The sequence below is a fragment of the Nostoc sp. CmiVER01 genome (assembly GCF_034531135.2).
Lineage (GTDB): Bacteria > Cyanobacteriota > Cyanobacteriia > Cyanobacteriales > Nostocaceae > Nostoc.
Genome location: NZ_JAVRBU020000009.1, coordinates 173,014 through 230,684 on the forward strand (window position 1 = coordinate 173,014; position 57,671 = coordinate 230,684).

A 57,671-nucleotide genomic window follows, 5' to 3' on the forward strand; every position below is an offset into this window, starting at 1 on the left:
GGTAGCGAAACATCATGTTCAAGGCTACGCCTGCTGCTTTGCGTTCACAGTGCGAGTGGTCGAGTAAGATGATGTCTAAATTAGCGATCGCTTGTTCAACCCAAGCAGAGCTAGTGGGTTGTTTCAGAGCGTTGATAGTTGGTAACTGAGTAAGCACAGAGTCAATCAATTTTGGATTTTGGACTTCGACTTCGCTCAGTCGAGCGATTTTGGATTTTGGATTTTTCCATAGTTTAAACTTGCAAACAACGAATCGCCTCTAATAGACCTCTAGCTTTATTTAGCGTCTCTTCGTATTCTTTTTCTGGCTCAGAATCAGCCACCAAACCTGCACCGGCTTGCACGCTTACCGTATTATCATGTACTACCATTGTGCGAATTGCGATCGCAGTATTTAATTGTCCTTCAAAATCGTAATATCCATACACACCGGAATAAACACCCCGACGGCTAGACTCTAACTCGTGGATAATTTCCATTGCCCGAATCTTGGGTGCGCCGCTTACCGTACCTGCTGGGAAGCAAGCTTTCAATAAATCCCATGCTGTTTTACCAAGTGCTAATTTTCCCACAACATTGCTGACTATGTGCATTACATGGGAGTAGCGCTCAACTACCATTAATTCATCAACTTTGACGCTACCATTTTCACAAACGCGTCCCAAATCATTTCGCCCTAAATCTACAAGCATCACATGTTCGGCAACTTCTTTGGGATCTTCGAGTAAATCCTTTGCAAAAGCCGCATCTTCTTGGGTAGTTTTACCCCGTGGACGCGTCCCGGCAATTGGGCGTACTGTTGCTATGACTCCACCATCTGAATCGGTTTCGGCTTTCACCATCACTTCGGGACTCGAACCAATGATTTGCCAATTTTGGAAGTTAAAGTACGCCATGTAAGGCGAAGGATTTATCTGACGTAGGGAGCGATAAAGGGCAAAGGGGTCGCCTGTGTATGCTGTTGATAGTCGCTGGGAAATTACTACTTGGAAGATATCGCCTGCTTTGATGTAGTCTTTGGCCTTTTGGACGCTGGCACAAAAATCAGGGCGGGTGAAATTACTATTGTACTCCTCTGCTGCTTTGCTCCCTTGCTCTTCTGCTCCCCTGCTTCCTGGCGGTTTCCATTCCAATCGAGTTTTTTCTGGCGATAGAGGTAGAGATAGCTTTTCCAGCATTTGGGTAACACGATCGCACGCTTGTTGATATGCTGCTTTGAAATCTACTTTCTCATCACGTAAATCAGCATAAGCGATCGCCCAAATTTTCCGTTTTACTTGGTCAAAAATCAATAGGTGGTCTACCTGCATCCACAATCCATCAGGGATATTTCGCTCATCTGGTGGGTGAATTGGCACACGCGGCTCAATCCAGCGAATTAATTCATAGCCCCAAAACCCAAACAAACCGCCAATTCCTGGCGGTAGCTGTGGTAACTTGACTGGGTGAAAAGGTGCTAGACATTCGGCTAAAGCTGTAAAAGGGTCGCCTGGAAAAACGACCTGTGAACCATCACGGTTTTTCTGAATTGTGCGATCGCCTCTTGCTTCCAAAACCCACAAAGGATCGCAACCCACTAAACTATAGCGTCCCAGTTTTTCCCCACCTTCGATGGATTCTAACAAAAAGCTATAGGGTTGACCTGCACATACTTTATACCAAGCAGATACAGGCGTATCTAGGTCTGCCACCCATTCTTGATATACCGGGACAAAGTTGCCTTGTTGCGCTAGGGTGGAAAACTGGGAGAAATCCGGAAACATCATTATTTTTCAAAAGTAATTGGTAATTGGTAATGGGTAATGGGTTTTTAGTTACCAATTACCCATTACTAATTACCCATTAGCTACTAATAGCTAATTACGGAGCGTCGTAGGTAGTAACACCGCTAAACTTAACTTTAGAGGGGCTGGGGTTTTGTCCGATACGACGATCTACATAACGCACTTTGTCACGACCTGGGTTAACCTTTTCAGGGAAGACACCATCAGCTGGATGAAGTAAAGTGGTTTCTCCGTTGGGTAAAACCCGGTAAATTTTGTAATCTGTGATTTTGAGTTTCCGGAGTTGCTGACCGCCCAAAAAGATTCCATATTCTTTACGAGCTATATACAGCAGGTTTTCACCTTTCCGCATAACAGCAGCACCACCTGTAGGCAATTCAAAAACTTGCTCTTTCGGGCTAGTCCAAGTAATAGCGTACTTTTCTTCTAGGTCTGCTTTTGTGAGCAAGCCGCCGGTGCTGCCACCGTATAGCGGGGTTTGTCCAGAGAGTGTTTCTGCCATAAGTGATTCTCTCAACGTTTTTAGGGAATCCTAACACCGCAACCAGGATCATATTGCGATCGCGTTATAGACTGTAACAGTTTTTAGTCATTTGTCCTTTGTTCTTTGTCATTTGTTAAAAACCAATGCCCCATGCCCATGACTATTTACTCTTGACTTTTGTCCGCTTTTCTTCTTTGCTACTCTGAACAATTGGTATGGTGAAGTGAAACTGACTACCCTGGTCTTTGCCTGTTGACTCTGCCCAAATTTCTCCACCCCAGCCATTAACAATTTGACGACAAATTGCTAAACCAAGTCCAGTACCGCCAGTGGTGCGGCGCAACGCTCCCTCTTCTTGATAGAAGCGGTCAAAAACTACTTCTAAACGATTTGGTTCAATGCCGCGTCCAGTGTCTGCTACAGTCACCTCAACCTTTTGATGGCTGTTGTAAATCGCTTTAATAGTGATTTCTCCTTGGGATGGTGTAAATTTACAAGCGTTATCTATGAGTTTTGCCAATACTTCTACCAGCCAATCACCGTCTGCTCTAACCAAAGGTAGATTTTCGGCAATTTCAGTCTTGATTTTCGGCGGCTTTTCCGTTGAGGAACGCGTGCGATTGCGGCTAAGTGATAAATCTATACACTCTTGTAAAGTCAAGGATTCTGGATGCCATTCCACCCGGCCGCTTTCCAAGTTGGAAAGTGTAAGGAAATCTTGTACCAGTTTTCGCATCCGTTCTGAGTCGGAAAGAGCTGTGTTGAGCATGATTTGCTGCAATTCCAAAGGCATATCAGGCTCACTAGCAAGGCTTTCCAGGCAGACTTGAATGGTGGATAGTGGGGTACGCAGTTCATGCCCGGTGATGGCTATGAGGTTACTGCGGGTGCGGTCTAGGGCTTCTAGCTGCTGGTTAAGTTCTTCTAGGTTGGCATAAGCTTCCGCTTGGATGAGAGCTGCTCCCACTTGGGTGGCGATCGCTTTTACCAAATCCAATTCCCCAGGTTGGCACTCGTGCGGTGGCATTCGGCAATAATGTAACTCCACAATGCCCAATAATCGCCCCTGATAGAATACTGGTTCCATCAGCCAAGAACGAATGGCAAACTTTTTGGCGATCGTGGAAAGTGCTGGTGAATTAGTAACGCGAGGGTCACTCAGTGTATCACTTACACAAATCCCTTCGCCAAGTTCTACTATGCCCCGAAATAAAGAATTTTTCTCTAATTCCCAGGTTTGCCCACGAACAGATAAAATACCAGGAGTTAAAAACTCGTGTTCAATTATGGCTTGGCTATCTGTGGCTTGAGCGCGGTAAATTAGACAGCGACAAGCTTCTAGGTGTTGTCCTAATTCTTGTGCCGCCACCTGGAGAACTTCGTGAGGGTCGAGCGATCGCCGAATGGCTGTACTAATTGAGTTGACTAATCGTTCTTTTCGTGCTTGGGCAGCAATGGAACGGTAGGCTTTGTGCAATTTGTACTGACTAGCTTGCAAGTAAGTTACTAAACGCTGCACAAAGGGATCTGTATCGATGTCACAAGCATATTCATTGATCTGTTCTGCTCCAAAGTGGCTTCGCGGCTCTCCTATACCAAACCTCTGACGTGCCTCCTCAATTTTACTTGCCAGTTCTGGTCTGTAAACCAAAATCCTGTCTAACAGCAATTCAGCTGCTTTGAGACTGACTCCTCTTTCCGATGTCCAAACTCCCTCAAATCTTCGCGCTGCGTCTATATCCAGATTAGGGCTTAGTTCTGGTAGTTGCTTATTTTTAGCAATAGAACCAAGGCTTTCTCGGCAAACCAGACAAGTAGCATAATTGTCAGCAATCACTACCAAATGCCACTCATGGCTTAAGCCATCCGTTGGCTCAAAAGCTATTTTTTCATAGTATTCTGAACTGTTAACGAAATCCGTTTCCGGAGCAGATAATACGTATATTTGGTTACTCCGCAAGGCAAGTCGCTGATAGCGATGAGCTTCTTGGCGGTAGAATCGCTCTCGCTGGAAACTAGCAATTACAAGGGGTTGTGCTAAAGTCGCAGCCAAAACTTGATCTTCCATCGCATGGGAGAGCGCCGTTAGTGAAGCCTTAAAATATAGCTGGGGCCGCAAGTATGCTAGGGACTTTAGCAAATCACTCAGCACAGAAGTAGAAATGCTCATGAATTATTGTTAAACGCTCAACCTCGACAAGATCAAAAGTCACAGCTGCATTGTACAAATTCCAAGGGACTCTCAAGTTAAATAGAGAGTTGCAATATGTAAAGAACGCGCTTAAGCACTTTCTGCCAAAGCAGGCGTAACACTTTGTTACCAATTAAGAGTGCATACATACAACTTGATTTGTTGATTGGCAACCTACTACGCCCAATATACATTCTCGACCAAGTTTAAAATATGCTTGTACAACCAAAATTTTTAAATATTAAGTAACAAATTTATTGCCTAATGTGTTTTTTTATACCTTATATTTATTGGACATTGATTCTTTATTGATAGTCCACATATAGGCAAGTAGCCCATTGTAGACATCGCCTTTTGCCTACGTTGATTTATGCCTACTAAATAAATTTTCTTATCCAAAAATCATTACTGCTACATTCACATAATTTAATCAATAATTATTGATTAAAATTAATCAATTAATGAATTATCATAAATTAGTCTAATCAAATATTATGGATCTTTAAAACAAAATCGTATAATTAGGATAAAACAAATAATTTCCGCCCTATAAGTGCGGAGAGTGTCAATTGAAAGTTATAAATAAGTTTATAAATATCTGCTTATACGGGTTTGAGCGCTACTATGTTGTCAGCAGTAGTTAAGTGTTATTTTGGCTTCAATGGCTCAAGCAAGTTTTAGAAAGCGTCTTTTTTTTGAAAGTTGTGAGGGTCAGCAATCTTTACTCAGAAGACCACAAAAATATAGACCTGTACACGGAACTTTGGCTAATGACACCGGATACGCTAATCACCCCGGAAAAAATTTTCCTGGATGGAAAAACTTTTATTCCTGCTGAACAATTACCTATCCCGGAGTGGCCTTGTGTTGTGAGTGAAAGACCACAACCGACACTGACGGTTAAAGACGATGATTTATTTTTTGTGACGGATACTGTTGGGAACATTTCTGGCTGTTCCCTTAATGATGGCAATCCCAGCCTGGGATTGTTTTGCTGTGATACAAGATTTCTCAATCGTTTGGAGTTGCAAATTGAAGGGCGATCGCCTGTACTTCTCAGTAGTACTGCCGAAAAAGGGTTTTCGCTCTCAGCTTTGTGTACCAATCCCAGAATCGACGAACGGCTTAGAGCCGAAACTGTAGGAATTCGCCGGGAAATGGTTCTCAATGGCGCACTATTTGAAGAAATAGAAGTATCTAACTACAGCACAACTACTGTCAATTTTGAACTAACCATCAGCTTTGATGCGGATTTTGTTGATTTATTTGAAGTCCGGGGCTATGACAGAGAAAAACGAGGTAGGCTTTTACGTCTAGTAGAACCGACGGCTGAAGAAGGAATCTCTCTAGCCGATGGTGTTTCCCCTATACCCAAAGAGCCACCAACTTTTAGGGAAGAATCCTTAACACTCGCCTATCAAGGTTTGGATGGCTCAGTAATGGAATCCCGTATTTTATTTCAGCATCGCCAACCAAACTATTTCAAGGGTTACACTGCGGTTTGGCAGCTAGAGTTGGCTTCTCACGAAACTCAAAAATTGGGCTACCGGGTGAGCATGTTGAAAAACAACCAGTCTAGTTCAACCGTCAGCGCCGCCTTCACCTTAGGACAGGCGAAAGCTGCTGAGTTGATGGAGGAGCAACACTGGCTACAGCAAATTACACGCATTAGCTCAGATAAAAGCATTTTCAATCGAGTGATTGAACGGGCCGAGCAAGATATGTATTTGTTGCGTCAGTCTTTTGGCAAGCATAAGACAGTTTCGGCTGGAGTGCCGTGGTTTTCAACACTATTTGGGCGGGATTCGTTAATTACAGCTTCTCAAGCCTTAATGTTAAACTCAGAAATTGCCAAAGAAACCTTGATATTGCTTGCGGCATACCAAGGTAAAGTCGAGGACGAATGGCGCGAAGAAGAACCGGGTAAGATTTTGCACGAGTTACGTTTGGGAGAAATGGCTCGTTGTCAAGAAATTCCCCATACACCTTACTACGGTACAGTTGATGCCACTCCCCTGTGGCTGATGCTGTATGCCGAACATTATTCTTGGACTTACGATCACGAACTTTTAGAGCAACTTTGGCCGAATGCTCTAGCAGCAATGGAGTGGATTGATCGCAATACAAAAGAAACCAGCTACCTCAGTTACTTCCGTAAATCCAAACGTGGTCTTCCTAACCAAGGTTGGAAAGATTCTGATGACTGTATCGTAAATCATAAGGGAGAATTAGCTAACGGCCCAATTGCCTTGTGTGAAGTACAAGCTTATGTCTATGCTGCAAAAATGCGTCTAGCAGAAATCGCTAGGATGAAAAAGCGGCTTGATTTGGCAGATCGTTGGCAAGAAGAGGCCAGAAATCTTAAGATTCGTTTTAATCGAGATTTTTGGGTAGAAGATTTAGATTTCTGTGCTTTAGCTTTGGATGGAAATGGCAAGCCAGTAGACAGTATTACCTCAAATCCTGGTCATTGTCTGCAATTGGGCCTTTTCAACCACGAAAGAGCCTATAGTGTCGCAGAACGGTTGCGAGCGCCAGATATGTTTAATGGTTGGGGCATTCGGACTCTAAGTAGTTTGTCACCCGCTTACAATCCAATGGGTTATCACACTGGTTCTGTTTGGCCCCATGATAACGCTTTGATTGCAATGGGATTGCGATCGCTCGGTCTTATCGATCAAGCTTTAGAAATTTTCCAAGGTTTATTTGACATGACGAGTCAGCAGCCTTATCAACGTCCTCCAGAACTCTTCTGCGGCTATGAACGGAACGGTGATAATGCCCCTGTACAGTATCCAGTTGCCTGTACTCCCCAAGCTTGGGCTACTGGCAGTGTTTTCCAACTACTGCAAATGATGGTTAACTTGGTGCCTGATGCTCAAAATAACTGCTTGCGAATAATCGACCCTGCTTTGCCAGAATCGATTAATCGCCTGTCATTTCATAATTTGCGAGTCGGCCCTACCATCCTCGATTTAGAATTCGAGCGTTCTGGGACTACGACGGCTTGTCGGGTTGCGAAAAAACGCGGTAATTTGCGGGTAGTTATTGAAGCTTAGGAAGGGAGTAGGCAAAGACGCGATTAATCGTGTCTGTACTAGGGAGTAGGGAATTCCCTATTCCCTATTTTATGCTTGGTAATATGACTTGAAATTCAGCACCTACGCTGCTTATACCATTTCACGAAAAATTTTATACAGATGTAAACTCTGAAAGCCTTGCTGCATCTAAATTTTTTAATTGCAAATTGCGTTAGCGCAGCGTTCGCGTAGCGTCTCGTAGAGAGGAACGAGCGTCATTACGTTAGCGTGCGGGGCAAAGCCCATTGCGAATTGGTATTAGTTTTACTATCTACTCCAACCAACGCAGTATTAGTCTGCTTCATCGCCAGTGTGCAGAGTTTTTAAAAGCTGCTCTATAAGCTCGATCAATTCATATACATAATTTTGCGTAATTTGTGTAGTTTTGAAACCATGAGCAATAGAATTACGTAATGGGAGTGCATTCATTAGTAACTGATACTCGGATTTTGAAATTACACCTTCAGTTACTAATTGATTTACTAAGTAGGGCGGATCAAATTTTTTTAAACTTAGCTCTTCCTTTTGGGCAAGAAGTCTCAAAGTTGCTTCTACTAATGACCAGGAATATAGGAGAGCTAATTCTGGATGTTGCGTTGTAAGTTGCTTTACTAGTTGCAACTGTGATTCTATTTCACGCTCTTGAAGAGAAGTCTCTGCTTTGGGAGAATACGTTATATCCTCCGAGTTGATCATTACTAATTCAAATCTCCAACCAGGATGCTTTTCTACCGCTTGAGCTAAATTACCTAAATATTGATTAGAATAAGAGTTAAGTGAAGAGCGTGACTTGACTTCAATAACTACATTTTCTTCTCCCCGACGTACTATCATGTCGGGGCGATAGTGATTAAGAAAATTAGGCAAGTCTTCTGGATTTGGATGAAAAAAAACTTCGTAACCCTTTTCCCGATACTCCTCTGCTAGTTTCAGCAATCGCTCTCTTTCTAAGTTTGCGGTTGGAGTTTCCATTAAATAATTACCTCCTGGTTAGGAGCATCAATTACGACAATATATAAGAATTCATTGCCACGAGAAAAACCCCCTGCCAATGTCGAGGTCATGTTTTCTATTCTAAAGTTACTTGACAAATTCCTCTTTCTAACTAGGAGATCGCTTACTTGATTATCATCGACATAGGCTAATCCTTTAATTGCATCTTGAATAGGCTTCACTATATTGTCTACATCCATTTATATCGGAATCATAGAAATAGGTTATCTGGAGCATAACCCACCCAGTAGCTATTTTTTGTTCCGAAGACCAGTATTTTTTAGCCTCTTGTAGTACTGTCTTTTTCCAATCTTCAAGCCGATTGCCCTTACCACGCTTACGAGCCTGTTGTGATACTGGTGGGCCATCTACTATGAACTAAAATCTGGTCAATAAATTTTTAAATAATAGATTACAGGTTATTATATGCTAGTAACCTCGAAGATAAACAGATAATTCCCGTTATTTATAACAGAGGAATGCTGCGGTTACTAACTGTTGCTGCGTCGCTTCGTCGCTGAGTGCTTCACAAATTATCTCATCACTCACACCATGCCTTTTCAGGCTCAACCTGTACCAGGTGAACAACATAATGTTAAATTACCAGCCTAGCAATGCGATCGCCTCAAGTTCAAGGATGGTAAAAAATTTCTGGTATAAGAACGGTTAAGGATGTAAAACAACAATAATTTACACCCAAACTGCTAACAGACGCGATTAATCGCGTCTCTACGTTACGCTTCCTCAGAATTATCTCTTTTATGTCCTGGGGATGCTTCGTAAAGTGCATCGAGATGTTGACGCGCATCTTCAACGTTAATCGAACGCATTACCAAAAGTGGCTCTTTAATTAACTTACCAGCGCTATCTAATAATTCTGGATGGGGTACAAATTGTTTTCTTGATGAATAATAACCATAGTTGCCTTGATTATTTATTGGCGAGGAATTTGTCGGGTAAGTTCGCTCCCGATCAAAACTGAACATGATCAAGTTACGAATTAAGTTGCCAACAGCTATAAATGCAAGGATTGTAAAAGCAAGAATGTAAAGCAGGTGTAACATTAGATTTTCCTCCAGAACAACAATTTTTAAAAGTTTATTTTGATTTTGTAACGCTTTGTTTCGCCGACACTGTAACTCATAGTTAAGATGAGTATTTGACACACTTTTTGTGCGATTACATTTATATGAAGCTATTTGTCAACCGTTATTCCACTTACGGTAGCATAGGATACATTGCTTTGTTAATCCAAAAAATGTTAAGAAAGTGTTAAGAGCTATTTACTATTTCTTTAACGGCTGATTTACCGTTTTGTGTAGACGCAAAGAGGGTTGTTGTTATATATCGTTAAGTAGGCTGCCAAAATTTAACAGATGCTCCCATTTGTTGCTTAGGCTTCACGCGTTTGGCGAAAGCGCATTGCAACATTCCAGCATTCTGTTACTAATTGATGCCAAGGCATTAACGTTGCCATATCAATTCCAACTTGTTTATCAGTAGCTGAAAACAGCATCTTCGCCGTATTTAGTTCATCTTGCGCTTGCTTAACCCGCAAAAGCAAGTCAGATTGCTCTTGATGACTCATAAATGATAGTTGTTCGGTTTCGAGTAAATGACGCGATCGCGTAAACCAATGCTGAAAATCTTCCAGCAGGGGTTCTAAAACCGTTCCTAGCAAATTAGTCCCTGGTAAATTTGAGTCTGACATAAATGAGAAGAATATTTCAAACTTTCTTACTAATATTAACGTTATTTACGTTTCTTAATATCTTTTTTAATTTTCTCATAATTTGCGGATGTGGAATTTTGTAACAAACAATACATAAATTATTATATAGTCTTGCTATTGGGTTTGTACAGTGCCTTTGGAGAGGCGTCTATAGGTATAGCTGACAGCAAGTTGCTTTTCTAAAGATAATTTAGCGATGTCTACGACGGGCTACGCCTACGCATGGAATCCTGAATTTGATACTCAGCGAACCGATGAAAAATTTATCTTTCTCCCCTATCACAAATTAAGCCAGTAGTTAGAAGATAAAGGTGAAAAAAGCAAAAATCAAAGTCGTTATAGTTGAATAAGCCTACAGATTCAGATAAATCACCTTTTGTAATCACTTCGTCAATGGTTCAGCAGCCAATGTCGCCAAATTCATCAAATCAGTCAGAACAAGTTGAAAAAATTTATTTACCGCGTACCAGCGAATCAGAAAACTTAAAGAAGATTCGCCACACTGCTTCCCATGTTATGGCAATGGCAGTACAAAAGCTGTTTCCCAAGGCGCAAGTTACAATCGGCCCTTGGATTGAAAACGGTTTTTACTACGACTTCGACAATCCAGAACCATTTAGCGAAAATGATCTCAAAGCCATCAAGAAAGAGATGGCGAAGATTATTAATCGCAAGTTGGCGGTTATTCGAGAAGAAGTCAGCCGCGAAGAAGCCCAACGCCGGATTCAGGGAATTAACGAACCTTACAAGCTAGAAATCCTGGCAGATATCAAAGAGGAACCTATCACGATTTACCACCTGGGGAATGAATGGTGGGATTTGTGTGCTGGGCCTCATCTGGAAAATACCAGTGAATTAAACCCCAAGGCAATTGAACTAGAAAGCGTTGCTGGTGCTTATTGGCGTGGGGATGAAACTAAAGCTCAATTACAACGCATCTACGCTACCGCTTGGGAAAGCCCAGAACAACTCGCTGAATATAAGCGACGTAAAGAAGAAGCACTGCGGCGAGATCACCGGAAACTGGGTAAGGAACTGGGATTATTTGTATTTTCTGATTTAGTGGGGCCGGGTTTACCTTTGTGGACACCCAAAGGCACTCTGTTACGGAGTACTTTAGAAGATTTCCTCAAGCAAGAACAGTTAAAACGGGGTTATTTATCTGTAGTAACGCCTCACATTGCCAGAGTAGACTTATTTAAAACCTCTGGACACTGGCAGAAATATAAAGAAGATATGTTCCCTTTAATGGCAGATGATTCCGAAGCTGCTGCACAGGAACAGGGCTTCGTCATGAAGCCGATGAACTGCCCCTTCCACATCCAAATATATAAGAGTGAGTTACGCTCTTATCGAGAACTACCGATGCGCTTGGCGGAATTTGGTACTGTTTACCGCTACGAACAATCAGGAGAATTGGGTGGTTTAACACGGGTGCGCGGTTTTACTGTAGATGATTCTCACCTGTTCGTCACCCCAGAACAGCTAGATAGTGAATTCCTCAGTGTGGTGGATTTGATTTTGTCGGTGTTCAATAAGCTGCAACTGAAGAACTTTAAAGCTAGACTCAGTTTCCGCGATCCAGCTAGTGATAAGTACATCGGTTCAGATGAAGTTTGGGACAAAGCCGAAGGTGCAATTCGCCGTGCAGTTGAAACCTTGGGAATGGATCACTTTGAAGGTATTGGAGAAGCGGCATTTTATGGCCCCAAACTCGACTTTATCTTTAGTGATGCCCTAGAACGGGAGTGGCAATTAGGAACTGTGCAGGTAGATTACAACTTGCCAGAACGCTTTGATTTGGAATACGTCGCCGAAGATGGTGTTCGCAAACGTCCAGTGATGATTCACCGTGCGCCTTTTGGTTCGCTAGAACGACTAATTGGGATCTTAATTGAAGAATATGCGGGCGATTTCCCTCTGTGGTTAGCGCCAGTGCAAGCTAGATTACTGCCAGTAGGTGATACACAGCTAGACTTTGCTAAAGATGTGGTGGCGAAGATGCGTGCATTAGGAATCCGTGCAGAAGTAGATACCAGTGGCGATCGCTTAGGTAAACAGATTCGCAATGCAGAGAAAGAAAAAATACCCGTGATGGCAGTGGTGGGAGCTAAAGAAGTAGAAACCAACACCTTGAGTATCCGTACCCGCGCTTCTGGAGAATTGGGAGTTATCCCTGTCGATGAGGTGGTGGATAAGATGAAGGATGCGATCGCTAAGTTCGAGAATTTCTAAAATCTAACCGCAGACGCACACTAATTATAATTGGTGTGCGTTTTGTCTAGTAGATTAGACTATCGCCTAGCTGGTAGGTTTTGGTGAAGATGCAATGTCTACGATGAGCTTTTCTACGTTCGCGCAGCGTGTCGCAGACAGACGCTACGCGTAGCTTGCTTCCCGAAGAGTACGCTTACGTAACGTATTTAATATCAAGGACTCATTGATGGATTTGAATGAAAGACTCATTAACGGAGATAAATCTGGAAGATCAAAAAGTATCACAGACAACAAAACTATTCTCAATCACCACATCCAAGAAAACTTTTCGAGTTACTCAACACTGATAGGATTGATTAAAAGACTTGTGGAATCTGCTCTTCCTAAACAGACTGGACTTGCATAAATTACTGTCAACAATTTTGACTTACATCATGAACCGCTTTACCTCTATTTTGCTCGCAGGCTTGATAGCATCTGCATCAGCTTTGGCTATTTCTCCAAAAGCTGATGCTAATACACCAGCGTCTTATCTTGCTGAGTTAGATAGCTACGGCTATCAACGCAACGATGATCGGAACTACGAACGTTATAGTCGTCACCACAGAAATGGTGATTATGAGCGTCAGAATGACCTTCGCAACATTCGTGACAATAACTATCGCTATGAGCGCGATCGCAATCACCGCTATGAGCGTGACAATAACTATCGCTATGAGCGCGATCGCAATCACCGCTATGAACGCGACAATAACTATCGCTATGAGCGCGATCGTAATCACCGCTATGAGCGCGACAATAACTATCGCTATGAGCGCGATCGTAATCACCGCTATGAGCGCGATAATAACCTTCGTAACATTCGTGATAATAACCGTCGCTATCAAGAACGCGATCGCGATTGGGGTCGTGGTTAATCCTTTTACCTATTTATACGAGTGGCTAACTGCAAACCTTTGAGTGACAGGTGCGACATCTCCGTATCTCGTACTTCAGAGCGTTTCGCCTTAAGTCATAGTCCTTTAAAACCTCACCCTGTCCTGACGGACATCCCTGTGCTTGATAAGGAGAAGGACAGGTTTTGCATAGCAAAAACAAGGTGAGGTTTGATTGGGCTTAGGACTTTTGCGTTGATAATAAATCCCGCAAATATGCGGAAGTTAAGAACTATATCTTTTGTAGGGGCACAGCATTGCCTATTTCTGTAGTTTACCGCCGTAGGCATCGCAAGATAATTAAGAAAAGCCTGAAAACTTCCTCAAGACCGTTAATTTACATCAAGATGCATTTATACAGTGCGTAAGTCTTAAATACTACAATAATTTCAAAATATCCGGTTAGAGTAAAACAATTGGCTTGATATTACGGCAAAAATGGGAAATTTTGCTTGAGATAAATTTTCCCATTTGAGCCAATGTCTGATAATGCCGGGTGAGAAAATTGGGCGATTTTGGAAAAAAGTAACTTTAGCAGAAGAATGAAAGAGAGTTGAGAAGCTCAACTCGCTAAAGTTCAATTAACTTGAAGCCCCAAGGTTTGAGAGCCGCTAGAGCTATTTCAGGATCTACACCTTCATAAGTCTCCCATTCCAACGGATGCTCTTTAGGATGTCCGTCACCGACATTACCTGCAACTTTGATTATCGGACAATTGGCGATGCGATCGCGCTCCAAACCTCTTGGAATTGCTAGTTGGATTTTGTGACCGATAAACTTTGCTGTACTTTCATTAGCTACAGATTCACGGATTAAACAAATATCACCAGCAGTTCCCCAAGTAGTTTGGTAAATATGGAGGAACGATATATAGGTGGCTGGTTTGATGGGTTTTTTGAGAACGTGCATTATCTGTAATCCTTACACTATGAGTCAAAAATCATAAATCATACAAGTATTTTCTATCACGTTCGTAGGGAAGAATGTTTTTAATTAACATTTTGCACCTAGCCCAGATGATTATAAATCGTCTGATAGAATATAGCAGTTTTCAGTTAGTCCAATAGGTTTACGCTTTCCAAATTTAGCGTTAGCCTTTGAAAATGATGTCGTATAGTGACAAAAGAATCTCTACTACAATTAGAATTACCACATACCACTCTACTCGCTGGCTACTGCTATGCTGCATGAATTCCAGCACCGTTTGTGCAGTTTGGGAAATTAAATCTAGTTTGCGTTCTAGAGCATGGTGACGTTCACGGATTTCGTATTCATCCTCCAAGCGCAGATATAAGTTTTCTAGCTGTGGAGATTCCCAGAGTAATTCAGGCTTATCAATAATTTCTACTTGACCAACAATCTTATGTTGAACTAATAAAGTAGTCCCAAGTTGACGCAGTAATTCCCGGCTCTGGCGTCTACTCCTGTTTTCACGCTGGAGACTAGCTGCAAAGGGTTCAATTTGATCAAATACACCCGCTAGGCTGGTTTCATAGTGAGACAGCACAACACTCTTGGCGAGAATATCAGCCACTATCTGCAAGCGTTCTACACTAAATTCATGCAGCGAAATTTTTCCTTCTTTAACTCGCTCACTCTCTGCTACGTTGAGATGAATTTCTACCTCTTCTGTTTCTGGGTTGGCAAAAGAGCCACTAACTTGAGAGGATAGTTTGGTCAAGAAGGCTGCCTTTTCCACTGGCTCAAGGTTAAACAGGACAACTGCACCATAGTTCAGCAGTACCGCACAGCCGTGTTCACCGACTGAAATTATTACTGGCATAGTCGCCAAGCAAACGTAATTCTCCAAGTTCTGTAAGTTAATCTTTTTACCAAGAAATAGAGCCTGCGCTCTAAATCTATCTCTATCATTAAAAAGGAGTTTTTGCATTGTCGCCCTATGAGATTCTGCCTGCTGAACTGCTCAAGTAGCGATGTCTACGACGGGCTACGCCTACGTAATTCATGCCTGTTATTGGAGTTCGCTACCATCTCAGCTTACCAATAAATCTATCCAGCACAACCTTAGTAAGGGTTACAGTACTCTTAAAAATCCGGTTTTTTAGCTATGCCTATTATTTAAATAACTTTAATTCCTCAATTATTAGCTGCCTTTTTATGATAAAAGGATGTAATGATCTAGCTTGTAATCATAATTTTTTTACCAGTTACTACAATCAATTATTTATCAGGCGATCGCCTGCTGGCCATAAGAGCTAAAATCACCGCTTGGTAAGCTGTATGACTAAATAATTGGTACAGCAAATCATAAGCTCATTTTTAATGAACGTAGTCTTAAAGAACGAGGATTCAGCATATCAGACGCTCTTTAAATTATGAATTATAAATAATGTTGACATAGGTAGATCTTGTTTACATTTCTACGTCAAGCTTATTTTAGATAAAATTGATTCTGTTAGCTAGAAGCCTTCAGGGTAGCTACCTAGCAAACCTAGACACCAGAAGAATCGACACACTTTAGCTGCGTTTCAATGTTATCTACCGCTTTTGCTCAATGCGAATCAAGCATGAAACTTATCGTCAAAAATCTCTAAGTAATTTTCTTTAATTGTTTAGTCTTAATTAATACTGAAGTTTGAAAACGATAAGACCGACAAGTACGACAAGACCTAGCGCTCTCCGAAAATAATTAACGCCTTGGAATAATTCCAGCCACGCCCAAGTAAACAAAGAACCATAAGCTACTAGGTCTAACAGTGTATTGATTTTGCCGCTTGTAAAAACTAGAGTTAGTAAACTAGTTACTATCCAAACAATAAGCGGTAGATTTGGCATCTGAGCTATAACAATGTTACCTTCGTCATCGCGGAAGGTTTTATCAACTAATGTATTTTGCATGATTTTTAATTACTAGTTAGACTTACAAAAACGACTAAGTACTCTCGTGAGAATAGATTTGCAATTAAATCCAAATCCTGTAATAATATTAAATCATTTAAAACGGTCTTTTAAACTATCTAATTGCTGATGTTAGAGCGGTAAAGCATATTCCTATATGACTATGTTAAGAGGTATAGGAATCGTATTTGATTTTTGAAATTATCTCCGTGGGCGGGGAGTGGGGAGTAGGGAGTAGGGAATAGGGAATTAGGCTTTTAATTTGTACCGAGCTTTTTCAGAAATCAAACATTAGTCCTATATACTCACACTATATCTGCCGAAATATCTGTCAGGAGTTTTTTGCCATTTGGAGCAATTGTAATAACTTTTACCTCCTACCTTCAGCAAGAACTGCCTCAAAATCCATAGTTTTATCCTTTATCTGAAAAAAAACTGCTGTATATGTGAAGTTGAAGAGCAATCTAAAATGATTCTTGCTCAAGAGGCATGAAAGTATCTTAATTTAAACAGCTAAATTAAAAAGGTTAAGAAATTAATAATTATAAAATTGATTACAGAAAATCTAATTTTATTTTTTACTTAAAATAGCAAGATTATATTCAGCAGTTTTTTCATAAACCTTTTGTTCACCTCATCAGTCTCGATTTCTGTCTGATGTACTTGATATTTCCAATTAGTTCATTATTTGATTATGATATGGCACGCTGAGGAATCAAGGATATACGTGTTTTTTGGGTAGTTGCTCTTTTCCCCTTGTTCGGGCCATTAGTGTATCTGTGTTTACGTCCGTCATTACCAGAAAGTTTGTTAAAAGAGCGTCACGCCACAGCAAATAGCCCGTTATGACAATGCTATTGTTCTTTACCCAAAGGCAGAAGGGTGAGTAAATGAGCCAAAATGTAGTTGTCTAGTTTAATTGCGTAGGCGTAGCCCGCCGTAGGCATCGCTGCCTTAATTGCCCTAATATCTCCAATGTACTACTATAGGTTGGGCTTCTGATATGGACTAGGGTATATTTCAGTAAATTGCTTAGTCTTTGTAAATTTATTCTATACTACCTTGGTACTGGCTTTATAGTTGCTACTTTTAAGGCAGTTAAACTTTATATTCTAAAATAGACTTTACATCTTGACTATTATTTGGAAAAACATATTCGTTTGCTTCATCATTTCTTGAATTAAAATTCCTTGATAATACCCATGTAGTAACAGATTAAGTGATTGATATTAGAGAAGTAGTTGAGAAATCGAACTTGTCTAATATTATGAATAAGAAATGGGCTGTTAAACGACTTACAATAAACCTTACATCAGGTGAGGCTGAGAAGTTAGAAAAATATTGCTCAAACACTGGCAGACCAGCAACCGATGTAATTCGGGAATTAATTCGCTCTCTTCCAACTGAAAACGAAGAGTAAAAAACCTTAAAGAAAACGAAACCTAACCAAGAAAGGAAATAAAAGTTTCAATGAGCTTGATGCTAGACAAGACTTGTCAGCAAGAGATAGTTTTTCCAGGGGGAAGGAAAAGAGGAATTGGGGCAGGTTGCGTTTTGCTAAGGAGAAAGTTTCCCCTTTTCACCCTGCGCTCCTGGCTCCATTGTCTATAAAGGTCACAAATTTCGGCAAATTGGCAACTGATGTTGTGCTGTTGGAGCTTCAATAGAGATATCAACAGCGTTAGACAGTGAAAAAGTTGTGGTTTGAAACACACCTTTAACCCTGCATCACTTCTCCCGCTCTATGCCAGTTGTTGTATAAGTGCTGTTGAACGCCTCTACATTAGTGATACAGTACTCAAAAGAGTTCAGTTCCCGCTCTACAACTGGCTAGAAATGACATAAAAACTACATAGGACTTGCAGATTTCTTCGAGGATGAAGCATTATTTGCGTTTTGGAGTTAGAGAGCGATCGCGCCCTCTTGCCCAACACCGTAGTTAATCGCCAAACCATCGCACCTCTCAAGAATATCGAAAGCCATGTGTTTATGGACTTATAGATCACAAGCACTGCGATCGCATTTATTTATAGCGTTTCTCGTTTACGTGAGATACACCCTACACCTCATGATATAATCTTGTACAACATCTGAATGGGAACTACTATATTCAAATCATCACTAATAGTTTGATCGACAACTATAAAACGAATTTTATCTCAATTTTTTCTTTGGCAATTAATCCATAGATAGAGACTGCTTTACAAGGAAAAGCTTTAATTTATATACTTAATAAATCTTTTACGTAACTCAATCATATTCAGTTTTTCCCTCTGCCCCTCGCCGCCTGCTCCCTTGCCTCTTTTTACCGTTGATTATATACTTCTGACTTTTCACCGCATCTGAAAAATGTCATTTTGAGGGTTTCTCAAGCGCTGATTTTATCATTAGCAGGTAAAAGTCACAGAAAGTTATAATAAAATAACATTTATGGAACCTTCTGGAACTCTTGCTGGTTTAGATATTCTGGTAGTTGAGGATGATGATGATACTCGCTTCTTCATCACTACTGTGTTGGAAATGGATGGAGCAAAAGTTATAGCAGTGATATCAGCAGATGCGGCACGCCAAGTTTTATCTGAATTGCAACCCGATGTTTTAATTTCTGATATCGGATTGCCTGGGGAGGATGGCTACACTCTCATCCGCCAAATTCGTGCGCTCAAACCAATGAATGGTGGACGAGTTCCGGCTATTGCTTTAACAGCCTTTGCTGATAGTGAGGATCGTATCCGTGCCTTGGAAGGTGGCTTTAACACTCATGTATCTAAACCCATTGATCCTGAAGAACTAGTTGAGATAGTGGCTAGCTTAGTTGGTTCTTGTAATTGGTAATAATGAAGCGCTACTGTTCAATTACTTCTTCTTACCCATTTTTCCACATTTATAGAACAACGCCATTTTAAGGCAGATATAACGGTTCCCATGATTATATCGCCGGGTGTAGAAACATGGCACTGACGTATCCTTACATAAACGAGAAGCGTTATGAAGCGTTATATTTAATTTGCTATTTTTTAAAATTTCTCTAGTTCAATATTTTTGCTGAATCCCTAATGTCTCGATGCCATCGTCCGTCTTCACCCAGTCCAGGAATTTCGTTAATGCCTAAGGTTTTTCTCAAAGCTAAATACGATTTACCTTCTTCCGTAATGTGAAAATAATTTTTTAAATCGCCTTCTCCATCTTGTTGAACTTTTTCAATTCCTTTACCCACAAAATTATTAATAAATCCCATTGCTCGAAGATGCTTGAGTTCCATTGCTAAATCATCGTCAAACTTAAAGTTAAATTCTTCTTGAGAATTAAGCTTAATTAGATGCTTAAGTTCATTGCCATCAATCAGATATCTAACTAAAAATTGCAATGTTGCTGATTGTTGCTCCTGAAGCAAGTCAATCCGTTTTTGTTGTGTATTCAGTTCGGCGATTTGCTCATCTTGCAACTTATTAATGTCATCCCTAACTTCTTGCTTGAGTCTCCTTAGCGCAATTCCCGTACCTGAAATTGAGATATCATCTATGTTGTCTAGCAAACCTGAGTTAAACAGCAAGATCAAACTAAATATAATAACTTCCGTATTTCCAATTCTACGGTTTTCTTGAGGAGGCGGGGTAGGAGTAACTACGATAAAGAGTAAATACAATAATCCTGTGATCGATGCTATTTTTAGAAACCACCAGTTCATATTTCGCTTAGGCTTTTCTTTGGGTAAGCTAGTGTTGGAGTCTAATGGTGACAAGGGCTGTTCTGAACTGCGCTCAGATTGTTTAAAAGCTAGTCTTTTGAGCGTTTCTAGCTCTTTATTAGCCATTTGGGTTTCGCTGGTGGAATAAGGGACAGAAGATACTGATTGTGGATGCTGGATAGGCAAGCGCTGCCTTGGTAAAAGATGTGCAGCGCTATCCACTCAACAACTAACAATTTTAAACGCCAACAGGCTGCTCATTGAGCAATTCTTGTATCACTTCATCCACCGTCTTTTTTAGATAAACGGCTCGTTCGTCTACTGCCCTTACCCAATCAATAGGAAACCAGTGGTGTTGTCCATCAGGAGCATTATTCTTTATCAATTTGATGTACTCCAGAGTCATTACATCCATTGGGCCGACAAAATCAGTACCAGCATTGTTGATTAAGATGTCGATCGCTCCAAAGCGATCGCGTACCTGTTGTATCATCTGCTCGACCTGAGTTTTGTCAGTCGCATCACAAGGTATAGCCAGAACCTCTCCACCTCGTTGTTCTAGTTCAAGACGCGATCGCTCCAATTCTTGTGGATCGCGGGCACAAATCGCCAAACGCGCTCCTGCTTGAATCAACTGGCGTGCCATAACTAGCACTAGCCTCCGTGAGCCACCTGTAATCAGTACAGTTTTACGTTCAAGTTATAGATGCGTTCGCGCCACCACCGATCCAATAACAGTGAAGTCAACAATACAGCAATGATGACTAGTGTAAAAATAGGTAGATTTTGATAATTTATATTCATAGATTTGATGGATAGAGTTGAAAAAGAAGCAAGAGAGAAGAGGAATTGGGACAGGATTTTTGTTTTCCTCAATTTACTTAATTCGATTCAATCTTAAGAGCCTAATTTCTGCCTACTAAAAAAGAAGTAGTCTTTACGCAATTATTTCTATCCAATGATTTAAAGCTCTGTGAACAAATACTGCATTTTTAGATACAAATGAAATTATTAAGAAAACCAACAGTAGTGAAAATGCTCAAAATACCACTAAAGAGCTAAGACAAATTCCTGTAATTTAGGTAACATATCCTTGTTTATTTTAATACTGATGTTCACATAAGACTTAATAGCTGGTAAATTTTCAATGAAAACTAGAAAGTTAGGCAAACAAGGACTGGAAGTTTCTCAACTGGGACTTGGTTGTATGGGAATGTCTGAGTTTTACAGTGGTCGTGATGAATCTGAAGCGATCGCGACTATCCATCATGCTCTGGATCTTGGAGTGAATTTTCTCGATACTGCTGATATGTATGGGCCCTTCACTAATGAGCAATTAGTCGGTAGAGCAATTAAAGATCGTCGAGAGCAAGTAGTATTAGCAACCAAATTTGGCAATGTTCGTACCGAAGAAGGTGGTTGGAAAGGAGTTAATGGCACTCCTGAATATGTCCAAACAGCTTGTGATGCTTCACTTAAACGTTTGGGAGTAGAAGTTATTGACCTATACTATCAACATCGAGTTGATCCAAACGTGCCAATTGAAGATACCGTAGGGGCAATGGCTCAATTGGTACAGGCTGGTAAAGTGCGCTATTTAGGGCTGTCGGAAGCTGCCCCGGCAACAATTAGACGAGCTGCGGCAGTTCATCCAATTACCGCGCTACAAACAGAGTATTCTTTATGGAGCCGCGATCCAGAAGATGAAATTTTACCTACTATACGAGAACTAGGAATTGGTTTTGTTCCTTACAGTCCTCTTGGTCGTGGGTTTTTATCAGGAGCCATCACCCGTCCTGAAGACCTTGCAGCAGATGATTACCGGAGAAATAATCCCCGGTTTCAGGGCGATAATTTCTATAAAAACCTGCAATTAGTTGAAAAAGTCAAGGAAATTGCTGATGAAAAGCAAGTCACACCTAGCCAACTTGCTTTGGCATGGCTACTGGCTCAAGGTGAAGATATTGTGCCCATTCCTGGTACAAAGCGGCGCACTTATTTAGAAGAAAACATTGCAGCAACTGAGATAGTTCTAACTACAGATGACCTCAGTCGAATTGAAGCAATAGCACCAAAGGGGATTACCGCAGGCGATCGCTATCCTGATATGAGTACTGTTAATCGCTAAGGAAGATCCAAAAAATAAGTAGGTAGGTTTAATTAAATTAGGACTTACGCAAGAGTTACGGAATAACGAACCTTATTAGGCGCAGAGTACACGGAGAAATCATAGTTTGAGAGATATTTTGCGTAAGTCCTATAAATATAACTCTTGTGGGGTGGGTCGAAAAGCCCGCCTAGCTTATGCAAGTTTATTTGGGGAACAGCTTAGTTGTTCCGTCAAACTTGATCTGTACAAGAATTGCGATCGCTCACTAAAATGATTTGCATTGAGTAGTCGAATGCGAGATACTAAAAATATTACCTCGCAAACCGTATCGCTTGCTGATAAAAGAGCGCTAATTCCGATTAAACAACCACAAAATTGTTTTCGGTTAATGACAATCCAGTAGATAATTGTGCAAATTTTACCTGAGTAAACCCACAAGCACTGCCATCTTGATCAAAGAACAGTCCACCTGTAGCGCTGTTATAGATAAATCGCTGAGTGTTAGTGGTTGCAGATGTTCCGATGGTAAACTGATTTGCTTTGAGTGAACCTGATGATAACCCCCCACCAAAACCAACAGCCGATACCTGAATCAGTTGATTAGTCGTGTTGAAGCCATCAATACTATCAATGCCTTCGTTGTAACTATTGAAACCAAAGATACTAGTAGTAGTACTAGATGCTGTCTCGAAGATGAACGTATAATTATTGAAGCTGAGGCTATCATTACCTTCGCCACCGTAAAGGATGCTATTACCTGAATAACTACTAGCAATCAAGGTATCGTTACCTGCACCGCCAATAATCGTATCATTACCACCCTCGCCCGACAAGGTATCGTTGCCATTGTTCCCCACAATCAAGTCATCGTAGTTTGTACCTGAGATATCTAATCGTTCGATATTCTTGTAACTAACTCGATTCGTGCTGCTCGTAATTGATCCAATGTTACTAGTGGCATTGAATGTCGTTGTGATTCCTTTGGTACTACTGTAATAGAGTAACAACAAATCGTCACCCTTACCTCCATCTATCGTATCATTGCCACTATTGACGCCGTTCAAGGTATCGTTGCCATTGCTCCCCACAATCAAGTCATCGTATTGTGTACCTGAGATATTTAATCGTTCGATATTCTTGTAACTAATTCGATTCGTACCGTCCGTAATTAAGCCAGTGTTAGTAATGGCATTGAAACTCGTTGTGATTCCTTGAGTTGCGGAGCCGTCATTGACAGACAACAAATCGTCACCCTTACCCCCATCTATCGTATCATTGCCACTACCTGTGGAGAGCGTATCGTTGCCATTGCTCCCCACAATGTTGTCATCGTATTCTGTATCTGAGATATCTAATTGTTCGATATTCTTGTAACTAACTCGATTAGTACTGTCCGTAATTAAGCCAGTGTTAGTAGTGGCATTAAATGTCGAAGTAATTCCTTGAGTTGGATTGTAGTAATGGACGGACACCAAATCGTCACCCTTACCCCCATCTATCGTATCATTGCCACCATAGCTGCCGCCGTTCAAGGTATCGTTGCCATTACTCCCCACAATCAAGTCATCGTATTCTGTACCTGAGATATCTAATCGTTCGATATTCTTGTAACTAAGTCGATTAGTACCGACCGTAATTAAGCCAGTGTTAGTAATAGCATTGAATGTCGAAGTGATTGCGGTAGCATAGGTGTAATCGAGGCCAAACAACAAATCGTCACCCTTACCCCCATCTATCGTATCATTGCCACCATTGCCTGTGGAGAGCGTATCGTTGCCATTGCTGCCCACAATCAAGTCATCGTATTGTGTACCTGTAATATTTAATTGTTCGATATTCTTGTAACTAACTAGATTCGTAGGCGTGGTAATTGATCCAATGTTAGTAGTAGTATTGAATGTTGAAGTGATTCCTGCGGTAGCATTATAGTAATTGCCAGACAACGAATCATCACCAATACCTCCATCTACTGTTTGAGTCACTAAAGAAGAGGGGTCAGTATATGGGTCTGTTATTGAGATGCCTATCTTTAAAGAGTCATTGCCAGCGCCACCAGAGAGGAGATTATTACCTATTGAATAGTCAGCACTTAAGCTATCATCACCAGCGCCACCGTTGAGGGTGTTATTGCCTGTTGAAGAGTCAGCACTTAAGTTATCATCACCAGCGCCACCGTTGAGGGTGTTATTGCCTATGATTGGACTGTCAAGGCCAGGTATAATTGAGCCTCGCATAACGAAGTAGTAACCAGAGGCAAGTAGATTATCATTTCCATCGCCACCAGAGAGTAGGTTATTGCCTTGTGAATTGTTAACATTCAAATTATCATCCCCAGTACCGCCAACGAGGGAGTTATCCCCAGCATCACCAATGAGCGTGTCATTGCCCACACCACCAATGAGAGTATCATTCCCTGTACCACCTCTGAGGATGTCATTGCCACTTAAGCCATCGATTTTGTCATTACCGCCCTGACCATTAATTACGTCATCTGAATCATCTAAACCCGTAATGTTGTTATCGAGGTCATTAAGGAAGGTAACAGTATTTTTGATGCTCAGGCTAGTATCTGTGGAGTTGGCATCAAAGATATGAAAACTGTCGGTGATGCTAGTTTCCCCATTAAACAGGATATTGCCAACAGCTGGTCTTGCACCAGTTGCTTTCAGGTTCTGCAAGTTTTCTAATTTGAAGTTTTGTAGGATGAGTTTACTATTAATTTTTTCAAAGCTGATTTCCAGATTGCTGCCGTTCTGGGTCAGCAAAAGATTTCGGGCAGTGAACGAGTCATTGTTTTGAAATTTTAAGGTATCCACTTCGGCAATGACTGCTGCTGTCGGGTTTGTTCCTTTACCGACGCCACCGAAATCGGTGATGATATTAGTGCCATTGAAGTAGCTCTTGTAAATAAATTTATCCTTACCGCCCCCACCAGTCAGGGTGTCGTTGCCCTCGTTACCTATAATGGTATCATTGCCCTCATTAGCTATAATGATATCGTTGCCTGCAAGACCCCTAATTGTGTCCGCGTTAGAACTACCTACTAGGGTATCGTTCTTATTGGTTCCAATTATATTCGCCATAACTTTTACCTACCTAAGTTGATTTTTTCAGTAACTTCAGTTCTCAACCTTGAGTTTAGTACTGTTTTTGGGCACAAAAATTCGTCTCACTTTGACGTTTTCGGCATATTTTATATCTCAAGAGTGAAGAACAGTAATATTCATCAAAGATTCACCTGGTCAAAAGGCTTTTTAATCGCACTTATCTAACTATCAAAGGACAAGAAGAGTTTTAATCGCTATACAAACTCATGAGCGCGTGCATTTAGTCAAACACATAGTTTCAAACTTTTTTCACTAATATTTAATCAATCATGAAAGCTGAAAAAAGCTCGAAGAATCAAGATGAATGTCTACAACTCACACTTTACAATTTGTTTTTTTTCAATGGGTAATTCCTACTACTGTGAAAATAGAAAAGAGTTCACTCTTGATAAACAAAAATAATTTTATACCCTCGTTGTGAGCTATTGCCCGTGACTATCTAGCCTGAAAATAGAGAACATCTAAATCACTTTGTACTAACTATATACTACCTACATACTACTGGATTTATTTAAATGTCTTTACTTAAAAGCACATCTTTGCATATTCTTCACATTACTCACCGTTCAATGTAGGTATAAGTACTTTTGGTTATGTATTGCTGAAGGGTTAGGCTTTTTTAGGCGATCGCTAACCCGAAATCAACAACAGCCAAAGTCTTTCAATGTGAAAACTAAACCTTTAATGATTATGCAGCTTAACCAGACACACATATTAGAGTAATATAGCAACGGTGGTATCATTGCATCAAAATGATACCGTAATTTTGTCTAGATATAGAATTCTATCGCCCAGCCAACGGTAGATGATTTCTAAAAGGAGTTTGCTGCAATGTCCACAACACCTACTACTCGACTGATTTTGGAGACTTTACTTCCCCATCTGAAAGTAGCAGCAGCCTATGCCCATTTTCTGCAACCAAAAATTGCTGCACTTCCTGCCAAAGAACAAGGAAACAACTTTTTTAGTGCTGCACTTACTGATGCAGATGTGGCTATTCAAAATCTGGTTGAAGTAGTACTACTAGGAACTTTCCCAGATATTCGCTTTTATGGTGAAGAATATGAAAGTTCTAACAATACTAAGTATTTTCGCGCTAACGATCTCGGTTCAGAAGGTGATTATTTAGTCACACTCGACCCAATCGATGGCACGAAGTTTTATATGGATGGACATTCTAATTACCAAATTATTCTTGGTATTCTAAATTCGGATGACTTTGAAGCAGTAATTGCTATTTCCCCTGCCCAAAATGTTTATTTTTACGCTCTCAAAGGTGAAGGTGCTTTTAAGGGGACGCTGGAGATGAGTTTAGAAGCCTGTGCGCCGTTACACATAACATCCGCCAAACCTGCTATTTTGTTGGGATGGGGAATGAATGCGATCGCAGATTTACTAAAAGATCGATATAAAGTCATCGATATAGCGACTGATTACTCTAGTGATATTGAAATTCCTAGTCTCAATGGTATTCTCAGTGGCGATTTAAGTGGAGCAGTCATCAAATCAGGTAAATTTCTTGATAGTGCTGGACTCGCTTTTATTGCGAAAGAGGCTGGCTGGATTGTAACTACTTTGGATGGTTCGACTTTACCACCACTGCATACTTGTGAAAACTATACTATGCCTGGATTGATAATAGCTGCCTCCAAATCTGTTCATCAAGACTTACAAAAAGCGATGCAAAGCTTCAAAAGTGCTGAGTAAGAAATAATGAGTGATTTGACAAAATGAAAATTTGTATTGTTGGCGCGGGTGCGATTGGTGGATATTTAGGGGCGAAATTGGCACTAGCAGGTGAAGAGGTAACGCTAATCGCTCGTGGTTCTCATTTGGAGGCAATTAAAAGAAATGGGCTGAAGTTGCTTATAGCAGACGGTTCTGACCAAATTGCTACTCCAGCTTTGGCAACTAGTGATATTCAAGAAGCGGGGCCACAAGATGTAGTAATTTTAACTATTAAGGCTCACAGTGTACCTGCGATCGCACCTTTTATCCCTGCACTCTACAATTCTCATACGATGGTGGTAACAGCCCAAAATGGGGTTCCTTGGTGGTACTTTCGCAAGTATGGCGGTGAGTATGAAGGTACGCGGATTCAATCTGTTGATCCAGATGGGATTATTGAAGCTAATATCGGTGCTGACCGTGCTATCGGTTGTGTTGTTTACCCGGCAACTGAGATAATTGAACCAGGTGTGATTAAACATATTGAAGGCGATCGCTTTACTCTTGGTGAAATCGACGGCACTAAAACAGAACGCATTCAATTATTGGCACAGACTTTAAAACAAGCAGGATTCAAAACACCAATCCGTAATCAAATTCGCACGGAAATTTGGATCAAGTTGTGGGGAAATGTGGCATTTAATCCAATCAGTGCCTTAACTGGTGCTACTCTAGAGGATATTTGCCGCTATCCCCTCACCCGTGAACTAGCGCGGCTTATGATGACTGAAACTCAAGCGATCGCAGAAAATTTGGGTATCAAGTTTGGCATCACTTTAGAACAACGAATTAATGGAGCAGAAAATGTTGGCGCTCATAAAACTTCGATGCTACAAGATATTGAAGCCGGACGCGCTACGGAGATAGACGCGATCGTTGGCGCGGTGGCAGAATTGGGAAAACTTACTCAAATTCCCACACCTTATATTGATGCTATTTATGCCAGCGTCAAGTTGTTGGAGGCAACAAAACAAAAAAGTCTATTTAATAAAAGGTAAAAGGTTAAACTCTTGACGAATTTCTAACAGTGAACGGTCTAACATTGATTCAAAGTTAAGAAATGGGACGAAAATTTGATGATTCCGAGTTTTTCGCCACATTGAAATCAGCTCTGGCATTAGTCGCAGTAATTCAAAAAAGATGGAAGTGTACAACCAAATCACACCATGACGTTTGATCAAGTCTTCGTACATTACATTTACAGATGGATTTTGGCGCTCACGCAACCAATCTCTAAATTTGAAGTTACTTGTCCAAAATGTCAGAGGCAAAATCTTAAGTTCATCGTACATATCTGTGTCACAGCCATAAATGACGTGACTAGCATCATGAGCAAACAAGATTTTGGCAAAATCCTCTGGTTGAGTACTGGGATGAGTAAGATCGAAATTGACCGTGTAGTATTCCTTCAGCCCTTGACGTAAAGTTTGAGTGCTATTTTTGTTGGTATATTGGGGTCGAGTTCGCAAAGACATAGCTTTATAAATAATATTATCGATACTAGTAGTATCGATAATATCAAATGCAAATGTCAATCACATTTATAGCTTGTGTGTCAGAGATAAAAATTAATATAAAATTCTTGCTAAATGAGTGAACCTGCTAAAAAGCGCCCTGGAAGACCTCGCAGTGTTGAGTCTCATCAGGCAATTCTCCAAGCGACAATTGATTTACTGATAGAGGTTGGTTTTACTCAAATGAATGTTGATGCGATCGCTGCCCGTGCTGGAGTAGGCAAAACTACGATTTATCGACGATATAGTTCCAAAGAAGAGTTGATTGCAGATGCAATTGAAAGTCTTAGACAAGAAGTTGTGATACCTGATACAGGGAGTTTCTGGGGTGACATCGATTCTTTGATTGAGAGTGCTGCACAACTTACACTCAACCCTTTAGGAAAACAGACTGTTGCCATGATTGTTAGCACTGCATTAACCAATCCTCAGTTCGCTCAGATGTATTGGAAAAAATATCTACAGCCTCGACGGGAAGCTTTTGCGATCGTGCTAAAACATGCGAAGGAGCGAGGTGAATTTCAAGCCGATGCCGATTCTGATTTATTCTTCGACACAATAAGCAGTATTATGCTTTATGCATCAGTTTTTCCACATGGTGCTGAATCGTGGGGTGCTTATGTTCGCCGTCTTCTAGATTTTCTCCTAAGAGATAAAGTGGTTTAAAAAATAAGTGCAAATTTAAAAGCTTCTGCACAAAAACTTTTAAATACACTAAAATCTTTTGCTAGCTGCTGATATGACCCTTCTTTCTGAGAGGCTGTCTCTAAAAAAATATCAAGTTTATGAAGAAAAAAAAAGTATGGCTATCAACTATACTAGTTGTAGCAGTAGTAATCAGCATTATCGGACATAGTAATTCTCTAAAAGCTGTCTCATCTTTAGGGAAAGACACCCTAACGATGATTACTTCCCCAGATTATCCTCCTTATGAGTTTTATGATACGAAAGGAGGCGATCGCCAAATCGTTGGCTTTGATATAGATATTGCTAAAACCCTTGCTGAAAAACTAGGGTTTAAACTCCAAATAATGGAATCTGATTTTAATGGGTTAATTCCTGCACTCCAAGCAAATCGGGCTGACTTTGTAATGGCTGGGATGACTCCGACTCCAGAACGCCAGAAAAATATTGACTTTTCAATTATTTATTACGAAGCCAAAGATACCATTGTCGCTCCTAAAGGTAGCAACCTAAAGCAGCCCCAAGACTTATTAGGAAAAAAGGTTGGCGTACAACTAGGAACCATCCAAGAACAGAATGCCCAGAAAATTGCTAAAAAATTTGCGGGTATTCAGCTAAAGCAACTCAACAGAGTGCCGGAAGTAGTTCAGGAAATCAAATCTGGACGAATTGATGCAGCAATTATTGAGGATACTGTTGCTAAGGGATTTGCCCAAGCTAACCCAGATTTAGAATTTAATACTATTCCTTCAGAGCAGGCAAGTGGATCGGCGATCGCTTTTCCTAAAGGTTCTTCTTTTGTCGAACCGTTTAACAAAGTTCTTCAACAAATGAAGGACGATGGCACGTTGAATAAACTTGTCGCCAAATGGTTTTCACAGAATATTACCGCTAATTCAGAATCTTCAACTCCTGCAAAAGGCGGATTGAATCTCGACTTTACCAGAATTTTTCCAGACATTCCTTTTATTCTTCGGGGAATTCCTTTAACTTTGTTGTTTACCCTATTATCTGTATCCTTAGGGTTAATTTGGGGAACAATATTGTCTCTATTAAAAATTATCGGCATCAAGCCACTTACCTGGGTTGCTAATGCCTACACCTCTGTTTTTCGAGGCACACCCTTGTTATTACAGTTAGCATTGGTTTACTATGCAACACCCCAGCTTACAGGCTATGACATTTCAGCATTGCAGGCTGGTGTACTAACTTTTACTTTGAATTCTGGCGCTTATATGTCAGAAACCATCAGGGGTGGAATTCAGGCGGTGGATAAAGGGCAAAGTGAAGCGGCGATGTCTATGGGTGTTCCCTATTGGTTGATGATGTGGGATGTGATTTTACCGCAAGCATTGAAGAATATCCTCCCCGCATTGGTAAATGAAACTATCGGATTGCTCAAAGATTCTGCGCTGGTGTCAACCATTGGAGTGGTGGAAATATTACGCAGCGCCCAAATCGTTGGTGCAAATAAGTATATTTATTTTGAACCACTGCTATTTGCAGGGTTAATCTACTATGTTTTAGTAATGGGTATGACCTTGGGTGCATCCGCTTTAGAAAGGAGGTTACGGGAAAGTGAATAATGTAGTAATTCGCACAGAATTCTTATGTAAATCCTTTGGTAAACTTGACGTACTCAAAGATATTTCTACTGAGTTTTATCAGGGGGAAGTGGTTGCTATACTAGGCCCTTCTGGTTCAGGTAAGTCTACCTTTCTGCGATGCATAAACTTGCTAGAACAACCTACCAGAGGCAGAATCTACTTTCACGATCAAGAAATCACCAAGCCCAAAGCAAACATTGCTAAGGTGCGCCAGCGTTTGGTAATGGTATTTCAACATTTTAATTTGTTTCCCCACATGAATGTGCTGCAAAATGTCACCTACGCGCCCATCAAGGTGAAAGGAATTAACAAACAAAAAGCACAAGAACATGGCTTAGAATTGCTGAAGAAGGTAGGTTTAGAGCCAAAAGCGTCTGTCTATCCATCCAAACTATCGGGGGGACAAAAACAGCGAGTAGCGATCGCTCGGGCATTAGCAATGGAACCAGAGATGATTTTGTTTGATGAACCCACCTCTGCATTAGATCCAGAAATGGTTAAGGATGTGCTGGAAGTGATGAAAGCTTTAGCACTTTCTGGAATGACAATGGCGATCGTTACTCATGAAATGGGCTTTGCAAGAGAAGTTGCCAATCGGATTATGTTCCTCGATCAGGGAATTTTAGCAGAAGATGCTACCCCTAACGAGTTTTTCCAAAATCCTCAGTGCGATCGCGCCAAGCAATTCTTAGAAAAAATGCTTTAGAACATCAGGAATTTGCCGCTTTTCTTGTATTCTTGAAACTTTTCTAAAACAGGGCGATCGTTTGGCATTAGCGTAGGTAAGTCTGCCAAATCAAAAAATTCCAGTGCTAGCGATTCTCCATCTAGGCAAGCAAGACTGCCTGACCATTCAACGGCTCGCAAAATTAGAATGAAATTTTGGACGCGATCGCCGTTGGGATAAGTTACAGTTTCAAAGGCTGGATTGGAAGAAAACCCCACAGCTTCAAAACGCTTAACTGTTAAACCAGTTTCTTCAAAAACTTCTCGTGCTGAACATTCTTCGGCAGAGTCACCTACTTCTGGACATCCACCAGGTAGCCCCCAAAGTTTAAAATCACTTCGCTTTTGCAACAAAACGCGCCCCAAATTATCCTCGATAATCACGCGTACTCCAAATAATAGAAGTAGGCGATCACCTACAATTTGTCGTAACTTACCGAGATAAGAATCTGACCAATTCGCCATAACGAGAAAATTTGTAAAGAAAATCTAAAGGTAGCAAATAGCGATCTAAATCTACTTCAGTGTTTTCACGCCAGGATAGTTAAGAATTTTGCCATCTGAAGTTAACAAAGGACAATCATAAAATCTAGCTGTAGCAACAATAAGTTGGTCAAAGGGGTTGCTATGGAAGCCGCTTAATTGAGTTGAGTCAATTACTATTGGCACAGACAAATCTAATAGTTGTACTCCTGGATAACTCAAAGCAGCTTCTAGCCATTTATCAATAGCTAAAGGTAAAATTAGTCTCTTTTTCTCTACCAATTTAGCTACTTCCCAACAAGAAAGAATACTGATTCCTAAACTGTCAGACTCGTAATCTTGTAACCATTGTCGCTGTTGTTTAGTCAGTCGTAAATCGTTCTGAACCCACCAAACCCAAATATGAGTATCAAGTACAATCATTGCAAAACTTCCCAGTCTTCTAAGGCTACGGGTTCTGTGGGGTCGTCATAACGGTATGGCTGTGTATTGTTCAAAAAATAAGGATTTGTATCTGATTGAGGTTTTAGTAGTGCCTGGTGCTGTGGAGTTTTAGTTTCCAGAATAATCACTTCTACAGCATCCCCGGCGTGAAAGGGTAAACCCCGTAACGTCAAAGTTCCATCTTCAGTTAAAACGACTTCTATCTTGTGAGCGTTCATATTTCGACTCCGAAGGCAGGGTTTTTAGTCTTCACTATAATTAGTGTAATTATGTAATTTTGTAACTTAGAAAAAATTTGTAAAGAAAATCTAAAGGTAGTAAATAGCGATCGCTTGAAAACAGGATAATGCATCTGAACAGGTTAATCCTTCCCATTCAACCTAGAATTATGGCATCTACACCGAAAATCCTCGCCTTTGCAGGCAGCACCCGGATTGAGTCTTACAACAAAAAATTAGTAAAAATCGCGGCGGCTGGCGCTCAAGCAGCAGGTGCAGAAGTGACTTATATAGACCTCCGCGATTTGCCTCTACCTCTATTTGATGAAGATTTGGAAGCTCAAGAAGGACTACCAGCCAACGCCCGCACTCTCAAGGACTTGCTGATTTCTCATCAAGGATTGCTGATTGCTTCGCCAGAATATAACAGTTCACTTACAGCAGTTTTGAAGAATGCCATTGACTGGGCATCCCGTCCAGCCCCAAATGAAGCGCCGTTGGCTGCTTTTGCAGGTAAAGTTGCTACTATTATGAGTGCTTCCCCAGGCGCTCTTGGTGGTTTGCGGGGTTTGGTTCACTTGCGCTCTATTTTGGGAAACATCAAAGTTTTAGTACTTCCCGATCAAATAGCAGTATCCAAAGCTTACGAAGCCTTTAATCCTGATGGCACGTTAGTAGATCCTAAACAGCAAGAATCTATTGAAAAGTTAGGCGAGGGCTTAACAAAAATATTGCTGAAGCTTAATTAATTATTTTTTGGAGTTCCCTAACTTTGAGCCTGAGCCAGAATCGGTAAGGTAATCACAAATTCTGTTCCAACGTTCGGGGTAGAATTCACATCCAAAGTTCCACAATGTTTTTCTACAATAATAGACTGAGCGATCGCTAATCCTAATCCTGTTCCTTTACCAACACCTTTCGTAGTAAACAAGTGGTCAAATACTTTTTGTTTAACTGATTCACTCATGCCTTGACCATTATCAGCAATCTTCACCTCAACCTGTTTGTTTTGTAATAATGTGGTGGTAATGATAATCTGATTAGGATTGGCTTTAATTTCCCCAAAACTCCGGTCTGTATTTGATTCATCCAAGGCATCAATAGCATTCGCTAGTATGTTCATAAATACCTGATTTAATTGACCAGGAAAACATTCTACTTGAGGTAAATTACCGTAGTTTGTGATAACTTCAATGGCGGGACGTTGTTCATTTGTCTTCAGACGATGTTTGAGAATAAGAATGGTACTATCAATGCCTTGATGGATATTAAAAGGTACTTTGTAGTCTTGATCGGCACGGGAGAAAGTGCGGAGACTGGTACTGATATTTTTCAGCCTGTCACACGCTATTGTCATCGAATCAATCATCTTGGGCAAATCTTCTAAGCTATATTCTAAGTCAATTTCTTCGGCATGTTCGATAATTTCCTCATTTGGATTTGGCAGACTTTCTTGGTATAGTTTCAGATGTTTAAGGATATCTGCAAATACAGGTTTGCTTTGTTCAAGACTAGCAGAAATAAAACCAAGAGGATTATTCATTTCATGAGCTACCCCCGCAACAAGATTTCCCAACGCAGACATTTTTTCATTTTGTACTAGTTGAAGTTGAGTTTCTTTAAGATTTTGGAGTGTTTCTTTTAATTGGGTTGCTTGTTGGCGAGTTTCCAGCAGTAGATCGGTTTGTTGGAGTGCAACTCCCATTTGTGCAGCAATTTGTTGGGCAAATTCAATCTCGGAAGGTTGCCATTGACGCGGGCGATCGCATTGGTGAATGCAGAGTAAGCCCCACAGTTCATCATCTTGCATAATTGGTACAACCAATGATGCTCTAACATTAAACTGTTGCAAAATTGCCCGATGACAATCTAAAACTTCTGCGGTTTCAATATCTGATATTGCACAAAATCGTCCCTGTTTGTACAGGGTTGCATAGTTCTCTCCAAAACAATTATCTTGAATTTTTATAGCTAAACCAGAAGGGAATTGGGGTAGGACATCTTCGGCAATCAATTCACCATATTCGTAATTTACCCCAAGATGAAATTGATAAATTCCGACGCGCGAGACATTAAGGATTGAACGAATATTTTGAGTTACTGCACGAAAAATAGCACCTAAATCTAAAGATTCTCGAATCTGATTCACAACATTAAATAAGGTTTTTTGCTGCTGGAGGGTTTGTTGGATCTGTTGAGCTTTTTCTTGAGATTCTTGATAAAGACGAGCATTTTCTAGAGAGATGGCAGCTTGCACAGATAACATTTGAATAACTTTGATACGATCCCTAGTAAATACCCCTGCTACTAATTTATTTTCTAAATAGAGAATACCCACTAAATGTCCTTGATTAATAATCGGCATACAAAGTACACTCTGGGGTTGAAGTTCGAGTAGATATTCTCCAAGTAACCCAGCTACATCTGTTTGGCAATTATCTATAACAACTGTCTTTTGAGTATTTTTGACATAATTGATAATTTTTTTAGGAATATCTTCACAACTATCTAGTGATTGTGATTTAAGAATAGTTTTAATTGGAGTTGAAAATTTGTCTTGGTGATTAATAAAGGTAATTGCCTTGACTTTTAAGTTTCCATTTTCAGAAAGAATTAAGGCAAATTTTTTTGCTCCAGAGTTTTCTAGAATAATTTTTGTCAGGCTAGCAATAATTTCATCGAATTCAATACTACTAGAAATAGCTTGAGCCGCTTTCAAAATAGACATAAAGTCTAAGGTATTGGAAATATTAGCCCTACTAATAATAGAAGTTTGACTGGATAAAGATATCGAACTATGGGCAATAGTAGTAATGGTTTCTAGGGTATTAAGGTTGAGTTTTTGTTGATATAGGATGGGTTGGAGTAATTTAGGATAGCATTTTTCTAAGTCATCGATTTTAGCTTTTGCTCCCCACCGAGCATAGCAGTAGTATGCTTCTTGCATATATCCTTGGGCTGCTTTTTCTTTATCCAGTTCCAGGTAAAATTTGGCAGTGAGTTCGTTGGCGATCGCTTCTTCTTGCAGATAACCGTTGGCTTTAGCTTCGGCAATGGCGCAATCGTAAAGTTTCATGGCTTCCAGGTATTTTTCAGCAATTCGCGATCGTTCTGCTTCGACCAGCAAATACTTATGCAAGAAGTTTTCTGAACAGCTTTCTGACCAGATTTTAAGTTGGGCTTGATTGGTTTCGATCTGCTGCAAGACATCGCTATGCTCTGCTTCTGTCAAACTTGAATAGCGGTTGCATAAAATGATAGAGCTGTAGTAATAGTAACCAGCAGAGGTGGTAAATCCTGCACAACCATTTAGAAATTTACCTGCCTCCGTAACATAGTGAATGTCTGGCTTGAACCCCTGAATTAGGCAAGCTCGATGCATTTGTAAAATGTAATACGTACCAAGTGCTGTGTGAGACTGTAATGCTTCAGAACGCTCAACCCAAGCCTGCTCTGCTGTTGCGATTTGTTCTTGCTCATCTGGAGATTGCGAGAGTTGATTGACAAAGAAACGGCAAGCTGAAAGGATACTCAGCAAAAAATCGTGCTTTAGTTTCTCTCCAATTAGCCAATATTTATCAATGTCGATCGCAATATCTGCTAGATTTTCACCTTGAAACAGTCGATTACAAATATTACTGTAGAGGTTGTATCCGGCATGAGGGATTTCTCCAGACTCCAGTCCCGCAAGAAACCCTTCATAATTAATCTCAGCTGCCCCCTGTATCGGCTTCGCCCACACCTGAATACAGCAACCTAACATAAAGCAGGCCCCTGATTGCTGAAATTTACTATTGAGCTTATAGCTCAGTTGTAGAGAAAGGTCAGCGAATTCAAGTCCTTGCTGGTACTGACTGTGCATCAGTCCAATTAGAAAACCGTAGGTGGCATAAGCTTTGATGGATTCAGCAGTATTACCCTGCTCAATCGATAAACGAACTGCTCTGAAGGTAGCGAAACTGTATAGATCGAAATCAGAGACAATATACGCTGGTGGTTGCAGAATAATCAATAATTCGATCGCGGCTCGAACTTCTGCATTAATTGCAGCAGGCAAATTCAGTAATGTGGCGATCGGGCGATTTTTCAAGCGTTCTTGAACAACAGCAAACTCTTCTTGAGCTAATTGTTTCAAGCTATATCGATCAACAGTGATACCAAGACATTGTAAACCTTCCAAACCCGCCTGGATTGATTCGGAAAACTGCCCTTGCAAAGAATACTGAGTAACTTTCAAAACATAAATTTTGGCTCTATCGATATTTGAGTTGGCAAATTCGAGTAAGATTAATACAGTTTCCTCTAATAACTGAAAATCTCCACTCATCAATGCGGCTTCTGCTAAATTGAAATGGAGATCAAACGCCAGACGATACCCAGCAGTTTTAGCATCTTTTGTCAGCAAGTTTATCCCAACTTGTAAATAAGTCTTTGCTGCTTCATAGGCTGTGGAAGCTTTCGCTTTTTGACCCGCACTTAAATTAAGTTCCGCAAGCTGTTTTTTTTCGCTTTCACCTGGAACTAGAGATTTCCCAATGTTGATTTGATTAACTACATCAAAGATTCTGTCCTCTAGTTCTGCGGTTGATAGATTTCCTAGCAGTAGTTTGCCGATGTAGTAGTGAGTTGCTTGCTTTTGGCTTTCAGGAATCAAAGAATAGGCTGCTTGTTGAATGCGATCGTGCAGAAATTTATATACAATAATTTCAGAATTATGTTGAGGAAAATCTTGATTTTCTGACCCAACAAAAAATTTATAAATCTCACTTTGGGGTAAAATTAAACCATCCTGTAAGGCACTCCATAAACAGGCTGCTGTTTCTATTTTTGATTGTTGAGAAACAATTGCTAAGGTTTCTAAATCAAACTGATTACCTATGCACGCAGCTAATTTCAAAACATCTTGAGTTGATTTTGGCAACCTTTGTAATTGTAATGCTATGAATTCAACTACATCATTGACGAGCGATCGCTGACTAATTTCTGCTATGTCACATTCCCAATAACCACCGTCATAACTAAAATAAATTAATGCATCTTGATGTAATGCTTTGATAAATTGTCTAGCAAAAAATGGATTACCTTGAGTTTTTTGATAAATTAATTTTGACAGTGGCAAAGCTAGATTTTCTGTACAATCTAAACTGTCAGCCACTAACTGATTTAATTTGGATTCATTCAGTGGTTTGAGAGCAATAGTATTAATTTCAGCGCCATTTTTTTTGATGTCATCCAATGTCAACATTAAAGGATGGGTTGCAGAAACTTCATTATCTCGATAGGCACCAATCACTAGTAAATAAGCATAATTTACCTCACTCATTAAAGATTGCAATAGTTTCAATGAGGCAGAATCAATCCATTGTAAATCATCTAAAAATATCACTAGTGGATGTTCTTTATCAGTAAATAATTCAATAAATTTTTGCAATAGTAAATTAAATCGATTTTGTGCTGCAATGCCTGATACTTCTGGCACAAGAGATTGTTTGCCAATAACTAGTTCTAACTCCGGAATCACTTCAATAATTACCTGGGCGTTATCACCTAATGCTCCAGTAATTTTATTTTGCCATTGTTTGATTTGTTGATCGCTTTCAGTAAGTAATTGCCCTATTAAATCGCGAAAAGCCTGTACAAACGCCGAAAAGGGAATATTTCGGTTAAATTGGTCAAATTTGCCCTTAATAAAATAACCGCGTTGTTTGACAATAGGTTTATGAACTTCATTAACTACCGCAGTTTTACCAATACCGGAAAACCCTGCAACTAAGATCATTTCGCTGTTTCCTGCGGATACTCTCTCAAAGGCTTTTAGTAGTTTCTCAACTTCCGTTTCTCGACCATATAATTTTTCTGGAATAATAAATCTGTCACAAATATCTCTTTTGGCAATTTCAAAATATGTAATTGTTCCGGTTTTTTGGATTTGATATAAACATTCTTCTAAATCATACTTTAATCCTAAAGCACTCTGATATCTATTCTCAGCATTTTTTGCCATTAATTTCATGACGATATCAGAGAATACCTGGGGAATATCTTCTCTGTTACCTAAGATGAGCGGCATTTTCGCAATATGACAATGCACCAACTCCATTGGATCATCTGATTGAAAAGGTAATTCTCCAGTCAGCAATTCGTAAAAACTTACACCCAAAGAATAGAAATCACTGCGATAATCTACCCCTCGGTTCATCCGCCCAGTCTGTTCGGGAGATAAATAAGCTAGAGTTCCTTCTAATAAATTAGGATTAATTATTGTTTGAGTTTCTCTCGGAAGAAGAGAAGCAATACTAAAGTCGATTAATTTTACTTGTCTTGTTTCGGGATGAATTAGAATATTTGCGAGTTTAATATCTTTATGAATAATATCATGATGATATAGATGATTTAAGGTGTCGCACAGAGATATTGCAATTTGTAAAAACTTAATTAGATTTTGTGGTTCTCCCCCTATCTTCCCCTCTCTCCCCCTCCACTCAGAAAGGGATATTCCCCCAAAGTCTTCCATTACCAACACATAGCCGTTTTGATAGGGTTCCAAGCTGTAAGTTTGGATAATTCCGGGATAGTTAAGATTTTTGGTAATGGTGTACTGATTACGAAATTGTACGAGTTCGCTAAAGCTAGGATAAGGATTTTTCAACAGTTTAATCACTACTGGCAAGGAGTCAGTTTCTCGATATCCCCGATAAACTAGAGTTCGAGAACCGTTGTAAAGTTCTTCGCTAACTTTATAATCGAGAATAGTGACTTGAGTGCTAAACATACTACGTTTATCCTTTTAGATTTTTTCATGCCTCTCTACTATCAATCATTTAAACTCTGACTGCATTGGTGTAATTAATGATATTCCGCTCAAGAAATAACAAAGAATGCTCTAAAATTTTAACTAGCAATAAAAGTTAAGAGGGATTAGCAAATATAAAGTTTAGCTATCTTGTGCTATGCCGTTCTCCTGTTATCGATGGCAATTGTAGTACTTGCTGCCAAAGATTTTCCCATTATTTACAGAAATCATCTACGTCCCAGAAAATTTGTGTAACGTCCAGGCAAGACACAATTGTAGACATAGCCCTGAACCTTATTTTTGTCAGATATTCTTAGTTTCGGCGTTTTTTTGTGACTTTTTTGCCAATTCTCAATCAATCGTAACTATGCCTGCGGTGGGCGTAGCGATCGCATTATCGGAGAATATTGATTTTGGTAGCATTCCATGCACACCTTTTTGGGGACTGTTTACAACTTGAGTGATATGAAAATTCACAGCTAAACTGCACAAGACATAAGCATCTTCTGGCGATAAATTTATGAAGCGTTCCAGAAAATCAATCATGTTTTTTAAAGCTAATTCTAAAGCTTCATCTAAAGTTTCAGCAAACCCCATTGTGATGATATGAGTTGGAGTTTCAGCAATTGGTGTTGTCAGTTGTAAATCCTTACGAAGTTTAAGAGTAATTCTCCCGTTCATGGAAGTTTCAATGGCGGTGACATTTACTTCACCATCTCCCTGTGCGGAATGCCCATCACCAATAGAAAATAATGCACCTGCTACAAAAATCGGCAAAAATAAACGAGAACCAGCTTGTAATTCTCGGTTGTCGATATTACCGCCGTAAGAACCGGGTGGAACAGAAGTTCGAGAAGTTTCTGGAGTAGCGACACCAAGAATTCCAAAAAACGGTTTGAGGGGAATTTTTATGCCAGTACCCGCCGGAAATTCCGCGATATTGTTTGCTAAATCTAGAGGAATGAATCTCAAAGCAGATTGAGGAAACTGATGTGGTAAAGCTCCCCAACCTGTACGAATGGCATTGAAGCCAACAGGTAAACTAGGTGCGATCGCATCTAATTGTACTTCTAAAACATCCCCTGGTTCGGCATCGCGCACATAAATCGGCCCTGTGAGTAAATGCGGTCCCCCAGCAATTTTGCGTTCTGGTAAAAGATTTTGGCAGATGTCGAGAAATTCTGGTGTGACAAATTCAGGTGGTGCTTTGTCATAAACGTAGTAACCAGTGTAAGTTTCTACATCAACCGTATCACCAGAATCAATAGTGAGCGCTGGTTGTAGTATATGGGAGAAACCACCCAGATGCACCGTTTCTTTGGTAGCTTTTAAAATGTGATGAGTCATCGCTGTTGTGTTTTTAGTTGCATGGGCAGTTGGGCAAACCAGTGTACCATTCGTAGAGGTATAGCAATTTCACCACTGGGTGTTACGTCGAAAAAAGAACCGCTATAGTAGTCAGCATTATTGCTTAAAATTACCGAAATAAAATAGAATTAGCCTGTCTCCCCTGCTTGCCGGAGAGCAACAGCAATAACTGTTTCACTGAGTCGAATTCCTCTGTTTCTCATGCGCTCAATAGCTTGCTGCATTAACACAGGATATCCTTCTTGTTTAGCACGCAATAAAATGCCAATAGAACCTGTGAGCGTAAGACCACTCAATCTAGCAATCCGCCTACCAACAGTCTCATTAATGCATACAGTTTGAATACTTTCATTTAAAGCTAATTGGATTACAGATGCTTCGCCTAAATCCAAAGAGTTGAGCAAAAGAGGTGAAATATTGAGTGGAGTTTGCCATTTTTGTAACCAGGTTGCTGCCTCAAACTCTGCGACTGCAAACCCGCTTGCACCTCCAGCAAGTAATTCTTGACAAACTTCAAAAGGAACTAGTACTTGAGTGTATAGCTGCAATACGTCTAAATCACCAAGAGCCGCTACTAGACTAATTATTGGAGCAGTATTAATGACGATTATCTCAGTGTTAGGCATTCTCTAGATCAGCAAGAAGTTCATCTTCTGTTAAATCAATCATAGCCACTCTATAATGATGCAAATTAAGCAAAAAAGAAACTCGGTCTGTATCTACTAGTGCGGCTGCCATTCCAGAAGATAGACGTTTCATTTCAAACAGTTTTACTGCCATCGCCCATTTAGCTTCTTGTTCAAATTGTTCCCGTGTCTGTTGTAAGGCATCTGGAAATGTCTCTGGGTAGTCGATTTTGATTTGCAATGACATAAGCAAAAGTATTGTTTCGTAATGTTACTTTTTCCTTACTCTACATTGTTAAGTAGCGAATCACCATACTCTGGAGCGTGAAAGTTTTTCAACTTTCGTCAAGCCTCACATAAAAGGATGCCTACTAATACTCGTACCAAATCTTCTAAACCTTCAGGAACACGATAAAGTTTAATATCTTCTGTAATTAGCTTTTGTTGTCTATTGAGTGTACCAAATTTCCAGTCATCTCCATTAGTAACTGCACCAAATAAAATTGATGATTGATCTTCTAGAGACTGATCCAGAGCTATTAATTCTACTGCTAGCTGTGTAAACCCTCTTCTGATATCTGATTGTTTTGCTTCAATCACTAATAAGGAGTTAGATTTATGTAAATAATAATCCAAAGTACCTTTGAGCTTTTCATCTATATTAATTGGATACTCACTATATAGTTGAGCTTTTGTCTGATCGCAAATTTCAGTAAGGATAGGAGCAATCATAAATTCTCTGATTGATATCTCAGCCGTTGGGTTAAAAAGCTTGATATTGCGCTGTAAGTAATTTTGTAAAAATTCTAAATAGCTAATATCAGCAAAGTATCTTGGTAATTCTAGCTTTGTACGATCATAGCTATAGTCAAACTCAGCTACTATATCTATTGTTGGGTTAGGTAACAAAAAGTATTGACTAAAAGTGTAACTTTGCTCAGGTTTTAAAATTTTATATTTGCTCATGATTTTTATCGTGAAGTAACCACATCAAAGATATTACGAATTACAATTAAGAATTAAGAATTGGTATTATTATCTCAACAATTTGCTAAACTCCAACTTTGGGGATAGCAAATAAGAACAATTTGAGCAGGGAATTTGGAGGGGATCGCAGAGTGGCTGATGATGAACGCATAGTCAATACACAACAGATAAATCCAAAAGACTTCTCGTGGAGATTATGGCCTGTTGTGCCACTCTACCCTTATGGCAAGCGGCAGACAATCCGCAAAGAAGTGGTCAAGCACACGATTTGGAATTTTGACCAAATTCAGGGCATTTTCTACGTTGTTGTACCGATTCGCATGACTGTTGTTAAGCTCGAAGCCGGGGGTCTTCTCATCTATGCGCCTGTTGCACCAACCCCAGAATGTATCCGGCTTGTGAATGAGTTGGTGGCGGAACACGGTAATGTTAAGTACATCATCTTGCCGACTATCTCCGGCATAGAACATAAAGTATTCGTCGGGCCTTTCGCCAGATACTTTCCGACTGCACAGGTGTTTGTAGCTCCCCATCAGTGGAGTTTCCCGCTAAATCTTCCCCTTAGCTGGCTTGGTTTACCTCCAAAACGAACTCAGGTACTCCCAGAAGATAGTAACAAAACACCTTTTGCTGACGAGTTTGATTATGCAATGCTAGGCCCCATCGAGCTTGGCCCTGGTCGGTTTGCAGAAGTTGCTTTTTTTCATAAGCGATCGCATACTCTTTTAGTAACAGATTCTGTGCTTTCTATCCCAGAAGATCCATCTGCGATCGCACTTTTAGATCCATATCCCTTACTATTCCATGCCAAGGATCATGCTACTGATATTGTTGCAGACACTCAAGTAAATCGCCGTAAGGGTTGGGGGCGTATCTCGTTGTTTGCTTTGTACTTTCAACCAAGCGCCCTAAATATCCGTCAATGGAGTCAGGTGTTGCAAGATGCCTTGAGAGCACCAGAACGCTCAAAGAAAGCTTATTTTGGATTGTACCCTTTTAAATGGCATCCAGATTGGCAGCGATCATTTAATGCTTTGCGAGGTGATGGACGTTTGTTTGTCGCGCCAATTTTACAGACGCTGATTCTCAACCGCGCACCGCAAGAAACTATCGACTGGGCTGATAAAGTTGCAAGTTGGGACTTCGAGTGGATTATTCCCTGCCACTTTGATTCACCAATTAAAGCCGGGCCGCATCAGTTTCGCCAAGCTTTCTCTTTTTTAGAAAAGCAGCCTGCTGTTAGTGCGGGTTTGTTTAGCAGTAGTAGCTATCTCTTGCCAGAGGAGGATTTTAAACTACTTAAAGAAATTGATACAGGTTTAAATAAGTTTGGCATTGTGCCAGCAGCAAAGGAGAAAGTGTAGGGTAAATAATACCAATTCGCAATTCGCAATGACGCTCGTTCCTCTCTACGAGACGCTACGCGAACGCTAACGCTGTGCTAAGGGACTTCCAACTAAAAAAATATTCTATCGTGGTGTAGGCAGGGGGGCAGGGAGCAATTCTTGCAGGGGGAAAACCGAGACGGAAGCTCAGACCCCGGTCAAGCGCCCTAGAAGGGCGGGGCTTGTACCCATATTCTGCTTTGCTCCACTTCTAGTGTTGGGCTTGCTCCCCGTGCTCCCTGCTCCCTTCCCCCCTGCCTCTTCCGGTCAGATTCACTTACTAGGTTTATTTTTATCCAGTTTTTCATCGTGGAAGGATGATCAAATGGGCCGTAAAATAGATAATTCCAAACGGCTTCTTTTTCAGGAGTGCTGTGTGAAGCTGCATACAAGTTATCCACATCCCTTTCGGGAATTAAGGGCTTGAGTGTTACAAATTCAACGTTAAGTTGAAGAAATTCCGGTGGTTGCCAAGTTCGCTTTTGCATGATTTTATTGTTTTCCACACACAAATAGACTTCTTGCATAAGTCGGGAAAAGGGGGAAGGTGGGGCCCCCTCTGGGGATAAGGGGCGGGAGGAAGGGGAAAAAGTTCTGTATCGTCCTTTTCCCCTTTAACATGAACCCTTTTCCCCAAGAGTGCAAAAAGCACTTTTGCCAAGAGGTTTAATAATCTCATATTGAAACCACCTGCGATTCGATTATATGAATCTACGGGTTATCGATGCATAGCAGCATAGAAGCGTTATGTGGAAAATCCACTGAGTGTTTGCTGAAGTGGATTCTTGAATCTTAATGTTTAATTCCTTTAAATCGTTCTTGCGCCACCTGAAACGCTTCTTGCATCACCAACTGAATTTTCTGGGGATCGGGTTTTTTACCTCCCATTAAATCACCAAAGTAAACGCAGGCTGCTTCGCCTAATGCCCAGGTATAGGCGGCTGCCCAAGAGGCGGCGATCGCACTACCAAAACCTGGTATAAATTTAATTAACTCTCGTGCAATTGCCTGTGCTAAAAAACCACCTGCGATCGCACTTACAACGCCTCCTGCTTGAGATGGAGTAACTGTCTGCCCATATAATTTACCCAACAATCCCACCATTGATACTTGCAAGGCAGTGAGTACGGGCATTGTCGCAAATGGCAGAGGTACAGCCGCAAGAGTAGCAGACATAATCGAAAATGGCAAAATATAACGGCGTGCAGCATCTCGATAAAGATTACCAAGTTGCTTCCCAGCTTCTTCTTGATCTAATAGTTGATAAATCGCTTGGGCTTCTGCTTCTGGGAGTAATTCTGCTAAGGAATCTCGCAGTGCTTCTAAGCCATAAAATACTGGATTATAGCCATCTTCTTCTAGGGTAAAGTCAATGAGTACAGAGCGGTCAGTTATTTCTGCGAAGGCTTGTTGGATTGCGGCAAATGCGCGGTTGACTTCTTGATAGTCTGGTGGATAGGCAGGATGATCGACGGTATCGGCAGGATAAACCTCGTGCAAGCAAGTAACTACTAGCAAGCAGGGAATATTTGGATACTGCTGGCGCAGTTGTTTAGCAACTTGTCGTAGCGTATCAGTTGCAAAATCATTGATTTTGACGGTGAGAAGGAGGATTCTAGCAGAATGAGTTTCCTTTTTTAAATCGCCAACTAACTCTTGAATGATTAATTGAGTATCTTGTTTAACATCACCCAACCCGACTGTATCAGTAAAAATCAGTAACGGCAGGTCATTGGAAGGATAGGCATAACGCTGGGTATGTTGCGTGTGAGGACGAAATCCCTGACCGACAATCTCAGCAGAAACTCCCGTCAATCCCCGGACAGTTGAACTTTTTCCAGCTTGGGGTTTACCAATTAGGAGGGCTTCTGTGGTTGGTAGTTCGGCTCGAATTTTCTCTAAAATCTCTGCAACCTGAGTTTCGCTCACACTAAACCATTCAACAACCGTCTGTGCCAGTTGTTCTACGGGTAGGAGTTGCGTTAGATGTGTTGTTGCTTTGTTCCAAACACCGCCAATGCGGTTTGTCCAAGAATTATCAACCGATTTAGTAGTTGCTCCATCGGTCGGTTGACTCAATTGCTGAGAATTAGTTGACGGTGAGTCAGCATCACGTTGCTCAGTCATTTCTATTCAAGCGTAAAAGACCCTTTTATCAATCATCTTATAGCGATTATCAAAGGGATAACCAGTACCGTTAGTAGTGTATCAATTTGGGCGATCGCATTTTGGAGGTAGCGGTATCTCACACTCCTAAAGGAAGCGTCGCCGTAGAAAAACGTAGCAAGGCAAATTTATTGTTTCGGCTGACAATGCGATTGTATCGGCTAATATCAATTCTGTATGAAGATGCGCTAAACCATAATTTAAGTACAAGGAAGAGAAACGAACCGCCAAGACGCCATCGCGTAGCGTCTCGTTAGAGAAGAACGCCAAGAATCGTAGAGTGTACGTAAGTCCTGGATCATTTTGGCTCAATCAAATCAATGATCGCTTTCACCAATGCATCTGGATCTACTGGTTTAGAAATATGCATTTGAAATCCGGCTGCTAATGCTTGCTGCTGATTCATTTCGCCTGCATAAGCCGTTAGAGCGATCGCTGGTACGTTTCCTCCTTGCCCTGGCGATCGTGATCGCACTTCACGCATCAGCATATAACCGTCTTTTTTTGGCATTCCAATATCGCTAATTAAAACGTCTGGTACTGACTCAGACAACGCTTCTAATGCTTCTTGTGCTGAAGATACGGCAGTTACTTGTACACCGTAGTCTTGCAAAATAAAGCTAATTAAGTCGCGGATATCTGGTTCATCGTCCACAACCAAAACTTGAGTATTGGAAAGAAGCGGGGATTCAGGTTCACAATCTAAGGATTCATTCTCTTGACGCGTCACCTGTTCACTTCTAACTAAAAGCGGTAGTTCAACAGTGAAAGTACTACCCAATCCTTCTCCAAGACTTTCGGCTTGAACTTTTCCCCCATGCATCTCTACAACCTTACGCACGATTGCTAATCCTAAACCTAATCCACCAAATGCCCGCGTAATTGTGCTATCAGCTTGGCGAAAGTAATCGAACACATAAGGCAAAAACTCTCGGCTAATTCCTTTACCTGTATCGCTGACCTGAATTTGAGCTTGGTTGCCAACTTCCATGAGTCGAATTTCTACCCGTCCCCCTGCTGGTGTAAATTTTACCGCATTGGAAAGTAGATTCCACACAACTTGCACAAGCCGATTTGGGTCGCCCATCACTTGTCCCAAAATGGGATCAAATATCGTTTGAATTTGAATTGACTTAACTTGGGCTGCGAGTTGTACTGTCTCTAGTGCGGCTTCAACTACCATTACCAAGTTCACTGGACAGACATTCAAGTTTAATTTTCCTTGGAGGATGGTAGACACATCCAACAAATCTTCAATTAGCTGAGTTTGTAACTTGGCGTTGCGTTCAATGGTTTCTAAAGCGTGCTTAGTGGTTTTTTCATCGAAATTACGAGTTCGCAACATTTTCGACCACCCCAGAACAGAGTTAAGTGGGGTTCGCAGTTCATGAGAGAGAACCGCCAGAAATTCATCTTTGAGTGTGTTGGCAATTTCTGCTTCTTTGCGTGCTTTCATTTCTCGTTCGAGGAGGCGATCGCATTCTTTTTCGGCTGATTTGCGATCGGTAATATCTAGTACAAAAGCAACACCATTATCCTTGGAGTCATTCAGCAAGGCTATCCCCAAAACAATTGGGACTCGTTTTCCATCGCGCTGGAGATATTCTTTCTCAAAAATTCTGGAAACTCCAGTGGTTTGCACTTCCAAAAGGGCGCGATCGTCTAAATCTTTATATTCAATAGGAGTCAGTTCTCTCCAATTAATTTTACCCAAAGTGGCAAACTCATCACGAGTGTAGCCAGCTAGCTGGAGAAAGGCATCATTGGCATCAATAATAAAGCCATCCACATTCCAAAAAGCGACCCCGATCAGGTTGGATTCAAACAAACGCCGAAATCTGGCTTCACTTTCGCGTAATGTTTTTTCTGCCCGTTTGTGTTCGGTAATATCACGACAAACTGTAATTACGCCTTCAATAGTTTGGTTAGAATTCCGTAATGGTGTGAGAATGTATTCATAATAATGCAGCCCATCAGAAGTAACATATTTACACTCATCCTTGATTGGCTGCCCAGTTTTCATGACAGCTTGTCGTTGATTATCTACCTGTTCTATAAGGTCTGCGGGTACATCCAGGTCTTGCAAAGTTTTTCCGATAAGATCCTGGGGCTTAAAACCTAATATCGTAGCTGCATCATGACTGGCATACTGATAGCAACCTCTGTCATCAAAGATATAAATGTGATCGACTGAGGCGGTGAGAATAGCATTTAAAATATTTGCCTGTTCTTGCACTTGGCTTGTGAGTTCACGAGTACTTTCTACTGCTTGCTTGCAAACAGTAGTTTCCATACAAACGCCGATCATTCGCACCGCTTGTCCGCGATTGTCATAGATAAATTTTCCCTTAGCAGAAATCCAATGTATACTTTGGTCTGATCTACTTATGCGAAATTCATCGTTGTAGTCAGATTTTTGTTCTAAAGCGTGGGCGATCCCCTGCATTACAGATTGCCTGTCTTCAGGATAAACGCATTTCTTAAAAGTTTCGTAAGGGCTATCAAAACTATTTGGAACCACACCAAAAAGCAATTCATAATTTTCAGACCAGATGACTTTATTGGTAACAATATTCCAATCCCACAAGCCCATCTGAGAAACTTCTAGGACTAACCTCAGCCGTTCTTCACTTTCCTTCAAAGAGGCTTCTACCTGCTGTCGCTCTGCAATTTCTTGTTGGAATTGCTCTAAAATGATTGCTACATCTGGTGGCATCAGGGTTGTGGATGTCCCCTGTTCAAAATGCCGCTTGATATCATGTTCAACAGCTTGAATATAGGGGTATTCTAGTGCAAGTGCCAGTTTCTTTTCTAGCTCAATTACTTGCTCCTCAAGGGCTGCTTGCTTTTGTTGATAAGATATTTCTGATTGCTCTAACTCAGCTACACGCTGCCGCAGAGCTATTAATTCATTAGTGACTTGAAAGTTCATTTTATCAACATTTGGCATCTTGCATACCACTTATAACTAAACAATACCGATTTGAAGAGTAGGCATCCCCTAGTACCGCATGACGGAAGTCAAAAGTTAAAAGTTAAAAAGCTTATAGTAGGATGAGACTTTTTAGCGATTTGGAATGGGTAGTTTATTTATGCCTTACTGTACTATAAGAATCGTATTTAATTTTTGAAAGTATCTACGTGGGCAGGGAGTGGGGAGGAGGAAGTGGGGAATTAGGCTTTTCGAGCTGTACCGAGCTTTTTCAGAAATCAAACATTAGTCCTATAGCTTTAACAGTATGGATTTTTAAGCTAAAAAATGTAATCTATCAAAAGGTGCATTACGTTTTAGCCAAAAGATACCTTTTGAGATTAAGAGCGATGTCTGACGACAAAACATTTTGTATCCAATAATAAATTATCTCTTCAAACGCATGAAACCTGCACCAATCAATAATGCCACAACCTGTCCCCAGAAGACAACACCCGATTGGTTTACGCCAACAGGAGGAATATTTAAACTGCCAATACCATAGAATAATTGTTGCACAAACCACCAAAATAGATAGAAAAAAGCTGGAAGTTCGATGGGAATATACAAGATTATTAGCGGCAAAATTGTGTCAATTTTAGCTTGAGGAAACTTTATAATATATGCTCCTAAAATAGCTGCGATCGCACCATTGGCTCCAATCAGTGGTATTGTCAAACTCGGTTCCGCTAGAATTTGCACACAAGAAGCGATCGCACCAGCCGCCAGATAAAATGCAAGATAGCGTCCATGCCCTAGAATATTTTCGACAGTCTTACCAAAAACCCATAAGAATAACAGATTTCCCAATATTTGACTAAAGCTGCCATGTAAGAAGAGAGCAACAAGTAGTGCAAATGTTCGCCAAATTAAAATTATCCAAGCAGCAGAGTTATAAAATAATGCATTCGTAATTGCCCCACTAATCTGGGCTGGAATCACACCCCAACTATTAATAAAATTGCCTAATCCACCACTAAATTCTAATTGAAGCTCCCATAAAAATACGGCAACATTAATACCAATCAGCCAGTAATTAATAATCGGTTTATTCCGACAACGAATATTATCACTAATAGGAATCATATAAATTAGTCATTAGTCATTAGTTATTCTCCCCCTGCCCCCTACCTCCACCCACTCCCTACTCCCTCACTTCTCCTTAACGTGTGGCAAGATTGAAATCAGATCGCATTGCACTTAAGTAGGCAAACGAGATGCTGGGAAACACACTTGTAGGAAGATACCAGATTATTAGTAACTTGGGAGGTGGGGGTTTTGGTGAAACTTTTGTGGCTTGTGATACCCAATTACCCGGTTCACCTCCATGTGTCGTTAAGAAACTTAAACCCCAGGCAAGCGATCCTGTAACTTTGGAGACAGCTAGGCGTTTATTTGATACAGAAGCACAAGTTCTGTATAAATTAGGAACTCACGATCGCATTCCCCAACTTTTAGCTTACTTTGAGGATAACGCCGAATTTTATCTCGTACAGGAATTGATTGAAGGACATGACTTGAGTCAAGAATTGATCCCCGGTAAAACCTGGAGTCAAGAGGAAGTCATTTCACTTTTACAAGAAATTTTGACAATCTTAGAATTTGTCCATCAACAGAATGTAATTCACCGTGATGTTAATCCGCGAAATATTCTCAGACGCCACCCAGATGGCAAATTAATCTTAATTGATTTTGGCGCAGTTAAACAAATTACTACCCAAGTGATTCTTCCCGAAGGCTCAATTAAAGGTACTGTTGCGATAGGTACGCCTGGATATATCCCTGGAGAACAAGCTCATGGTACGCCAAAATTAAGCAGTGATATCTATGCTACCGGAATAATTGCTATTCAAGCTCTCACTGGATTATCACCAGAAGAAATAGCAAAAGATGCCGATACTAATGAACTTATCTGGCACAATAAAGCCACGGTAACACCAGAATTCGCTCAATTCTTAGATAAAATGGTGTGTTACGACTTTCGCCAACGCTATGCTTCGGCAACGGTGGCATTACAAGCACTAAAAGAGTTAACACAACCACCCGCCCAGACAATTGCATTAACTCCTATTTCTCCACCCACTCCACCCAAAAATATCAATAAACCTCAACCTAAAAAAGGTATTTTTAGTAAAATTTTACTAGCAATATTTTTAATTGGGGTTGGTACAATAGCATCAATATTAATTTTCAATCACATTAATTCAAATAACGCCATAGAATTATCCAAGCAAGGAAATACCCTTTTTGATTTGCAACGCTATCAAGACGCATTAGAAGTATATGAAAAAGCCGTTAATATTAGACCAGATTATGCTCAAGCCTGGAATGGTCAAGGGAAAACGCTATCTAAATTAAAAAAATACAAAGATGCGCTAGCGGCGTATGATAAAGCAATTCAAATTCAACCAGATAATTTTGAAGCTTGGAGTGGACGAGGCTTTGTATTAGGAAATTTACAACGATATCAAGAAGCGATCGCCTCTTTTGATAAAGCCTTACAATTCAATAATAAAAGCTCGGAAGTCTGGAATGCTAAAGGTGAAGCTTTTAGTAACTTAAATCAATATGACCAAGCAATTCAATCTTATGAAAAAGCGATTGAATTTCAACCAGATAATTACGAAGCTTGGTATAAAAAAGGATTAGCCTTACAAAATTCTAACCGATATGAAGAAGCGATCGCAGCATACCAAAAAGTTGTAGATTTAAAACCAGACTACGAGCAAGCCTGGTATAATTGGGGAAATGCTCTAGTTAAATTGCAACGCTACCGAGACGCATTTACAGCTTATGATAAAGCTGTGCAATACCAGCCAAATTATTATCAAGCTTGGTTATCCAGAGGAAATGTCCTCTTGAATTTACAACGTTATCCAGACGCGATTGAATCTTTTAATCAAGTAATAAAATATAATCCCAGTAATTATCAAGCATGGTATAATCTAGGTTGGTCACTGCACCAAACCCAACGCTATGAAGAAGCAATAAAAGCTTATAAAAAAGCAGCAACACTTAAGCAAAAAGATTATCAACTCTGGTATAATTTGGGTAATTCACAATACATTTTGCAAAAATACGAAGATGCGATCGCGTCTTATAATAAGGCAGTTCGTTATAAACCAGACCATTCTGAAAGCTGGTATAGCAGAGGCAATGCACTCTTAAATTTGAAACAGTTTAAAGATGCGATCGCGTCTTACGATCAAGCAATAAAATACAAGCCTAATTACCAGCAAGCAATAGACGGGCGCAATCAAGCCCAAATTCAACTACAAGGCGAAATATCAAAACCTAAACCTGTAATTGTGCCAGTTCTCCCATTTCCTAATGTTACTAATTCACCGCAAAAGACACCCTAGTACAGCACGACATAAATAAAGCTACCATCTCATTAAAGCCAGAAAGCCCAAAATTAAAGCTTTTTGACTTTTGACTTTTACCTCGCGCTACTATAGCAGTCCTAAATCTGAACAATAAGATCCCCAACTTCTCAAAGAAGTCGGGGATCTGAGTCTCTCGATTTTCACAACTCATTTAGAATTTCTATAGTACATTAACAATTTAAGATTCCGAATTGTTAACAACACTTTTTATAGCCAATAATTAGAATTTTAGTTGATATTAAAGAATATCAACTAAAAACTTATAATACACGTCGTCACTATAAATTTATTAATTATTTTATCAAAAGCTGTGAGCATCGGTAGTTTCTTGGGCAATCTAAACATAACCTAGAATTTCTTCTTGTCGAACTATGCCATTAAGGAGCTAACCCTTGATACGAGCAAACTCCAGCCTATCAGCAACTAACAGAGAAAGTCATCCCTCACAAAATTTACTAATTCGATTTATTCTTGGCGGCACTACCCTTATAGTCAGTATTTCTGCTTACTTTAGCTATCAAGCTGCTAGAAATATGATGCTCAAAGATTTGAGACATAGTGCTTTTTTAGAGGTACAGAGAGGGGGTGCTGAAATTGAGGAGTGGTTACACGTTCGCCAAGTGGAGGTACAAACCCTAGCGAATACTTCAACTGTACGTTCTTTAAACTGGTTTGTAGCAGAACCTTATTTAAAGGCAGAAGTCAAGCGAATTCATGAATTTTTCTTTTTTCAAATAGCTACCCCAGATGGTTCATATTCCAATACAAAAGTTGGTCGAGCAAATAAAAATATTCGGGATCGAGACTACTTTCAAAAAGCAATTGCGGGAAATACTAACATTTCCGATCCCTTTATTAGCCGTTCTACAGGAATTTCTTTAATTGCGATCGCCACCCCGATCTGGTCAAATTCTGCTAACAGTAGTTCACCGATCGGAGCCTTCCAGGGCAATGTGAAAGTTGATCGCATTGCAGAGGTTATCAATTCCCTGCACTACGGCACGAACAGCTATGCTTTTGCTCTCAATTCTCAAGGACAAGCGATCGTCCATCCTAACTCGGCGTTAATGTCAACCATAGAAAAACCTGCACCCAGCCTGCTGAAAATTAACGATCGCAATTTAAATGCGATCGCGCAGCAGATGGTAAACAAACAACAGGGAATTGAGTTAATGGAAATTGACGGCACTAAAAAGTATGTAGCTTATCTGCCGTTGCAAGCCGCTAATTGGTCTGTGGCTTTAGTGATTCCCCGCGAAAATATCGAATCTCGATTACAATTCCTTGATTTAATCGCCTTAATTGTTGGTGGATTGACAGTCACCATGATCACCGTCTTGTGGCAAGTACAAGCATTTGAACAAGCTGAACTGAAAAAATCTAAAGCTGCGGCTGATACAGCTAACCATGCTAAAAGTGAATTTTTAGCCAACATGAGTCATGAACTGCGGACACCTTTGAATGGCATTCTCGGCTGTGCCCAAATTTTACTGCGTTCCCCAGCTTTGCCGAATCAAGAACAATATCATATCAATATTATTGAACAATGCGGCTCTCATTTGCTGACTTTAATTAATGACATTTTGGATCTCTCCAAAATTGAAGCAAAAAAGCTAGAACTGCATCCAGTTGATGTGCATTTACCATCTTTTCTCCAAGGAATTGTGGAAATATGCCAGATTCGGGCAAAACAAAAAGGCATTTTGTTTGTTTATAAACCCGCGAGTAACTTACCTACAGGGGTTCATGTTGATGTCAAAAGATTACGTCAGGTGCTATTAAATCTGTTGGGAAATGCCATCAAATTTACAGATCAAGGTCAGGTTACTTTCAATATTGAAGTAATCGATCAACCTCCCAGCGATCAACAAATAGTAAAACATCGCCTTCGCTGCACCGTAGAAGATACAGGAATTGGTATAACTCCCGCAGAATTGAGCAAAATTTTCTTGCCATTTGAACAAGTGGGTGATAAAAAGCGCCAAGCTGAAGGTACAGGGCTAGGTTTAGCTATTACTCGACAGTTAGTACAGATGATGGGTAGCGATATCTATGTTAAGAGTCAGATCGGTCAGGGGAGTTGCTTCTGGTTTGAGTTGGAGATTCCCGAAGCAACAGACTGGGTACAATCTGCGATGTCTACGACGGGCTACGCCTACGCATCATCAGAGAAACAAATCATTGGCTTTGAGGGTAGCCCCTACACCATACTGATGGTAGACGATCGCTGGGAGAATCGCACAGTGATTACAAACTTACTGCAACCACTGGGTTTTAATGTAGTTGAAGCCAGCAATGGTAAAGAAGGTTTAGAAATAGCGATCGCCCTCAAACCAGACTTAATCATCACAGATTTGCTGATGCCAGAAATGGACGGGTTTGAGTTAATTGAACACCTACGTCACACTCCAGAAATTCATAATGTCAAGATTATTGTTTCTTCCGCTAGTGTCTTTGAAGCCGACAAACATCGCAGTCTGCAAGCTGGAGGTAACGCCTTCTTAAGCAAACCTGTACATGTAGATGAATTATTGGATCAATTAGAACAATATTTAAATTTGGTATGGATTTATAAGCAATCTCAGCCTGATGAAGAAAAAGCCAAAGAAGTAACAGCAAATAGCCAATCTGCTCGATTAATCTCTCCTTCTTCCCAAGTATTGCAGGAACTAGTTACTTTAGCCAGTAAAGGTAACTTCAATGCTATTCTCAAGTGGGCCGATCAACTGGAGGAAACAGACATAACCTTTGCGCCATTTGCTAATGAACTAAGGCAACTAGCAAGACAATTTGATGAAGATTTAATCCTCAATTTCTTGACTCAATATGCAATAGAAACAGTATGAAAAATACTATTGAAGACCAAAAAAAATCTATCAATTACGCTTTTTCTAAGGGAATTATTTTAATCGTTGACGATAACCCTGCTAATTTACAAGTTTTATCCAGCTTTCTAGATCAGTCTAGTTTTGAAGTTTGGGCAGCACGGAGCGGCGAGAGAGCCATTCAGCGATTAGAAAATGATGATTTACCTGATTTAATCTTGCTAGATATAATGATGCCCGGTATAGATGGTTTTGAAACTTGTAAACAGCTAAAAAGCAATCCTCGTGTCCAAGATATTCCAGTCATTTTTATGACAGCACTCTCAGAAACTGCTGATAAAATCAAAGGTTTGCAATTGGGAGCCGTAGACTACATTACCAAACCTTTTCAGCATGAAGAAGTCTTAGTACGGATTGAAAATCATCTAAAGCTGAGAAACTTGACGAAAACCTTAATCGCTAAAAACACCGAATTAGAACAGACTCAAACTCAACTGATTCAAGCAGAAAAGGTAGCAGCTTTAGGCCAAATTACAGCCGGAATTGCTCATGAAGTTAATAATCCTATCAATTTTATAGCTGGCAACTTAAATTTTGTTCAACAGTATGTACAGGAGGTAGTTAGTTTACTCTATCTCTATCAGAAATATCTACCCAATCCACCAGAAGAAATTAAAACCGCGATTCAAAAAAGCGATCTCGAATTTTTGTTGAATGATTTATCTAAAATTATTCAATCCATGCAAGTTGGTACAGATCGTGTTACAGAAATTGTGTCATATTTAAACAATTTTTCACGACACAGAGAAACGGGTAAAAAACTAACTAACTTGCATGAAGGGTTAGATAGTACATTACTCATTCTCGGACATCGGTTTAAATATAATGCTCATCAACCAAGCATCAAATTAGTCAAAGAGTATGGAAGCTTGCCACTTGTTGAGTGTTTTCCTGGGGAAATTAATCAGGTTTTTATGAATTTAATTTGTAATGCGATCGATGCAATTGAAGAAAAATATAACAATCAAGATATTGAGAAAACTTATCAAAATCCGGGAGTTATTAAAATTAAAACTGAGGCAATTGGAGAGCAAGTTATTTTAAGAGTTGCTGACAATGGCTTAGGTATAAATAATAAAAATAAAACAAAAATATTCGATGCTTTTTACACAACAAAACCTATCGGAAAAGGAACAGGGCTTGGTCTATCTATTGCTTACCAAATTGTGGTGAATAATCATCACGGGAAGCTCACATACGATTCCAAACCAGGTGAAGGCATAGAATTTATCATTGAATTACCCATCCGATAATCATAGGGGTGCAATATATTGTGACCCTACTCGCATTTTTAAACAGTTCAGTTAAGCCTTAAATTGTTTTGTAGAGACGAAGAAAAGCAACATCTCTACATACCTAAAATCAATACCAAAAATCCTTAACCCAAGTGTATTATGTTATATCTAACTAGTCTATGAATCAACAAATTGCTGTAACTAGCGAATATTAACCTCTTGCAAATAATTTCCTCCTTGAATATATTCAATATTAGTGGCTGAGTTTTTAGAGAAAAATGAATCTTTCCTTTTTACAGAAGCAACATTTTGATAATTAGTCAGTAGTTGTTGTTTTTGAGTATATTCATTCAATTTGACTTGAGCTTGAGCATAAACTAGAGTATCGTTGGGAATTTTTCGGAGAAATTTTACAGCTTGATCAAAATCACCAACAAATGCTTGTTTATAAGCTTTCTGTAAAAAGTAAGCTGCTCTAATTTGGCGCTTTCGATTGTACTCAGCTAACTTGTCTTGAACTAAAGCACCTGCACGACTTTCTTTAGGAATTTGCCGCAGATATTGTAAAGCAGCAGAAAAATCTTTTGTATCGGCACTATCGTAAGCTTTTGTTAATAAATCTTGCGTCTGTGCTTCAATGTTGACGTATGCTTGCTGAACTAATTTATCTGTTTTAGATTGCCAATATGAAATATTTGGAATTTTTGCAACCGCATGAATAACATCTGACCATTTGCTCTCATGAAAAGCTGTTTGAGCTATTTGGTATTGCTGTGCAGCTACTTGCCATTGCTCTTGCCATTCTTCAATTGTGGCTTGCGCTTCTGGATAAACATTGCTGTGGGAGGGAATTGATTTAGCAAGTGCGATCGCTTCTTCTAAATCTCCTGCTTGATATTCTTTTGTGGCTTTAGATAAAGTTTCTGTTTCTGAGTATGCAGGCGCAGCATTAATTAAAGAATATACACCAAATCCCATTACTAAAGAATTAGCCGCCAGTCCTACTTTCATTCCTGTTAATAACGGAGATGAATTTCCAGATGTAGGATTATTATTTCCAATCGGCGCTTCTATAGGAAATTCATCATCTGCTTCTAATGTTTCTGGTAGCTGTTCCCATATTATTTGTTTGAGTACCCGCAGCACCTCACTGGCAGACTGAAAGCGGTCTTGGTAATTGTAGCGGATCATTTGGCTGAGAACAGCAGCTAGATAATCATTAACTGGAGTGTTTTCAGAACGCCAAGCAATTTCATTAGTATAAGGATCAGCTTTTAATTTTAGT

Annotated in this window: 44 protein-coding genes (2 of these 44 only partly in view); 16 read left to right on the forward strand and 28 right to left on the reverse strand. The window is 40.2% G+C overall.

The annotated features are described in order from the left end of the window. The 4 genes from RMZ43_RS17045 to RMZ43_RS17060 form a co-directional block, all read right to left on the reverse strand. Positions 1 to 157 carry the 5' portion of a tRNA-(ms[2]io[6]A)-hydroxylase gene (locus RMZ43_RS17045; RefSeq protein ID WP_322656047.1) on the reverse strand. Its footprint begins 440 nt before the window's first position, so only the first 157 of its 597 coding nucleotides appear in the window; it begins with the start codon at positions 155 to 157; its stop codon lies beyond the left edge, outside the window. Positions 158 to 233: 76 nt separating this feature from the next. Next, on the reverse strand, positions 234 to 1,766 hold the full coding sequence (trpE, locus tag RMZ43_RS17050; RefSeq protein WP_322656048.1) for an anthranilate synthase component I: 1,533 nt from the start codon (positions 1,764 to 1,766) through the stop codon (positions 234 to 236). A gap of 94 nt (positions 1,767 to 1,860) precedes the next feature. Beyond that, on the reverse strand, positions 1,861 to 2,286 hold the full coding sequence (locus RMZ43_RS17055; RefSeq protein WP_322656049.1) for a photosystem I reaction center subunit II PsaD: 426 nt from the start codon (positions 2,284 to 2,286) through the stop codon (positions 1,861 to 1,863). Positions 2,287 to 2,428: 142 nt separating this feature from the next. After that, positions 2,429 to 4,438, reverse strand: coding sequence for a DICT sensory domain-containing protein (locus RMZ43_RS17060; RefSeq protein WP_322647228.1), 2,010 nt, complete (start codon positions 4,436 to 4,438; stop codon positions 2,429 to 2,431). Between the two features lie 791 nt (positions 4,439 to 5,229). On the opposite strand from RMZ43_RS17060, the gene RMZ43_RS17065 reads away from it, so the two are divergent. Continuing rightward, positions 5,230 to 7,518: an amylo-alpha-1,6-glucosidase gene (locus RMZ43_RS17065; protein WP_322647384.1), complete on the forward strand. Its 2,289-nt coding sequence runs from the start codon at positions 5,230 to 5,232 to the stop codon at positions 7,516 to 7,518. Between the two features lie 312 nt (positions 7,519 to 7,830). Here the strand turns inward: RMZ43_RS17065 and RMZ43_RS17070 are convergent, their stop codons facing one another. From RMZ43_RS17070 to RMZ43_RS17085, 4 genes are all read right to left on the reverse strand, one after another. Beyond that, positions 7,831 to 8,511, reverse strand: a complete 681-nt coding sequence (locus RMZ43_RS17070; RefSeq protein ID WP_322656050.1) for a hypothetical protein — start codon at positions 8,509 to 8,511, stop codon at positions 7,831 to 7,833. Beyond that, a complete protein-coding gene (locus RMZ43_RS17075) occupies positions 8,511 to 8,714 on the reverse strand; it encodes a hypothetical protein (RefSeq protein ID WP_322647230.1) in 204 nt (67 codons plus the stop codon). The genes RMZ43_RS17070 and RMZ43_RS17075 overlap by 1 nt, the downstream gene beginning before the upstream one ends. Before the next feature lie 552 nt (positions 8,715 to 9,266). Continuing rightward, a complete protein-coding gene (locus tag RMZ43_RS17080; protein ID WP_322647232.1) occupies positions 9,267 to 9,596 on the reverse strand; it encodes a DUF2973 domain-containing protein in 330 nt (109 codons plus the stop codon). Positions 9,597 to 9,925: 329 nt separating this feature from the next. Continuing rightward, a complete protein-coding gene (locus RMZ43_RS17085; RefSeq protein WP_322647233.1) occupies positions 9,926 to 10,243 on the reverse strand; it encodes a DUF2605 domain-containing protein in 318 nt (105 codons plus the stop codon). Between the two features lie 414 nt (positions 10,244 to 10,657). On the opposite strand from RMZ43_RS17085, the gene thrS reads away from it, so the two are divergent. Both thrS and RMZ43_RS17095 read left to right on the forward strand, forming a co-directional pair. Continuing rightward, positions 10,658 to 12,499: a threonine--tRNA ligase gene (gene thrS, locus RMZ43_RS17090; protein ID WP_322656125.1), complete on the forward strand. Its 1,842-nt coding sequence runs from the start codon at positions 10,658 to 10,660 to the stop codon at positions 12,497 to 12,499. Positions 12,500 to 12,915: 416 nt separating this feature from the next. Then, positions 12,916 to 13,398, forward strand: a complete 483-nt coding sequence (locus tag RMZ43_RS17095) for a hypothetical protein (protein ID WP_322656052.1) — start codon at positions 12,916 to 12,918, stop codon at positions 13,396 to 13,398. A 588-nt stretch (positions 13,399 to 13,986) separates the two neighbouring features. Here RMZ43_RS17095 and RMZ43_RS17100 read toward each other — a convergent pair. From RMZ43_RS17100 to RMZ43_RS17110, 3 genes are all read right to left on the reverse strand, one after another. Further along, positions 13,987 to 14,325 (reverse strand): hypothetical protein, encoded by a 339-nt coding sequence (locus tag RMZ43_RS17100; RefSeq protein WP_322647235.1) that lies wholly within the window; start codon positions 14,323 to 14,325, stop codon positions 13,987 to 13,989. Between the two features lie 181 nt (positions 14,326 to 14,506). After that, positions 14,507 to 15,307, reverse strand: coding sequence for an RMD1 family protein (locus tag RMZ43_RS17105; RefSeq protein ID WP_322647236.1), 801 nt, complete (start codon positions 15,305 to 15,307; stop codon positions 14,507 to 14,509). 692 nt (positions 15,308 to 15,999) lie between these two features. Further along, a complete protein-coding gene (locus RMZ43_RS17110) occupies positions 16,000 to 16,275 on the reverse strand; it encodes a hypothetical protein (RefSeq protein WP_322656053.1) in 276 nt (91 codons plus the stop codon). Between the two features lie 1,267 nt (positions 16,276 to 17,542). Between RMZ43_RS17110 and RMZ43_RS17115 the strand changes: the two genes are divergently transcribed. Beyond that, on the forward strand, positions 17,543 to 17,695 hold the full coding sequence (locus RMZ43_RS17115) for a CopG family transcriptional regulator (RefSeq protein ID WP_322647238.1): 153 nt from the start codon (positions 17,543 to 17,545) through the stop codon (positions 17,693 to 17,695). A 1,010-nt stretch (positions 17,696 to 18,705) separates the two neighbouring features. Continuing rightward, positions 18,706 to 19,110, forward strand: coding sequence for a response regulator (locus tag RMZ43_RS17120; protein ID WP_322656054.1), 405 nt, complete (start codon positions 18,706 to 18,708; stop codon positions 19,108 to 19,110). A gap of 193 nt (positions 19,111 to 19,303) precedes the next feature. Here RMZ43_RS17120 and RMZ43_RS17125 read toward each other — a convergent pair whose 3' ends face one another. Together RMZ43_RS17125 and RMZ43_RS17130 are read right to left on the reverse strand one after the other, a co-directional pair. Next, positions 19,304 to 20,089 (reverse strand): hypothetical protein, encoded by a 786-nt coding sequence (locus RMZ43_RS17125; RefSeq protein WP_322656055.1) that lies wholly within the window; start codon positions 20,087 to 20,089, stop codon positions 19,304 to 19,306. 112 nt (positions 20,090 to 20,201) lie between these two features. Next, the gene (locus RMZ43_RS17130; RefSeq protein WP_322656056.1) at positions 20,202 to 20,609 is read right to left on the reverse strand and encodes an SDR family NAD(P)-dependent oxidoreductase; all 408 of its coding nucleotides are present in this window, start codon (positions 20,607 to 20,609) and stop codon (positions 20,202 to 20,204) included. Positions 20,610 to 21,110: 501 nt separating this feature from the next. On the opposite strand from RMZ43_RS17130, the gene RMZ43_RS17135 reads away from it, so the two are divergent. Next, positions 21,111 to 22,091, forward strand: coding sequence for an aldo/keto reductase (locus RMZ43_RS17135; RefSeq protein ID WP_322656057.1), 981 nt, complete (start codon positions 21,111 to 21,113; stop codon positions 22,089 to 22,091). 341 nt (positions 22,092 to 22,432) lie between these two features. On the opposite strand, the gene RMZ43_RS17140 is transcribed toward RMZ43_RS17135, so the two are convergent. Beyond that, positions 22,433 to 25,156 carry a beta strand repeat-containing protein gene (locus tag RMZ43_RS17140; RefSeq protein ID WP_322656058.1) on the reverse strand — a complete coding sequence of 908 codons (2,724 nt, stop codon included), beginning with the start codon at positions 25,154 to 25,156 and terminating at the stop codon, positions 22,433 to 22,435. Positions 25,157 to 26,011: 855 nt separating this feature from the next. Here RMZ43_RS17140 and RMZ43_RS17145 point away from each other — a divergent pair. Further along, the gene (locus RMZ43_RS17145) at positions 26,012 to 26,887 is read left to right on the forward strand and encodes an inositol monophosphatase family protein (protein ID WP_322656059.1); all 876 of its coding nucleotides are present in this window, start codon (positions 26,012 to 26,014) and stop codon (positions 26,885 to 26,887) included. A gap of 23 nt (positions 26,888 to 26,910) precedes the next feature. Continuing rightward, positions 26,911 to 27,906: a 2-dehydropantoate 2-reductase gene (locus tag RMZ43_RS17150; protein WP_322656060.1), complete on the forward strand. Its 996-nt coding sequence runs from the start codon at positions 26,911 to 26,913 to the stop codon at positions 27,904 to 27,906. Here RMZ43_RS17150 and RMZ43_RS17155 read toward each other — a convergent pair. Further along, positions 27,889 to 28,443, reverse strand: a complete 555-nt coding sequence (locus RMZ43_RS17155; RefSeq protein WP_322647246.1) for a hypothetical protein — start codon at positions 28,441 to 28,443, stop codon at positions 27,889 to 27,891. The two genes, RMZ43_RS17150 and RMZ43_RS17155, sit on opposite strands and share 18 nt — an antisense overlap. A gap of 54 nt (positions 28,444 to 28,497) precedes the next feature. On the opposite strand from RMZ43_RS17155, the gene RMZ43_RS17160 reads away from it, so the two are divergent. The 3 genes from RMZ43_RS17160 to RMZ43_RS17170 all read left to right on the forward strand — a co-directional run bounded on the left by RMZ43_RS17160 (position 28,498) and on the right by RMZ43_RS17170 (position 31,419). Beyond that, a complete protein-coding gene (locus RMZ43_RS17160; protein WP_322647247.1) occupies positions 28,498 to 29,088 on the forward strand; it encodes a TetR/AcrR family transcriptional regulator in 591 nt (196 codons plus the stop codon). Positions 29,089 to 29,207: 119 nt separating this feature from the next. Beyond that, entirely contained in the window at positions 29,208 to 30,692 is a 1,485-nt protein-coding gene (locus tag RMZ43_RS17165; RefSeq protein ID WP_322656061.1) for an ABC transporter permease subunit, read from the forward strand. Further along, the gene (locus RMZ43_RS17170) at positions 30,685 to 31,419 is read left to right on the forward strand and encodes an amino acid ABC transporter ATP-binding protein (protein ID WP_322656062.1); all 735 of its coding nucleotides are present in this window, start codon (positions 30,685 to 30,687) and stop codon (positions 31,417 to 31,419) included. The genes RMZ43_RS17165 and RMZ43_RS17170 overlap by 8 nt, the downstream gene beginning before the upstream one ends. Here RMZ43_RS17170 and RMZ43_RS17175 read toward each other — a convergent pair. From RMZ43_RS17175 to RMZ43_RS17185, 3 genes are read right to left on the reverse strand one after another with little or no spacing between them, the layout of a single operon-like run. After that, positions 31,416 to 31,904: an NUDIX hydrolase gene (locus RMZ43_RS17175; RefSeq protein WP_322656063.1), complete on the reverse strand. Its 489-nt coding sequence runs from the start codon at positions 31,902 to 31,904 to the stop codon at positions 31,416 to 31,418. The two genes, RMZ43_RS17170 and RMZ43_RS17175, sit on opposite strands and share 4 nt — an antisense overlap. Before the next feature lie 51 nt (positions 31,905 to 31,955). Next, a complete protein-coding gene (locus RMZ43_RS17180) occupies positions 31,956 to 32,345 on the reverse strand; it encodes a type II toxin-antitoxin system VapC family toxin (protein WP_322656064.1) in 390 nt (129 codons plus the stop codon). Next, entirely contained in the window at positions 32,342 to 32,584 is a 243-nt protein-coding gene (locus RMZ43_RS17185) for a hypothetical protein (protein ID WP_322656065.1), read from the reverse strand. The genes RMZ43_RS17180 and RMZ43_RS17185 overlap by 4 nt, the downstream gene beginning before the upstream one ends. A gap of 170 nt (positions 32,585 to 32,754) precedes the next feature. On the opposite strand from RMZ43_RS17185, the gene RMZ43_RS17190 reads away from it, so the two are divergent. Next, entirely contained in the window at positions 32,755 to 33,333 is a 579-nt protein-coding gene (locus RMZ43_RS17190) for an NADPH-dependent FMN reductase (protein WP_322656066.1), read from the forward strand. A gap of 17 nt (positions 33,334 to 33,350) precedes the next feature. Here the strand turns inward: RMZ43_RS17190 and RMZ43_RS17195 are convergent, their stop codons facing one another. The 5 genes from RMZ43_RS17195 to RMZ43_RS17215 all read right to left on the reverse strand — a co-directional run bounded on the left by RMZ43_RS17195 (position 33,351) and on the right by RMZ43_RS17215 (position 42,337). After that, positions 33,351 to 39,356 carry a trifunctional serine/threonine-protein kinase/ATP-binding protein/sensor histidine kinase gene (locus RMZ43_RS17195; protein WP_322656067.1) on the reverse strand — a complete coding sequence of 2,002 codons (6,006 nt, stop codon included), beginning with the start codon at positions 39,354 to 39,356 and terminating at the stop codon, positions 33,351 to 33,353. A gap of 372 nt (positions 39,357 to 39,728) precedes the next feature. Continuing rightward, positions 39,729 to 40,724, reverse strand: a complete 996-nt coding sequence (locus RMZ43_RS17200; RefSeq protein WP_322647255.1) for an acetamidase/formamidase family protein — start codon at positions 40,722 to 40,724, stop codon at positions 39,729 to 39,731. Between the two features lie 149 nt (positions 40,725 to 40,873). Beyond that, positions 40,874 to 41,371 (reverse strand): DUF3368 domain-containing protein, encoded by a 498-nt coding sequence (locus RMZ43_RS17205; protein WP_322656068.1) that lies wholly within the window; start codon positions 41,369 to 41,371, stop codon positions 40,874 to 40,876. Then, positions 41,364 to 41,618 carry a UPF0175 family protein gene (locus RMZ43_RS17210; RefSeq protein ID WP_322647257.1) on the reverse strand — a complete coding sequence of 85 codons (255 nt, stop codon included), beginning with the start codon at positions 41,616 to 41,618 and terminating at the stop codon, positions 41,364 to 41,366. Before RMZ43_RS17210 ends, RMZ43_RS17205 begins: the two co-directional genes overlap by 8 nt. Before the next feature lie 98 nt (positions 41,619 to 41,716). Then, entirely contained in the window at positions 41,717 to 42,337 is a 621-nt protein-coding gene (locus RMZ43_RS17215; protein WP_322656069.1) for a hypothetical protein, read from the reverse strand. Positions 42,338 to 42,489: 152 nt separating this feature from the next. On the opposite strand from RMZ43_RS17215, the gene RMZ43_RS17220 reads away from it, so the two are divergent. Beyond that, complete coding sequence (locus tag RMZ43_RS17220; RefSeq protein ID WP_322656070.1) at positions 42,490 to 43,722, forward strand: DUF4336 domain-containing protein; 1,233 nt, start codon at positions 42,490 to 42,492, stop codon at positions 43,720 to 43,722. Between the two features lie 188 nt (positions 43,723 to 43,910). On the opposite strand, the gene RMZ43_RS17225 is transcribed toward RMZ43_RS17220, so the two are convergent. The 4 genes from RMZ43_RS17225 to RMZ43_RS17240 form a co-directional block, all read right to left on the reverse strand. After that, positions 43,911 to 44,231: a hypothetical protein gene (locus RMZ43_RS17225; RefSeq protein ID WP_322656071.1), complete on the reverse strand. Its 321-nt coding sequence runs from the start codon at positions 44,229 to 44,231 to the stop codon at positions 43,911 to 43,913. Between the two features lie 304 nt (positions 44,232 to 44,535). Further along, positions 44,536 to 45,870, reverse strand: a complete 1,335-nt coding sequence (locus tag RMZ43_RS17230; protein ID WP_322656072.1) for a GTPase family protein — start codon at positions 45,868 to 45,870, stop codon at positions 44,536 to 44,538. Positions 45,871 to 46,207: 337 nt separating this feature from the next. Continuing rightward, positions 46,208 to 48,859, reverse strand: a complete 2,652-nt coding sequence (locus tag RMZ43_RS17235) for a PAS domain S-box protein (protein ID WP_428850746.1) — start codon at positions 48,857 to 48,859, stop codon at positions 46,208 to 46,210. A 408-nt stretch (positions 48,860 to 49,267) separates the two neighbouring features. Then, entirely contained in the window at positions 49,268 to 49,966 is a 699-nt protein-coding gene (locus RMZ43_RS17240) for a rhomboid family intramembrane serine protease (protein WP_322647264.1), read from the reverse strand. A 131-nt stretch (positions 49,967 to 50,097) separates the two neighbouring features. Between RMZ43_RS17240 and RMZ43_RS17245 the strand changes: the two genes are divergently transcribed. The 3 genes from RMZ43_RS17245 (at position 50,098) to RMZ43_RS17255 (ending at position 56,404) form a co-directional block, all read left to right on the forward strand. Continuing rightward, positions 50,098 to 52,242: a tetratricopeptide repeat protein gene (locus tag RMZ43_RS17245; protein ID WP_322656074.1), complete on the forward strand. Its 2,145-nt coding sequence runs from the start codon at positions 50,098 to 50,100 to the stop codon at positions 52,240 to 52,242. 419 nt (positions 52,243 to 52,661) lie between these two features. Continuing rightward, positions 52,662 to 55,112: a hybrid sensor histidine kinase/response regulator gene (locus RMZ43_RS17250; protein ID WP_322656126.1), complete on the forward strand. Its 2,451-nt coding sequence runs from the start codon at positions 52,662 to 52,664 to the stop codon at positions 55,110 to 55,112. After that, a complete protein-coding gene (locus RMZ43_RS17255; protein ID WP_322656075.1) occupies positions 55,109 to 56,404 on the forward strand; it encodes a hybrid sensor histidine kinase/response regulator in 1,296 nt (431 codons plus the stop codon). Before RMZ43_RS17250 ends, RMZ43_RS17255 begins: the two co-directional genes overlap by 4 nt. Before the next feature lie 183 nt (positions 56,405 to 56,587). Here RMZ43_RS17255 and RMZ43_RS17260 read toward each other — a convergent pair whose 3' ends face one another. Beyond that, positions 56,588 to 57,671, reverse strand: the 3' portion of a protein-coding gene (locus RMZ43_RS17260) for a serine/threonine-protein kinase (protein ID WP_322656076.1). It continues 680 nt past the right edge of the window; 1,084 of the gene's 1,764 nt are visible here — the last part of the coding sequence; the start codon falls outside the window, past its right edge; its stop codon occupies positions 56,588 to 56,590.

Bases quoted from the DNA above. Each gene is read 5' to 3' on its own strand.
- trpE (WP_322656048.1), bottom strand. From the start codon at position 1,766: ATGATGTTTCCGGATTTCTCCCAGTTTTCCACCCTAGCGCAACAAGGC.
- RMZ43_RS17055 (WP_322656049.1), bottom strand. From the start codon at position 2,286: ATGGCAGAAACACTCTCTGGACAAACCCCGCTATACGGTGGCAGCACC.
- RMZ43_RS17060 (WP_322647228.1), bottom strand. From the start codon at position 4,438: ATGAGCATTTCTACTTCTGTGCTGAGTGATTTGCTAAAGTCCCTAGCA.
- RMZ43_RS17065 (WP_322647384.1), top strand. From the start codon at position 5,230: ATGACACCGGATACGCTAATCACCCCGGAAAAAATTTTCCTGGATGGA.
- RMZ43_RS17070 (WP_322656050.1), bottom strand. From the start codon at position 8,511: ATGGAAACTCCAACCGCAAACTTAGAAAGAGAGCGATTGCTGAAACTA.
- RMZ43_RS17080 (WP_322647232.1), bottom strand. From the start codon at position 9,596: ATGTTACACCTGCTTTACATTCTTGCTTTTACAATCCTTGCATTTATA.
- RMZ43_RS17085 (WP_322647233.1), bottom strand. From the start codon at position 10,243: ATGTCAGACTCAAATTTACCAGGGACTAATTTGCTAGGAACGGTTTTA.
- thrS (WP_322656125.1), top strand. From the start codon at position 10,658: ATGGTTCAGCAGCCAATGTCGCCAAATTCATCAAATCAGTCAGAACAA.
- RMZ43_RS17095 (WP_322656052.1), top strand. From the start codon at position 12,916: ATGAACCGCTTTACCTCTATTTTGCTCGCAGGCTTGATAGCATCTGCA.
- RMZ43_RS17100 (WP_322647235.1), bottom strand. From the start codon at position 14,325: ATGCACGTTCTCAAAAAACCCATCAAACCAGCCACCTATATATCGTTC.
- RMZ43_RS17105 (WP_322647236.1), bottom strand. From the start codon at position 15,307: ATGCAAAAACTCCTTTTTAATGATAGAGATAGATTTAGAGCGCAGGCT.
- RMZ43_RS17110 (WP_322656053.1), bottom strand. From the start codon at position 16,275: ATGCAAAATACATTAGTTGATAAAACCTTCCGCGATGACGAAGGTAAC.
- RMZ43_RS17115 (WP_322647238.1), top strand. From the start codon at position 17,543: ATGAATAAGAAATGGGCTGTTAAACGACTTACAATAAACCTTACATCA.
- RMZ43_RS17120 (WP_322656054.1), top strand. From the start codon at position 18,706: ATGGAACCTTCTGGAACTCTTGCTGGTTTAGATATTCTGGTAGTTGAG.
- RMZ43_RS17125 (WP_322656055.1), bottom strand. From the start codon at position 20,089: ATGGCTAATAAAGAGCTAGAAACGCTCAAAAGACTAGCTTTTAAACAA.
- RMZ43_RS17130 (WP_322656056.1), bottom strand. From the start codon at position 20,609: ATGGCACGCCAGTTGATTCAAGCAGGAGCGCGTTTGGCGATTTGTGCC.
- RMZ43_RS17135 (WP_322656057.1), top strand. From the start codon at position 21,111: ATGAAAACTAGAAAGTTAGGCAAACAAGGACTGGAAGTTTCTCAACTG.
- RMZ43_RS17140 (WP_322656058.1), bottom strand. From the start codon at position 25,156: ATGGCGAATATAATTGGAACCAATAAGAACGATACCCTAGTAGGTAGT.
- RMZ43_RS17145 (WP_322656059.1), top strand. From the start codon at position 26,012: ATGTCCACAACACCTACTACTCGACTGATTTTGGAGACTTTACTTCCC.
- RMZ43_RS17150 (WP_322656060.1), top strand. From the start codon at position 26,911: ATGAAAATTTGTATTGTTGGCGCGGGTGCGATTGGTGGATATTTAGGG.
- RMZ43_RS17160 (WP_322647247.1), top strand. From the start codon at position 28,498: ATGAGTGAACCTGCTAAAAAGCGCCCTGGAAGACCTCGCAGTGTTGAG.
- RMZ43_RS17165 (WP_322656061.1), top strand. From the start codon at position 29,208: ATGAAGAAAAAAAAAGTATGGCTATCAACTATACTAGTTGTAGCAGTA.
- RMZ43_RS17175 (WP_322656063.1), bottom strand. From the start codon at position 31,904: ATGGCGAATTGGTCAGATTCTTATCTCGGTAAGTTACGACAAATTGTA.
- RMZ43_RS17180 (WP_322656064.1), bottom strand. From the start codon at position 32,345: ATGATTGTACTTGATACTCATATTTGGGTTTGGTGGGTTCAGAACGAT.
- RMZ43_RS17185 (WP_322656065.1), bottom strand. From the start codon at position 32,584: ATGAACGCTCACAAGATAGAAGTCGTTTTAACTGAAGATGGAACTTTG.
- RMZ43_RS17190 (WP_322656066.1), top strand. From the start codon at position 32,755: ATGGCATCTACACCGAAAATCCTCGCCTTTGCAGGCAGCACCCGGATT.
- RMZ43_RS17195 (WP_322656067.1), bottom strand. From the start codon at position 39,356: ATGTTTAGCACTCAAGTCACTATTCTCGATTATAAAGTTAGCGAAGAA.
- RMZ43_RS17200 (WP_322647255.1), bottom strand. From the start codon at position 40,724: ATGACTCATCACATTTTAAAAGCTACCAAAGAAACGGTGCATCTGGGT.
- RMZ43_RS17205 (WP_322656068.1), bottom strand. From the start codon at position 41,371: ATGCCTAACACTGAGATAATCGTCATTAATACTGCTCCAATAATTAGT.
- RMZ43_RS17210 (WP_322647257.1), bottom strand. From the start codon at position 41,618: ATGTCATTGCAAATCAAAATCGACTACCCAGAGACATTTCCAGATGCC.
- RMZ43_RS17215 (WP_322656069.1), bottom strand. From the start codon at position 42,337: ATGAGCAAATATAAAATTTTAAAACCTGAGCAAAGTTACACTTTTAGT.
- RMZ43_RS17225 (WP_322656071.1), bottom strand. From the start codon at position 44,231: ATGCAAAAGCGAACTTGGCAACCACCGGAATTTCTTCAACTTAACGTT.
- RMZ43_RS17230 (WP_322656072.1), bottom strand. From the start codon at position 45,870: ATGACTGAGCAACGTGATGCTGACTCACCGTCAACTAATTCTCAGCAA.
- RMZ43_RS17235 (WP_428850746.1), bottom strand. From the start codon at position 48,859: ATGCCAAATGTTGATAAAATGAACTTTCAAGTCACTAATGAATTAATA.
- RMZ43_RS17240 (WP_322647264.1), bottom strand. From the start codon at position 49,966: ATGATTCCTATTAGTGATAATATTCGTTGTCGGAATAAACCGATTATT.
- RMZ43_RS17245 (WP_322656074.1), top strand. From the start codon at position 50,098: ATGCTGGGAAACACACTTGTAGGAAGATACCAGATTATTAGTAACTTG.
- RMZ43_RS17255 (WP_322656075.1), top strand. From the start codon at position 55,109: ATGAAAAATACTATTGAAGACCAAAAAAAATCTATCAATTACGCTTTT.